The organism is Streptomyces sp. NPDC008125 (genome assembly GCF_042957125.1).
Taxonomy (GTDB): Bacteria; Actinomycetota; Actinomycetes; order Streptomycetales; family Streptomycetaceae; genus Streptomyces.
The window spans coordinates 1,185-58,125 of record NZ_JBIBHR010000025.1; the positions used below are offsets into that span (position 1 = coordinate 1,185).

At 72.8% G+C, this 56,941-nt stretch carries 51 protein-coding genes and 1 pseudogene (1 of these 52 running past the window's edge); 41 read left to right on the forward strand and 11 right to left on the reverse strand.

Annotated features, from left to right (window positions below):
• Both ACFZAX_RS31260 and ACFZAX_RS31265 read left to right on the forward strand, forming a co-directional pair.
• A pseudogene (locus tag ACFZAX_RS31260) lies at positions 1 to 632 on the forward strand (hypothetical protein); the annotation flags it as partial.
• Positions 629 to 1,531, forward strand: coding sequence for a tetratricopeptide repeat protein (locus ACFZAX_RS31265; protein ID WP_390965682.1), 903 nt, complete (start codon positions 629 to 631; stop codon positions 1,529 to 1,531). The pseudogene ACFZAX_RS31260 and the gene ACFZAX_RS31265, both read left to right, overlap by 4 nt.
• Before the next feature lie 123 nt (positions 1,532 to 1,654).
• On the opposite strand, the gene ACFZAX_RS31270 is transcribed toward ACFZAX_RS31265, so the two are convergent.
• A complete protein-coding gene (locus tag ACFZAX_RS31270) occupies positions 1,655 to 2,968 on the reverse strand; it encodes a DUF1015 family protein (protein WP_390965683.1) in 1,314 nt (437 codons plus the stop codon).
• A 71-nt stretch (positions 2,969 to 3,039) separates the two neighbouring features.
• Here ACFZAX_RS31270 and ACFZAX_RS31275 point away from each other — a divergent pair, with 71 nt between their 5' ends.
• Positions 3,040 to 4,077 (forward strand): HAD-IIA family hydrolase, encoded by a 1,038-nt coding sequence (locus tag ACFZAX_RS31275; protein ID WP_390965684.1) that lies wholly within the window; start codon positions 3,040 to 3,042, stop codon positions 4,075 to 4,077.
• Positions 4,078 to 4,229: 152 nt separating this feature from the next.
• On the opposite strand, the gene ACFZAX_RS31280 is transcribed toward ACFZAX_RS31275, so the two are convergent.
• Positions 4,230 to 4,577: an SCP2 sterol-binding domain-containing protein gene (locus ACFZAX_RS31280; RefSeq protein WP_390965685.1), complete on the reverse strand. Its 348-nt coding sequence runs from the start codon at positions 4,575 to 4,577 to the stop codon at positions 4,230 to 4,232.
• A 42-nt stretch (positions 4,578 to 4,619) separates the two neighbouring features.
• Here ACFZAX_RS31280 and ACFZAX_RS31285 point away from each other — a divergent pair, with 42 nt between their 5' ends.
• The 5 genes from ACFZAX_RS31285 to ACFZAX_RS31305 all read left to right on the forward strand — a co-directional run bounded on the left by ACFZAX_RS31285 (position 4,620) and on the right by ACFZAX_RS31305 (position 10,023).
• On the forward strand, positions 4,620 to 4,985 hold the full coding sequence (locus ACFZAX_RS31285; protein ID WP_390965686.1) for a hypothetical protein: 366 nt from the start codon (positions 4,620 to 4,622) through the stop codon (positions 4,983 to 4,985).
• A gap of 8 nt (positions 4,986 to 4,993) precedes the next feature.
• Entirely contained in the window at positions 4,994 to 5,809 is an 816-nt protein-coding gene (locus tag ACFZAX_RS31290) for a TlyA family rRNA (cytidine-2'-O)-methyltransferase (RefSeq protein WP_390965687.1), read from the forward strand.
• A complete protein-coding gene (locus tag ACFZAX_RS31295; protein WP_390965688.1) occupies positions 5,806 to 6,717 on the forward strand; it encodes an NAD kinase in 912 nt (303 codons plus the stop codon). The genes ACFZAX_RS31290 and ACFZAX_RS31295 overlap by 4 nt, the downstream gene beginning before the upstream one ends.
• 140 nt (positions 6,718 to 6,857) lie before the next feature.
• Positions 6,858 to 8,612 carry a DNA repair protein RecN gene (gene recN / locus ACFZAX_RS31300; RefSeq protein ID WP_390965689.1) on the forward strand — a complete coding sequence of 585 codons (1,755 nt, stop codon included), beginning with the start codon at positions 6,858 to 6,860 and terminating at the stop codon, positions 8,610 to 8,612.
• Positions 8,613 to 8,928: 316 nt separating this feature from the next.
• The gene (locus tag ACFZAX_RS31305) at positions 8,929 to 10,023 is read left to right on the forward strand and encodes a glycosyltransferase (RefSeq protein ID WP_390965690.1); all 1,095 of its coding nucleotides are present in this window, start codon (positions 8,929 to 8,931) and stop codon (positions 10,021 to 10,023) included.
• A 353-nt stretch (positions 10,024 to 10,376) separates the two neighbouring features.
• Here ACFZAX_RS31305 and ACFZAX_RS31310 read toward each other — a convergent pair whose 3' ends face one another.
• A complete protein-coding gene (locus tag ACFZAX_RS31310; RefSeq protein WP_390965780.1) occupies positions 10,377 to 12,206 on the reverse strand; it encodes a glycoside hydrolase family 15 protein in 1,830 nt (609 codons plus the stop codon).
• 443 nt (positions 12,207 to 12,649) lie between these two features.
• On the opposite strand from ACFZAX_RS31310, the gene ACFZAX_RS31315 reads away from it, so the two are divergent.
• The 13 genes from ACFZAX_RS31315 to ACFZAX_RS31375 all read left to right on the forward strand — a co-directional run bounded on the left by ACFZAX_RS31315 (position 12,650) and on the right by ACFZAX_RS31375 (position 27,605).
• Complete coding sequence (locus ACFZAX_RS31315; RefSeq protein ID WP_390965691.1) at positions 12,650 to 14,314, forward strand: CTP synthase; 1,665 nt, start codon at positions 12,650 to 12,652, stop codon at positions 14,312 to 14,314.
• An 84-nt stretch (positions 14,315 to 14,398) separates the two neighbouring features.
• Positions 14,399 to 15,025, forward strand: coding sequence for an NUDIX domain-containing protein (locus ACFZAX_RS31320; RefSeq protein WP_390965692.1), 627 nt, complete (start codon positions 14,399 to 14,401; stop codon positions 15,023 to 15,025).
• A gap of 208 nt (positions 15,026 to 15,233) precedes the next feature.
• The gene (locus ACFZAX_RS31325; protein WP_390965693.1) at positions 15,234 to 17,354 is read left to right on the forward strand and encodes a tetratricopeptide repeat protein; all 2,121 of its coding nucleotides are present in this window, start codon (positions 15,234 to 15,236) and stop codon (positions 17,352 to 17,354) included.
• A gap of 178 nt (positions 17,355 to 17,532) precedes the next feature.
• A complete protein-coding gene (gene ald, locus ACFZAX_RS31330) occupies positions 17,533 to 18,648 on the forward strand; it encodes an alanine dehydrogenase (protein WP_390965782.1) in 1,116 nt (371 codons plus the stop codon).
• Between the two features lie 380 nt (positions 18,649 to 19,028).
• Positions 19,029 to 20,147 carry a ParA family protein gene (locus tag ACFZAX_RS31335; RefSeq protein WP_327174979.1) on the forward strand — a complete coding sequence of 373 codons (1,119 nt, stop codon included), beginning with the start codon at positions 19,029 to 19,031 and terminating at the stop codon, positions 20,145 to 20,147.
• Positions 20,132 to 20,737 carry a hypothetical protein gene (locus ACFZAX_RS31340; RefSeq protein ID WP_390965694.1) on the forward strand — a complete coding sequence of 202 codons (606 nt, stop codon included), beginning with the start codon at positions 20,132 to 20,134 and terminating at the stop codon, positions 20,735 to 20,737. The genes ACFZAX_RS31335 and ACFZAX_RS31340 overlap by 16 nt, the downstream gene beginning before the upstream one ends.
• 152 nt (positions 20,738 to 20,889) lie before the next feature.
• Positions 20,890 to 21,924 carry a segregation/condensation protein A gene (locus ACFZAX_RS31345; protein WP_390965784.1) on the forward strand — a complete coding sequence of 345 codons (1,035 nt, stop codon included), beginning with the start codon at positions 20,890 to 20,892 and terminating at the stop codon, positions 21,922 to 21,924.
• The gene (gene scpB, locus ACFZAX_RS31350) at positions 21,921 to 22,700 is read left to right on the forward strand and encodes an SMC-Scp complex subunit ScpB (protein WP_390965695.1); all 780 of its coding nucleotides are present in this window, start codon (positions 21,921 to 21,923) and stop codon (positions 22,698 to 22,700) included. Before ACFZAX_RS31345 ends, scpB begins: the two co-directional genes overlap by 4 nt.
• Positions 22,700 to 23,914 carry a pseudouridine synthase gene (locus tag ACFZAX_RS31355; protein WP_390965697.1) on the forward strand — a complete coding sequence of 405 codons (1,215 nt, stop codon included), beginning with the start codon at positions 22,700 to 22,702 and terminating at the stop codon, positions 23,912 to 23,914. Before scpB ends, ACFZAX_RS31355 begins: the two co-directional genes overlap by 1 nt.
• Before the next feature lie 160 nt (positions 23,915 to 24,074).
• Entirely contained in the window at positions 24,075 to 24,746 is a 672-nt protein-coding gene (gene pnuC / locus ACFZAX_RS31360; RefSeq protein WP_390965698.1) for a nicotinamide riboside transporter PnuC, read from the forward strand.
• Positions 24,743 to 25,822 carry an AAA family ATPase gene (locus ACFZAX_RS31365; protein ID WP_390965699.1) on the forward strand — a complete coding sequence of 360 codons (1,080 nt, stop codon included), beginning with the start codon at positions 24,743 to 24,745 and terminating at the stop codon, positions 25,820 to 25,822. The genes pnuC and ACFZAX_RS31365 overlap by 4 nt, the downstream gene beginning before the upstream one ends.
• A complete protein-coding gene (locus tag ACFZAX_RS31370) occupies positions 25,819 to 26,586 on the forward strand; it encodes an NUDIX domain-containing protein (RefSeq protein ID WP_390965700.1) in 768 nt (255 codons plus the stop codon). Before ACFZAX_RS31365 ends, ACFZAX_RS31370 begins: the two co-directional genes overlap by 4 nt.
• A complete protein-coding gene (locus ACFZAX_RS31375; protein WP_390965701.1) occupies positions 26,583 to 27,605 on the forward strand; it encodes an ADP-ribosylglycohydrolase family protein in 1,023 nt (340 codons plus the stop codon). Before ACFZAX_RS31370 ends, ACFZAX_RS31375 begins: the two co-directional genes overlap by 4 nt.
• A gap of 142 nt (positions 27,606 to 27,747) precedes the next feature.
• Here ACFZAX_RS31375 and ACFZAX_RS31380 read toward each other — a convergent pair whose 3' ends face one another.
• Positions 27,748 to 28,449 (reverse strand): DNA polymerase beta superfamily protein, encoded by a 702-nt coding sequence (locus ACFZAX_RS31380; protein ID WP_390965702.1) that lies wholly within the window; start codon positions 28,447 to 28,449, stop codon positions 27,748 to 27,750.
• A 151-nt stretch (positions 28,450 to 28,600) separates the two neighbouring features.
• Positions 28,601 to 29,035 (reverse strand): Rieske 2Fe-2S domain-containing protein, encoded by a 435-nt coding sequence (locus ACFZAX_RS31385; RefSeq protein WP_390965703.1) that lies wholly within the window; start codon positions 29,033 to 29,035, stop codon positions 28,601 to 28,603.
• 286 nt (positions 29,036 to 29,321) lie between these two features.
• On the opposite strand from ACFZAX_RS31385, the gene aroH reads away from it, so the two are divergent.
• The 5 genes from aroH to der all read left to right on the forward strand — a co-directional run bounded on the left by aroH (position 29,322) and on the right by der (position 33,848).
• On the forward strand, positions 29,322 to 29,687 hold the full coding sequence (aroH, locus tag ACFZAX_RS31390; RefSeq protein ID WP_390965704.1) for a chorismate mutase: 366 nt from the start codon (positions 29,322 to 29,324) through the stop codon (positions 29,685 to 29,687).
• Positions 29,684 to 30,769: a prephenate dehydrogenase gene (locus tag ACFZAX_RS31395; protein WP_390965705.1), complete on the forward strand. Its 1,086-nt coding sequence runs from the start codon at positions 29,684 to 29,686 to the stop codon at positions 30,767 to 30,769. The genes aroH and ACFZAX_RS31395 overlap by 4 nt, the downstream gene beginning before the upstream one ends.
• Positions 30,770 to 30,961: 192 nt before the next feature.
• Entirely contained in the window at positions 30,962 to 31,657 is a 696-nt protein-coding gene (gene cmk / locus ACFZAX_RS31400) for a (d)CMP kinase (RefSeq protein WP_390965707.1), read from the forward strand.
• Complete coding sequence (locus tag ACFZAX_RS31405; protein ID WP_390965709.1) at positions 31,654 to 32,322, forward strand: 1-acyl-sn-glycerol-3-phosphate acyltransferase; 669 nt, start codon at positions 31,654 to 31,656, stop codon at positions 32,320 to 32,322. Before cmk ends, ACFZAX_RS31405 begins: the two co-directional genes overlap by 4 nt.
• A 56-nt stretch (positions 32,323 to 32,378) precedes the next feature.
• On the forward strand, positions 32,379 to 33,848 hold the full coding sequence (gene der, locus ACFZAX_RS31410) for a ribosome biogenesis GTPase Der (RefSeq protein WP_390965711.1): 1,470 nt from the start codon (positions 32,379 to 32,381) through the stop codon (positions 33,846 to 33,848).
• Between the two features lie 138 nt (positions 33,849 to 33,986).
• Here der and ACFZAX_RS31415 read toward each other — a convergent pair whose 3' ends face one another.
• Both ACFZAX_RS31415 and ACFZAX_RS31420 read right to left on the reverse strand, forming a co-directional pair.
• The gene (locus tag ACFZAX_RS31415; RefSeq protein WP_390965713.1) at positions 33,987 to 34,307 is read right to left on the reverse strand and encodes a hypothetical protein; all 321 of its coding nucleotides are present in this window, start codon (positions 34,305 to 34,307) and stop codon (positions 33,987 to 33,989) included.
• Positions 34,308 to 34,444: 137 nt separating this feature from the next.
• The gene (locus tag ACFZAX_RS31420) at positions 34,445 to 35,227 is read right to left on the reverse strand and encodes a hypothetical protein (protein ID WP_390965715.1); all 783 of its coding nucleotides are present in this window, start codon (positions 35,225 to 35,227) and stop codon (positions 34,445 to 34,447) included.
• A gap of 488 nt (positions 35,228 to 35,715) precedes the next feature.
• Between ACFZAX_RS31420 and ACFZAX_RS31425 the strand changes: the two genes are divergently transcribed.
• Entirely contained in the window at positions 35,716 to 36,699 is a 984-nt protein-coding gene (locus ACFZAX_RS31425; protein WP_390965717.1) for a WYL domain-containing protein, read from the forward strand.
• Between the two features lie 371 nt (positions 36,700 to 37,070).
• A complete protein-coding gene (locus ACFZAX_RS31430; RefSeq protein WP_390965719.1) occupies positions 37,071 to 37,286 on the forward strand; it encodes an I78 family peptidase inhibitor in 216 nt (71 codons plus the stop codon).
• A gap of 90 nt (positions 37,287 to 37,376) precedes the next feature.
• Here ACFZAX_RS31430 and ACFZAX_RS31435 read toward each other — a convergent pair whose 3' ends face one another.
• Complete coding sequence (locus ACFZAX_RS31435) at positions 37,377 to 38,387, reverse strand: phosphatase PAP2 family protein (protein ID WP_390965721.1); 1,011 nt, start codon at positions 38,385 to 38,387, stop codon at positions 37,377 to 37,379.
• Between the two features lie 477 nt (positions 38,388 to 38,864).
• Here ACFZAX_RS31435 and ACFZAX_RS31440 point away from each other — a divergent pair, with 477 nt between their 5' ends.
• Entirely contained in the window at positions 38,865 to 40,616 is a 1,752-nt protein-coding gene (locus ACFZAX_RS31440) for an MFS transporter (RefSeq protein WP_390965723.1), read from the forward strand.
• A 112-nt stretch (positions 40,617 to 40,728) separates the two neighbouring features.
• On the forward strand, positions 40,729 to 41,946 hold the full coding sequence (locus ACFZAX_RS31445) for an acyl-CoA dehydrogenase family protein (RefSeq protein ID WP_390965725.1): 1,218 nt from the start codon (positions 40,729 to 40,731) through the stop codon (positions 41,944 to 41,946).
• Positions 41,947 to 42,008: 62 nt separating this feature from the next.
• Here ACFZAX_RS31445 and ACFZAX_RS31450 read toward each other — a convergent pair whose 3' ends face one another.
• Entirely contained in the window at positions 42,009 to 42,455 is a 447-nt protein-coding gene (locus tag ACFZAX_RS31450; RefSeq protein ID WP_390965727.1) for a cell division protein SepF, read from the reverse strand.
• A gap of 313 nt (positions 42,456 to 42,768) precedes the next feature.
• On the opposite strand from ACFZAX_RS31450, the gene ACFZAX_RS31455 reads away from it, so the two are divergent.
• Entirely contained in the window at positions 42,769 to 43,968 is a 1,200-nt protein-coding gene (locus tag ACFZAX_RS31455) for a DUF5685 family protein (protein ID WP_390965728.1), read from the forward strand.
• 123 nt (positions 43,969 to 44,091) lie between these two features.
• Here ACFZAX_RS31455 and ACFZAX_RS31460 read toward each other — a convergent pair whose 3' ends face one another.
• Positions 44,092 to 45,024: a transporter substrate-binding domain-containing protein gene (locus ACFZAX_RS31460; RefSeq protein ID WP_390965730.1), complete on the reverse strand. Its 933-nt coding sequence runs from the start codon at positions 45,022 to 45,024 to the stop codon at positions 44,092 to 44,094.
• A gap of 555 nt (positions 45,025 to 45,579) precedes the next feature.
• On the opposite strand from ACFZAX_RS31460, the gene ACFZAX_RS31465 reads away from it, so the two are divergent.
• The 8 genes from ACFZAX_RS31465 (at position 45,580) to ACFZAX_RS31500 (ending at position 54,325) form a co-directional block, all read left to right on the forward strand.
• Positions 45,580 to 46,476: an ABC transporter permease subunit gene (locus tag ACFZAX_RS31465; protein WP_390965732.1), complete on the forward strand. Its 897-nt coding sequence runs from the start codon at positions 45,580 to 45,582 to the stop codon at positions 46,474 to 46,476.
• Positions 46,473 to 48,314, forward strand: a complete 1,842-nt coding sequence (locus ACFZAX_RS31470) for an FAD/NAD(P)-binding protein (protein ID WP_390965734.1) — start codon at positions 46,473 to 46,475, stop codon at positions 48,312 to 48,314. Before ACFZAX_RS31465 ends, ACFZAX_RS31470 begins: the two co-directional genes overlap by 4 nt.
• A 112-nt stretch (positions 48,315 to 48,426) precedes the next feature.
• Positions 48,427 to 49,179, forward strand: a complete 753-nt coding sequence (locus ACFZAX_RS31475) for an ATP-binding cassette domain-containing protein (protein ID WP_390965786.1) — start codon at positions 48,427 to 48,429, stop codon at positions 49,177 to 49,179.
• Between the two features lie 82 nt (positions 49,180 to 49,261).
• On the forward strand, positions 49,262 to 50,338 hold the full coding sequence (locus ACFZAX_RS31480; protein WP_390965736.1) for an LLM class flavin-dependent oxidoreductase: 1,077 nt from the start codon (positions 49,262 to 49,264) through the stop codon (positions 50,336 to 50,338).
• A gap of 14 nt (positions 50,339 to 50,352) precedes the next feature.
• Positions 50,353 to 51,633 (forward strand): NtaA/DmoA family FMN-dependent monooxygenase, encoded by a 1,281-nt coding sequence (locus ACFZAX_RS31485; protein ID WP_390965788.1) that lies wholly within the window; start codon positions 50,353 to 50,355, stop codon positions 51,631 to 51,633.
• Positions 51,634 to 51,637: 4 nt separating this feature from the next.
• Positions 51,638 to 52,423, forward strand: a complete 786-nt coding sequence (locus ACFZAX_RS31490) for a DUF1684 domain-containing protein (RefSeq protein WP_390965737.1) — start codon at positions 51,638 to 51,640, stop codon at positions 52,421 to 52,423.
• Between the two features lie 256 nt (positions 52,424 to 52,679).
• A complete protein-coding gene (locus tag ACFZAX_RS31495; protein WP_390965739.1) occupies positions 52,680 to 53,579 on the forward strand; it encodes an alpha-lytic protease prodomain-containing protein in 900 nt (299 codons plus the stop codon).
• Positions 53,580 to 53,845: 266 nt separating this feature from the next.
• Positions 53,846 to 54,325 (forward strand): hypothetical protein, encoded by a 480-nt coding sequence (locus tag ACFZAX_RS31500; RefSeq protein ID WP_390965740.1) that lies wholly within the window; start codon positions 53,846 to 53,848, stop codon positions 54,323 to 54,325.
• 28 nt (positions 54,326 to 54,353) lie between these two features.
• Here ACFZAX_RS31500 and ACFZAX_RS31505 read toward each other — a convergent pair whose 3' ends face one another.
• Complete coding sequence (locus ACFZAX_RS31505; protein ID WP_390965742.1) at positions 54,354 to 55,283, reverse strand: DUF4231 domain-containing protein; 930 nt, start codon at positions 55,281 to 55,283, stop codon at positions 54,354 to 54,356.
• A gap of 213 nt (positions 55,284 to 55,496) precedes the next feature.
• On the opposite strand from ACFZAX_RS31505, the gene fxsA reads away from it, so the two are divergent.
• Both fxsA and fxsBH read left to right on the forward strand, forming a co-directional pair.
• A complete protein-coding gene (gene fxsA, locus ACFZAX_RS31510; RefSeq protein ID WP_390965743.1) occupies positions 55,497 to 55,661 on the forward strand; it encodes an FxSxx-COOH cyclophane-containing RiPP peptide in 165 nt (54 codons plus the stop codon).
• An 86-nt stretch (positions 55,662 to 55,747) separates the two neighbouring features.
• Positions 55,748 to 56,941 carry the 5' portion of a radical SAM/SPASM protein FxsBH, inactivated beta-hydroxylase extension form gene (gene fxsBH, locus ACFZAX_RS31515; protein WP_390965745.1) on the forward strand. It continues 1,083 nt past the right edge of the window, so the window shows 1,194 of its 2,277 coding nt (coding positions 1–1,194); the start codon lies at positions 55,748 to 55,750; its stop codon lies off the right edge, out of view.

The following is a 56,941-nucleotide window of genomic DNA, read 5'->3' on the forward strand; positions in this document are numbered from 1 at the left end:
TTTCCGTCGCGACGACCGTGGCGGCTCCGGTTCCGGTGGTGGCTTCCGTGGTCAGCGCGATGACCGTGCGCCTCGTCGTGATGACGACCGCGGTGGACGTCCGGGCGGTTTCGAGCGCCGTGACGACCGGCCCTCCGGCGGTGGCTTCCGTCGCGACGACCGCGCTCCCCGCCGCGACGACGACCGTGGTGGCTTCCGTGGTCAGCGCGATGACCGCGCTCCTCGTCGTGATGACGACCGCGGTGGACGTCCGGGCGGTTTCGAGCGCCGTGACGACCGGCCGCGCGGCCCGCGCCGTGACGACGACCGTCCCTCCGGTGGCGGTTTCCGTCGTGACGACAACCGTGGTGGTTCGGGTTCCGGTGGCGGTTTCCGTCGTGACGACAACCGTGGTGGTTCGGGTTCCGGTGGTGGTTTCCGCCGGGACGACAACCGCGGTGGTTCCGCTGGTGGTTTCCGCCGTGACGACCGTGGCCCGCGCCGTGACGACGACCGTGGCGGCTTCCGTGGCCAGCGTGATGACCGTGGGGGCTACCAGGGCGACCGTGACCGCGAGCCCATCAAGCGGCTTCCCATCCCCGACGACGTCACGGGCTTCGAGATCGACAAGGAGGTCCGGCAGGAGCTCATGAGCCTGCCGAAGACCCTTGCCGAGGACGTCGCGCGCAACCTCGTCATGGTCGCCCGGCTCATCGACGAGGACCCCGAGGAGGCGTACGGGTACTCCCGCGTCGCCCTCCGGCTCGCCTCGCGCGTCGCCGCCGTCCGTGAGGCGGCCGGCTTCGCCGCGTACGCCACGCAGAAGTACGGGGAAGCGCTGGCCGAGTTCCGTGCCGCCAAGCGGATGACCGGCTCCGTGGAGCTGTGGCCCGTCATGGCGGACTGCGAGCGCGGCCTCGGCCGCCCCGAGCGCGCCATGGCGATGGCGGGCGAGCCCGAGGTCCAGAAGCTGGACAAGGCCGGCCAGGTCGAGATGCGCCTGGTGGCCGCAGGTGCCCGCCGTGACATGGGGCAGATCGATGCCGCCATCGTCACCCTCCAGAGCCCCGAGCTGGCCTCCAACGCCGTTCACCCGTGGACGCCGCGCCTGCGCTACGCGTACGCCGACGCGCTCCTGGAGGCGGGCCGTGAGGACGAGGCCCGTGAGTGGTTCGCCAAGACCGTCGAATCCGACAAGGACGGTGCGACCGACGCCTCCGACCGGCTCGCCGAGCTGGACGGAGTCGAGTTCGTGGACGCCTTGGACGGCGACGAGGAGGACGTTCCCGCCACGGCTCCGGCCGAGCACCACGCGGCCCCCGCCGTCCAGGACACGGCGGTGGACATCGCCGACGACGACGTCGCCGACGACGACATCGCGGACGACACCGAGGGTGACGACCGCGACGAGGTCGACGACGAGGACGACACCGACGAGCTGAACGCCTGGGCCGACCGCGCCGACGCCGTCGCCGAGGCGACCCCGGCGACCGAGCAGGACGCCGAGCACAGCACCGAGCAGCCCGACGCCGACGGTCCGGCCAAGGCCTGAGCGGCACGCACCGCGTAGGCGGTGGCGGCAGAAGCAGAAGATAGAAGAAGGGCGGCACTCCTCCGGGGGTGCCGCCCTTTTTCGTACCCGTTTCCCTGTCCGCAGCGGGTACGGACGCCCCGCTCAGGGGTCGTCGGCGAGTCTCCGCATCACCAGGCCCGTCGCCGGCTTGGGGCCGAAGGACGTGGACTTGCGCGGCATGGTGACGCCCTGCCGGGCGAGATCGCGGACGACGGACTCGCGTACCGGATGCATGAGGACGGCCGTCCCACCGGACCGTTCGGCCTGCTCGACCGCGGCGACCGGGTCGTGGAGGTACGCGATCTCCTCGGCGGTGTCCGGGAGACGCCAGACCCGGTCGAGCAGCGTCTCGTGCAGCACCGTCGCGTCCAGGGTGCGCCAGGCCTCGGGGCGGCCGGCAGGGACCGTACGGGCCAACAGGGCGGGATCCGGCCGGTCCACGAGGCGGTACGTACCGTCGCCCGCCAGCAGGTAGGCGTTGCCGCCCTCCTCGGACGCGGCGGCGAGCGCTCCGAGCGCCCGGGGCAGCGGGCCCGCCACCTCCCGCACCCGGAACCGGCCGCCGAGCGCGGCCAGGGCGTCGGCGGGAGCGAGCCGGCGGAGCACCCGGTGGATCGCGCGTACCTGGAGCGGATAGCGGGTGGAGTCGACCAGGAGGACCAGGCCGTAGTCCCACGGTCCGGGGGAACTCTGCTCCCGCTGGAGCCGCAGGTAGGTGGCCCACCGGTGGTGGCCGTCCGCGATGAGGGCCTGGCGGGGCAGGAGATCGGCGGCGGCCTCGGCCTGCTCGGCCGGATCGGTGACGGCCCACAACCGGTGCCGCAGACCGTTCTCCGTCGTCGTGGTGAGCAGCGGAGGCCGCCGGGCCGCCCGCTCGACGACGGCCGCCGCGCCGGACTCCGTACCGTCACCCGGGCAGGTGAGGAGCAGCGGTTCGAGGTGGGCGCCGGTGGCGCGCATCAGGGCGGCCCGGTCCGCCACGACCTCGTCCATCACCTCCTCGTGCGGGAGGACGACCCGGTCGGCGGCGGGGGAGAGTGCCAGGGCGCCGATCAGACCGCGCTGGAGGAGGCCGTTGCCGCGCTGCTCGTAGACGTAGAGCGCGGGTTCGGGATCGGTGGCGAGCACCCCCTCCGCGAGCCACTCGTCCAGGGTCCGGGCCGCCAGCCGGTTGCGGGCGGCCGGGGAGCCGTCCTGAGGCAGGATCAGCCGCACGATGTTGTGCGGGTTCGCCGACTCCAGGTGGTGCAGGCCGTCCGGTCGCACCACCACGTCGTACGGCGGGGACGTCACCGCGGCGAGGCTGCCCACCCGCTCGGGTACGTAACGCACACCGCGGAAAGGAAACAGGCGCAGTCCTTTCCCGGCGAACCCCTCTCCGGTGTGCCCCTTTCCGGCGTGCCCCGATGTGTCCATCCCCGCATCGTAGGTGCGGTGCGCCGATGCGGGATGATCGGGGCAGAGGCATCGAACGAGGAGCGAACACAATGAGTCAGCAGGACACGTCCCGGCCGCTCGGCAGCGGTACGCCGCTGAGCGAGGCGTACGACACGGCTCTGCTCGACCTCGACGGGGTCGTGTACGCGGGCGGCCGGGCGATCGGTCACGCCGTCGAGTCACTCACCGCCGCGCGGCACGGCGGGATGCATCTCGCGTACGTCACCAACAACGCGCTGCGGACACCCGCCGCGGTGGCGGCCCACCTGACCGAGCTGGGAGTGCCCGCCGAACCGTCGGACGTGATCACCTCCGCGCAGGCGGTCGCCCGGCTGGTGGCGGACCAGCTCCCCGCGGGCGCCCGGGTCCTCGCCATCGGGGGCGAGGGGCTGCGGGTCGCCCTGGAGGAGCGCGGGCTGGTCCCGGTCGATTCGGCGGACGACGACCCGGTGGCGGTGGCACAGGGGTACGGCGGCCCGGACTTCCCGTGGTCGCGGTTCGCCGAGGCCGCGTACGCGATCAACCGGGGGCTGCCCTGGTTCGCGTCCAACACCGACCTGACCATCCCCAGCGCCCGGGGCATCGCCCCCGGCAACGGCGCGGCGGTCCAGGTCGTCCGGATCGCCACCGGCGCCGAGCCGCAGGTCGCGGGCAAGCCGCTGCCCCCGATGCACCGGGAGACCGTGCTGCGTACCGGGGCCGAGCGCCCGCTCGTCGTCGGCGACCGCCTGGACACCGACATCGAGGGCGCGTTCAACGGCGGAGTGGACTCACTGCTGGTGCTGACCGGGGTGACCGACGCCGCACAGCTGGTCGCGGCAGTGCCGGAACACCGTCCGACGTACATCGACCGGGACCTGCGCGGGCTACTCACCGGGCAGCCGGAGGTGACGGTGGAGGACGGTACGGCCCGCTGCGGCGGGTGGACCGCGTCGTCACGCGGGCAGGAGCTGGTCCTCGACGGCGAGGGAGACGCCCTCGACGCGATCGACGGGCTGCGGGCGCTCTGCGGCGCCGCGTGGACCGCAGGGGGCACCGGGGCGTGCGCCCTCGACGCGGGGAAGGCGGTCGCCCGCCTGGGGCTCTGACGGCGGGGCGCTGCAGGAGACGGGTTCCGCGGGGGCGGTGACCCACGGACCCGAAACGGCGCAGGCCGGCCCGTCCGGTCCGGCGGGCCCGTCCTGAGCGTCCTGAACCCGGCCCGTCCGGCCCGGCCCGGCCTGAGCGTCCTGAACGCCCCTCAGAGCAGCGATCTCAGCTTGAGCAGGTCCCGGAACCCCGCCTCCAGGCGGACCCGGCCCGCCCCCCACGCCTTGGCGAAGTTCAGGTCGCCGTCCACCAGCGCGACCAGGTCGTCGCCGGTCATCGCCAGTCTGATCTCGGCCTTCTCGCGGGGCGGGCCCTCGACGGTGTCGAGCACCCGGATGCGGCCGTCCGTGAGCCGGCCGGTGAACGTCACGTCGAGGTCCTTGATGTGACAGCTCAGCGAGCGGTCCAGGGAGGCGGCGCTGCGCACGTCTCCGTCCGCGCCCGCGAGATTGTCGGAAAGTCTGTCCAGTGCGCTGCGGCACTCTGCCATGGTCGCCATCGTGATCGACGGTACCCCAGCCCACCGGGGTAGCGTTCCGGCATGAGCGACTTGACGACCGGGCCCGGGACCCCGCCCGCGCAGGCACCCCCCGCGGCCCTCGGCACCGCCCTCCGCGACGGGCCGGACCTTCCCGGCGTCGAGGCGGCGGAACCCGGCAAAGAGCCGGCGGAACCCGGCGCCGCCCCCTCCCACGCGCCCGCCGCGCCCGCCGCCCTCGGCGTCGTCCGTACCCCCACCGGGAACGCCGCCGTGGACGCCGCGCTGGAGCGCCTGGCCGACGCCGACCACCTCGCGGCGGACGGACACACCGAGGTGTACGAGGATGTACACCGTGGGCTGCGCTCCACGCTGACCGCGCTGGATGCCGGGCCCGCACCCGCACCCCCGTACGACAACAGGAGCTGAACGTAACCGTGGCAGGAGTGGCCCGTCGCCGCCTCGACGCAGAGCTGGTACACCGCAAGCTCGCCCGCTCGCGCGAGCACGCGAGCCAGCTGATCGCCGCGGGACGCGTCTCCGTGCGCGGCCTGGTCGCGACCAAACCCGCCACCCAGGTGGAGACCAGCGCCCCCGTGGTCGTCGCGAAGGACGAGAGCGATCCGGAGTACGTCTCGCGCGGCGGGCACAAGCTCGCCGGCGCCCTCGCCGCGTTCGTCCCGCTGGGACTGGAGGTGGAGGGCCGCCGAGCGTTGGACGCCGGGGCGTCCACCGGTGGCTTCACCGACGTGCTCCTGCGCGCCGGGGCCCGGCAGGTCCTCGCCGTCGACGTCGGCTACGGACAGCTCGCCTGGTCGCTCCAGTCGGACGAGCGGGTCGTCGTCAAGGACCGCACCAACGTGCGCGAGCTGACGCTCGACGACATCGACGGGCTGCCGGTGGACCTGGTGGTCGGCGACCTCTCGTTCATCCCGCTGGGGCTCGTGCTGCCCGCGCTGGTGCGCTGCGCCGCCCCCGACGCCGACCTGGTCCTCATGGTCAAGCCGCAGTTCGAGGTCGGCAAGGAACGGCTCGGCAGCGGCGGCGTGGTGCGCAGCCCCGAGCTGCGCGCCGAAGCGGTACGCGAAGTCGCCCGCCGGGCGGCGGCGCTCGGGCTCGGAGTGCGCGGGGTCACGGCCAGCCCGCTGCCCGGCCCCTCGGGGAACGTCGAGTACTTTCTGTGGCTGCGGGCCGGCGCACCCGAACTGGATCCGGCAGATGTGGACCGTGCAGTGGCGGAGGGGCCTCGTTGACGACGACGACAAGTACGGCACGAACAGTCTTCCTTTTGGCGCACACCGGCCGTCCGGCCGCGATCCGCAGTGCGGAGCTCGTGGTGCAGGGACTGCTGCGCAACGGCCTCGGTGTGCGGGTCCTGGCGGCCGAGGCGGCCGACCTGCCGCTTCCGGCGACGGTGGAGACGGTCGCCGAGGCGACCCCCGCCGCCGTGGACGGGTGCGAGCTGCTGATCGTGCTCGGCGGTGACGGCACCCTGCTGCGCGGCGCCGAGATCTCGCGCGCCTCGGGCGTCCCCATGCTCGGGGTCAACCTCGGCCGGGTCGGGTTCCTCGCCGAGGCCGAACGCGACGACCTCGACCGGGTGGTCGCCCGCGTGGTGACCCGGGCGTACGAGGTCGAGGAGCGCATGACGCTCGACGTCGTGGTGCACAGCAACGGGGCGGTCGTGCACACCGACTGGGCGCTCAACGAAGCGGCCGTGCAGAAGGTCTCGCCCGAAAGGATGCTGGAGGTCGTCCTGGAGATCGACGGCCGGCCGGTCACCGGGTTCGGCTGCGACGGGATCGTCTGCGCGACCCCCACCGGCTCGACCGCCTACGCGTTCTCCGCCGGCGGCCCCGTCGTCTGGCCCGAGGTCGAGGCCCTGCTGATGGTGCCGATCAGCGCGCACGCCCTGTTCGCCAAGCCGCTGGTCACCTCGCCCACGTCGGTGCTCGCGGTGGAGGTCCAGCCGCACACCCCGCACGGAGTCCTCTGGTGCGACGGCCGCCGGAACGTCGAGCTGCCCGCCGGCGCCCGCGTCGAGGTACGGCGCGGAGCCGTACCCGTACGGCTGGCGCGGCTGCACCACGCGTCGTTCACCGACCGGCTGGTCGCGAAGTTCGCGCTGCCGGTCTCGGGGTGGCGCGGCCTGCCGCAGTGACGAGGCCGCGCACGGCCCCGGCCCCGGACACCTGTCCCGGCCCCGGACACCTGTCCCGGGCCGGTGGGCCGGGGCCGTGTGCAGACGCCCGCGGGCGCGTCGTGGGCGGGGGCCGTCGCACGGGGGCGGTGAAACCTCGTATGGTCGTGTCCGTGTTGGAGGAGATGCGGATACGGTCGCTCGGAGTCATCGACGATGCCGTGGTCGAGCTGTCGCCCGGATTCACCGCGGTCACGGGTGAGACCGGTGCGGGCAAGACCATGGTCGTCACGAGCCTCGGGCTGCTGCTCGGCGGACGGGCCGATCCCGCCCTGGTGCGGATCGGTGCGAAGGCCGCGGTGGTCGAGGGACGGATCACGGTCAAGGACGGTGACACGGTCGCCCTGCGGGCCGAGGAGGCCGGTGCGGAGATCGAGGACGGCGCGCTGCTGATCAGCCGTACCGTCTCGGCGGAGGGCCGTTCACGGGCCCACCTCGGGGGCAGATCCGTGCCCGTCGGGGTGCTCGCCGAACTCGCCGACGAACTGGTCGCCGTGCACGGCCAGACCGACCAGCAGGGGCTGCTCAAGCCCGCCCGGCAGCGGCAGGCCCTGGACCGGTACGCGGGCGACGGAGTCGCCGTGCCGCACGCCAAGTACGCGGCCGCCTACCGGCGGCTGCGCGCCGTCGTCGTGGAGCTGGACGAGATCACCACCCGGGCCCGGGAGCGGGCCCAGGAGGCGGATCTGCTGCGCTTCGGCCTCGACGAGATCGCCGCCGTCGCACCCCTGCCCGGGGAGGACGCCGAACTCGCCGCCGAGGCCGAGCGCCTCGGACACGCCGAGGCACTCTCCTCCGCCGCCGCCCTCGCGCACACCGCGCTGGCCGGGAACCCGGAGGACCAGGAGGTCGTGGACGCCACCACCGTCGTCGCCGCGGCCGGCCGGTCACTCGACGCCGTACGCTCCCACGACCCCGCCCTCGCCGCCCTCGCGGACCGCATCGGGGAGATCTCCATCCTGCTCGCCGACGTCTCCGCGGACCTCGCCGGATACGCCGACCAGCTGGACGCGGACCCGCTGCGCCTCGCCTCGGTGGAGGAGCGCCGGGCCGCACTCACCGCCCTCACCCGCAAGTACGGCGAGGACGTCGGCGCCGTACTCGCCTGGGCCGAGGAGGGCGCCGCCCGCCTCACCGAGCTGGAGGGCGACGACGACCGGATCGGCGAACTCACCGACGAACGCGACGCCCTGCGCGCGGAACTCTCCGAGCTGGCCCAGGCACTCACCGACGCCCGCACCGAGGCGGCGGCACGCTTCGCCGCCGATGTCACCGAGGAGCTGGCCTCCCTCGCGATGCCGCACGCCCGCGTCTCCTTCGCCCTCCGGCAGACCGAGGCGCCCGACGAGGCCTCCGGCATCGACGTGGGCGGCCGCAGCGTCGTCTACGGCCCGTCCGGCGCCGACGAGGTCGAGCTGCTGCTCGCCCCGCACCCGGGCGCCCAGCCCAGGCCGATCGCCCGGGGCGCCTCGGGCGGTGAGCTCTCCCGGGTGATGCTCGCCGTGGAGGTCGTCTTCGCGGGCTCCGACCCCGTGCCCACGTACCTCTTCGACGAGGTCGACGCGGGCGTCGGCGGCAAGGCGGCCGTGGAGGTCGGCCGCCGCCTCGCGAAGCTCGCCAGGACCGCCCAGGTCGTCGTCGTGACCCACCTCCCGCAGGTGGCCGCGTTCGCCGACCGCCAGCTGCTCGTCGAGAAGACCGTGGACGGCTCGGTGACCAGCAGCGGGGTCACCGTCCTGGAGGGCGAGGACCGGGTGCGCGAACTCTCCCGGATGCTCGCGGGCCAGGAGGACTCCCGGACGGCCCGCGCCCACGCGGAGGAGCTGCTGGCCACCGCACGGGCGGACGACGCTTAGTCGGACCGTGTCCTGCGGATCATGGCCGGGGAAGCGAGGCGCGGGGGTCCTCGCGGCCCCCGCACCCGCTCAGGCGTACGCGACGGGTGTGCTCCGGGGCGGCGCCGGGGCTCCGGGGCGGCGCCGGGGCTCCGGGGCGGCGATTTCGCGCCAGGTGCATCACTCGTGCGAGTGGTAAGGAACGGCCGGTTGTCGCCGGACCTGGACGCAGCAACGTTCCGGCGGTCGGCAACGCCCGTGCGGACTGGCATCCTTGGGGCTGTGCCCGCCGTGGCACGCCCCCTCAACGACGCGGGAAGTCCGGGAGCCAATCGACGTGTCACAGCTGCGAACGGTGCAGGTCCTGGGCGGCGGAGGTGCCGGCAGCGGCGCCCACGTCGGATCGCTCGCCGCCGGGCTGATCGCGCGGGGGGTGCAGGTCACCGTCTGCGCGCCCGCCGCCGTGGACCTGGTCCACGGCTTCTCCTCGACCGGCGCCCGCTTCGCCGCGGTGCCACGGCGAAGCGACCCCGTTTCCGTGGCTGCCCTGCGCTCCGCCTGCCTCGGCGCGGACGTGGTGCACGCGCACGGCCCGCACGCGGCCGTCCGCGCCGCCGCCGCTCTCGGCGGCCTGCGCACTCCGCTGGTCGTGACCTGGCACGGCCGAAGCCACGCCGAAGGCGCCCGCAGGCACGTGCGGCACCTGCTGGAGGTCCGGGCGGCCCGTGCGGCCGCCGTCCTGCTCGGCACCTCGTCCGACCTGGTCGACCGGGGCCGCCGCAGGGGCGCCCGGGACGCCCGGCTGGCACCGGTCGCCGCACCCGTCCCCCGGATGGCCGCCGACCCGGCCCACCTCGCCAAGGTCCGCGCCGAACTCGGCGCGGTGGGAAGCCCGTTGCTGTTTTCGGCGGGCTCGCTGGTGCCGCGTCACGGGTACGGAGTCCTGCTCGACGCCGCACGGATCATGGGCGCCCTCGACCCGGTGCCCCAGGTGGTCGTCGCCGGCGAGGGTCGTGAGCGGGCCGCTCTGCAACGCCGCATCAAGGGCGAACGGTTGCCCGTCCGGCTGATCGGCGCCCGGGACGACATCCCCGAACTCGTCGCCGCGGCCGACCTCGTGGTGATCCCCAGCCGCTGGGAGGCGCGCTCCCGCCTCGCGCAGGACGCCCTGCGGGCCGGTACCCCGCTGGTGGCCACCGCCGTCGGCGGTATCCCCGAACTCGTGGGCGACGCCGCCGAACTCGTCCCGTACGGCGACCCCGGGGCGCTCGCCCGGGCGATCGGCGGACTGCTCGTCGATCCGGACCGCCGCGCCCTGCTGGCCGCCGAGGGCCGGGCGCAGGCGGCGGGCTGGCCCACCGAGGAGGACACCATCACCCATGTCCTCACGGTCTACGACGAGTTGGCGCAGCCGCTCACCCGGACCCGCTGACGCGCCGGTCCCCGAGGCGCCGGTCCTTCAGGTCGCGGCGGGCTCGACGTCGTGGTCGAGGCGGAACACGTCGTCCGGGTCGTGACGACCTCGGCGGCGAGCGCATGGTCACAGGCCGGCCCGAACCTCCGCTCCAGCCGGCCCGATCCGCCCGCCGGCGTGCATCCGCCGACCCCGGTCGTCGAGGCCCGCCCACCCGCGGTGGCCGGCGCGAACGGCTGGGTGGCGCGGACCGGGCGGCGAGTCCCGGGGGCATGGGAGAGCCCGGTGGGACAGCCGGTGACCCGGTTCCCGACGCGGCACGCCCCGGCCACCGCGGAGGGCGGCCGGGGCGTGCGCGCGGAGGCGGCGGGTCAGCCCGCGTACGCCCCGCTGGCCGTCAGCCGCAGCGCGGTGTCGATGAGCGGGACGTGGCTGAACGCCTGCGGGAAGTTGCCCACCTGGCGCTGGAGGCGGGAGTCCCACTCCTCGGCGAGCAGCCCCAGGTCGTTGCGGAGCGAGAGCAGCTTCTCGAAGAGCTGGCGGGCCTCGTCCACCCGGCCGATCATCGCCAGGTCGTCCGCCAGCCAGAAGGAGCAGGCGAGGAACGCGCCCTCGTCGCCCGCCAGGCCGTCCACGCCCGCGTCGTCGCCGGAGGTCGGATAGCGCAGCACGAACCCGTCCTCGGTCGACAGCTCGCGCTGGATCGCCTCGATCGTGCCGATGACCCGCTTGTCGTCCGGAGGGAGGAAGCCCATCTGCGGGATCAGCAGCAGTGAGGCGTCCAGTTCCTTCGAGCCGTAGGACTGGGTGAAGGTGTTGCGCTCGGGGTCGTAGCCCCGGTCGCAGACATCGCGGTGGATGTCGTCACGCAGCTCGCGCCACCGCTCCAGCGGCCCCTCCACGTCGCCGGACTCGATCAGCTTGATCGTCCGGTCGACCGCGACCCAGGCCATCACCTTGGAGTGCACGAAGTGGCGGCGGGGGCCGCGCACCTCCCAGATGCCCTCGTCCGGCTCGTACCAGTGCTGTTCCAGGTAGCTGATCAGCTTGAGCTGGAGGCCCATGGCGTAGTCGTTGCGGGTCAGGCCCGTCATGTGCGCCAGGTGCAGCGCCTCGGTGACCTCGCCGTACACGTCGAGCTGGAGCTGGTCGGCGGCGCCGTTGCCGACGCGGACCGGCCCGGAGTTCTCGTAACCGGGCAGCCAGTCCAGCTCCGCCTCGCCGAGCTCGCGCTCGCCGGCGATGCCGTACATGATCTGCAGGTTCTCCGGGTCGCCCGCGACGGCCCGCAGCAGCCACTCGCGCCAGGCGCGGGCCTCCTCGCGGTAGCCGGTGCGCAGCAGCGAGGAGAGCGTGATCGCGGCGTCGCGGAGCCAGGTGTAGCGGTAGTCCCAGTTGCGTACGCCCCCGATCTCCTCGGGCAGCGAGGTGGTGGGCGCGGCGACGATGCCACCGGTCGGCGCGTAGGTGAGCGCCTTCAGGGTGATGAGCGAGCGGGTCACGGCCTCCCGGTAGGGGCCGTGGTACGTACACTGCGCGACCCACTCCTCCCAGAACCGCTCGGTCGCCTCCAGCGAGCCCTCCGGCTCCGGCAGGGCGGGCGGCTGGTGGTGCGAGGGCTGCCAGCTGATCGTGAACGCGACGCGGTCGCCGGGGGAGACCGTGAAGTCGGAGTAGGTCGTCAGGTCCTTGCCGTACGTCTCCGCCTGCGTGTCCAGCCAGACGGAGTCAGGTCCGGCCACGGCGACCGTGCGGCTGTCGACCTTGTGCACCCAGGGGGTGATCCGGCCGTAGCTGAACCGCATCCGCAGCGAGGAGCGCATCGTCACCCGGCCGCTGACGCCCTCGACGATCCGGATGAGCTGGGGGGCGCCGTCACGGGGCGGCATGAAATCGATCACGCGCACGGTGCCGCGCGGCGTGTCCCACTCGGACTCCAGGATGAGGGAGTCGCCGCGGTAACGCCGCCGGTCGGCCGCGGGCGGCTCGGCGGCGGCCTGGACACCGTCGGCGCCCTCGGATGAGGGCTCCAGCGGCCCCAGGCGCCAGAAGCCGTGCTCCTCGGTACCCAGAAGTCCCGCGAAGATGGCGTGGGAATCGAAGCGTGGGAGGCAGAGCCAGTCGACCGTGCCGTCCCGGCAGACCAGCGCCGCTGTCTGCATGTCTCCGATGAGTGCGTAATCCTCGATGCGCCCGGCCACGTGCGTCTCCAGTCGAACGGCCATGTGTCGCCCCGGTGCGGGGCGCTTGCTGCGTGAAAAGAAAGATGTTCAGGAGGGGTCGATAGAGCCCTTTGGACCGGCGGGAGCGGACGGGGGTGATGCCGCGGGCCGACCGTCCCACTCGTCAGCGAGTGTCCGAGCAGGATACGACGCACCGATGTGATCCGCGCGACGGTTCGTGGATCTTGTCGGCGCGGAACGGGTGGGGCGTGGAAGAGGTGGGGACGTTTCGTGAGGCCCGTGCGCAGTGTGTGGTCGGAAGCAGGCCGCTCAGGTCGCTGTTAGGCTGGTAGCCCGTGGACCGGTGGTCGGACGCGAGAGCGGACGAGGCCCCCGAACCGCAGCGACGGCACCCCCGGAATCTCCGGTTCGGCAGCCGGTACGTACCCCAGATTCGCTACCACGGGAGCCCCCTCTTGGCTATGCAGCCCACATCCACGACGACCAAGCACATCTTCGTCACCGGGGGTGTCGCCTCCTCCCTCGGCAAGGGTCTGACTGCCTCCAGCCTGGGTGCGCTGCTCAAGGCGCGTGGTCTCCGGGTCACGATGCAGAAGCTCGACCCGTACCTCAACGTCGACCCCGGCACGATGAACCCGTTCCAGCACGGTGAGGTGTTCGTCACCAACGACGGCGCCGAGACCGACCTGGACATCGGCCACTACGAGCGCTTCCTCGACGTCGACCTCGACGGCTCCGCCAACGTCACGACCGGGCAGGTCTACTCCCAGGTCATCGCCAAGGAGCGGCGCGGCGAGTACCTCGGCGACACCGTCCAGGTCATCCCGCACATCACCAACGAGATCAAGTCCCGCATCCGCCGCATGGCGACCGGTGACGTCGACGTGGTCATCACCGAGGTCGGCGGCACCGTCGGCGACATCGAGTCGCTGCCGTTCCTGGAGACCGTCCGCCAGGTACGTCACGAGGTCGGCCGGGACAACGTCTTCGTCGTGCACATCTCGCTGCTGCCCTATATCGGCCCCTCCGGCGAGCTCAAGACCAAGCCGACCCAGCACTCCGTGGCCGCGCTCCGCAACATCGGCATCCAGCCGGACGCCATCGTGCTCCGCGCCGACCGCGACGTCCCCACCGCCATCAAGCGCAAGATCTCGCTGATGTGCGACGTGGACGAGAGCGCCGTCGTCGCCTGCGTCGACGCCAAGTCGATCTACGACATCCCGAAGGTGCTGCACACCGAGGGCCTGGACGCCTACGTCGTGCGCAAGCTCGACCTGCCCTTCCGCGACGTGGACTGGAGCACCTGGGACGACCTGCTGGACCGCGTCCACAACCCCGACCACGAGGTCACCGTCGCCCTGGTCGGCAAGTACATCGACCTCCCCGACGCCTACCTCTCGGTCACCGAGGCCATCCGGGCCGGCGGCTTCGCGAACAAGGCCCGCGTCAAGGTCGAGTGGGTCACCTCCGACGACTGCAAGACCCCGGCCGGCGCAGCCCGCCACCTCGCGGGCGTGGACGCCATCTGCATCCCCGGCGGCTTCGGCGAGCGCGGTGTCAACGGCAAGGTGGGCGCCATCCAGTACGCCCGCGAGAACAAGGTGCCGCTGCTCGGCCTCTGCCTCGGCCTCCAGTGCATCGTGATCGAGGCGGCCCGCAACGTCGCCGGCATCCCGGACGCCAACTCCACCGAGTTCGACGCCGCGACCTCCCACCCCGTCATCTCCACCATGGAGGAGCAGCTCGCGTACGTCGAGGGCGCGGGCGACCTGGGCGGCACCATGCGCCTGGGCCTCTACCCGGCGAAGCTCGCCGAGGGCTCGCTCGTCCGTGAGGCGTACGCCGGGGAGCCGTACGTCGAGGAGCGCCACCGTCACCGCTACGAGGTGAACAACGCCTACCGCTCCGAGCTGGAGAAGAAGGCCGGACTGGTCTTCTCCGGCACCTCCCCGGACAACAAGCTCGTCGAGTACGTCGAGTACCCGCGCGAGGTCCACCCCTACCTCGTCGCCACCCAGGCCCACCCGGAGCTGCGCTCCCGCCCGACCCGCCCGCACCCGCTCTTCGCGGGTCTGGTGAAGGCCGCCGTCGCCCGCCAGGCGGAGGCCGCCGCGTCGGGCAAGTAGCCCCGAGGCATTACCGTTGACCGGGGTACGCGTCCGCCGAGGACGGGTGCCCCGGTTTTTCGTTCGTGAAGCGGGAGGACGCAGATGGGCATCCAGGACAGGGCCGAGGAATGGCGGGTCACCGCGACGGTGACGCCCTTCACCGGCAACAAGACCAGCGTCCGTACCGACGACGTCGTGATGCCCGACGGCACGGTCGTCGGACGCGACTACCAGGTCCACCCCGGCTCCGTCGCGATCCTGGCGATCGACGAGGAGGACCACGTCCTGGTGCTGCGTCAGTACCGCCACCCGGTACGCCAGAAACTCTGGGAGATCCCGGCCGGACTGCTCGACGTCCCCGGCGAGAACCCCCTGGCCGCCGCCCAGCGCGAGCTGTACGAGGAGGCACACGTCAAGGCGGAGGACTGGCGGGTTCTGACCGACGTTTACACCAGCCCGGGCGGTTCGGACGAGGCGGTCCGCATCTTCCTCGCCCGCGACCTCTCCGAGGCGGTCGGCGAGCGCTTCGCGGTCTCCGAGGAGGAGGCCGACATGGAGCAGGCGCGGGTCCCGCTGGCGGATCTGGTGCGGGGCGTCCTCGCGGGCGAACTGCACAACAGCTGCCTGGTCATGGGTGTCCTGGCGCTGACCGCCGCCCGAGCGGGCGACGGCGAGGGCTCGCTGCGCCCGGCGGAGTCCCCCTGGCCGGCCCGGCCGTTCGAGGCGTAGGCCGTCCGGCGCCCGGGTGCCCGCCGCTCGATGCGCGCCCCAGCCGTTCCCTGCACCGATTGCCCGTCGGACGATCGTAAGAATCGCTGATCCGATCGGGTGACGTCCCCGCCCCGCTCCGCCCTGATCGGCGGCACCGCTGAACTAGGCTCGAAAGGCCCGCCGGAACTCCGGCGGGCACCGGGTGCGGCGAAGTGGAGCGTGGCTCGTGACGGAACAGGCGGTGGACACCAGCGGCCCGGCCCGAGCGCCCCGCACCGAGGAGCCCTCCGGCACGGCCCCACCCGAACTGTTCGGCCGCCGACGCGAGTTGAAAGCCCTTCAGGAGGACATCGAACGAGCCGGACTGAACACCCTGGCCGGCCGCAAGGCGGCCCGCGCCCGGGTCCTGCTGATCGCCGGACGCGCCGGGTCCGGGCGCAGCGCGCTCGCCGCGGCCTTCGCCCACACCCTGACCGGCACGGCCCCCGTCGGCGGCTCCATGGGCCCGCTGCCCTGGGCCTCGCCCGGTACCGGAAGCGGCGACTACCCGGACGGCGTGCTGCGCGTCGCCCTGACCGACCCCGGCGGCACCCGGGTGCCCGCCGAACGCACCGCGCGCGAGATCCTCGGCTTGCTCTCCCTCGCCACCCCGCCCGGCGCGGACGCCGACGAGCTCACCGAGATGGTCCGCGAGGCGCTCGCCGTGCGGCGGCTGCTGCTCCTGCTCGACGACGCCGTCGACGCCGAGCAGGTGGACCCCCTCCTTCCGGACGGCCCCGGCTGCCTGGTGCTGGCCACCGCGACCGGCCCGCTGACGGGCGTGCCCGACGTCCGTCCCTGCACCATCGGCGGGCTGGAGACCGGCTCCGCCGTGCGCCTCCTCGCCGGGGTGATCGGACAGGTGCGGATCACCGTGGACCCCCGGACCGCCGAGACCCTCGTGGAGGAGTGCGGCGGCCAGCCCGCCGCACTCCTGCTCGTCGCGGGGTGGATCGCCGCCCGTCCGACCGCCTCCGTCGCCGACGCCACCCAGCACCTGCGGAGGACCCCGGAGGACACCGAGCAGCCGGTGGGCGCCCGACCGCTGGCCCGCGCCTTCCGGATGGCGCACGACGCCCTGCTGGAGACCCCCGCCCGGATACTGCGACTGCTCGCGCTGGCGCCCGCCGGCCTCGCCGACGCGCACACCGCCTCCGCGCTGGCCGGCTGCTCCGTCTCCGCCGCCCGCCGGACCCTCGACGACTTCGTCGGTCTCGGACTGCTGCGTACGGACGGGGCCGCCGAGCCCCAGTACGAGGTGCCGGGCTGCCTCGCCCCCCTGGTGCGGGCGTTCCTGGAGGAACGCGACCGGCCGGCCGAGACCGAGCTGGCCCGGGCCAGGATGCTGGAGCGCACCGTACGGCTGCTCCACTCCTGCCGGGCGGTCACCGAGCCGGAGGGCTCCCCGGGCCGCCGCAAGCTCGCCGGGCTTCCCAAGGCGCTCCGGTTCCCCGGCCCGGAGGAGGCCGCCGCCTGGCTGCGCGTCAGGCTGCCCTCACTGGTTGCCGCCGCCCGCATGGCGGTGGCGGACGGGGAGCTGGACACCCTCGCCCGCCGCCTGGTCGCCGCCCTGGTGCGGGCGCTCGCGGCCCACCTCGGCACGGAGGCCGCCGCACCCGAGCTGTACGGGCTGCACGGCCTGGTGCTCGACGTCGCCGAGCGCCGGAGGCTGCACCGGGAGCGCGCCGCCGCGCTGCTCAACCTCGCCGATCTCGACGCCTCCACGGGCCGCACCCGCATCGCCCTGACCCGCTACCGCGCCGCGCTGGACGCCGGGCGGGAGGCGAAGGACCTGTACGCCACCGGCCGTGCCATGGAGTCCGTCGGAGGCACCTACGCCGAACTGGGGGACTACCCGCGCGCCTCCGACTGGTACGGCCGGGCGCTCGCCCAGCGCCTCGCGCAGGGCGACCGGGAGGGTGAGGCGCGGCTCTACGGGCGGCTCGGCGCGGTGCACGCGTATGCCGGGCGGTACGGCGAGGCGCTGCGCAACTGGCGGGCCGCCGCGGCGGGCCTGCGCAGGCTCGGCGACCTTCCGGCCCAGGCCAGGGCGCTCAGCGAGGCGGCCAGGGTCCAGGAGTACGCGGGCCGCCCGCACGACTCGCTGCGTACCTGCCGGGAGGCCGTCGACCTGGCCCGGCAGGCCGAGGACGTGCGGCTCCAGGCGGCGCTGCAGCTGCGGCTGGCCGACACCCTGGACAGGCTGGGCGACCCCGCTGCCGCCGCGCTGCACCGGGCGACGGCGGAGAGACTGCTGGGTGAGGAAGGATCTGCCTGCGAAAACATTGGCGTCTCGGTCGAAAATTAGTTCTTTGCAAGGCTAGACAGCGGGAAGTCCTTCATTAGACTGGCTCTGCCGCATGTCCCCGCGATGTCCTCGCGGGTGCTGCGCATTTCTGTGCGAGTCCGTGCGAACCGGCGTACACCCGGCCCTTGGCCGACCGTCCGCCGCCGGGCGCCCCTCCGAGCCAAGGACCGTGATCGACGTGAAGGTCGGCATCCCCCGCGAAGTCAAGAACAACGAGTTCCGGGTGGCGATCACGCCCGCCGGAGTGCACGAGCTGGTCCGCAACGGCCACGAGGTCGTCGTCGAACGGAACGCCGGCGCGGGCTCGTCCATCACGGACGAGGAGTACACCGCCGCCGGGGCGCGCGTCCTGCCCACCGCCGACGAGGTCTGGGCGGCGGCCGACCTGCTGCTCAAGGTCAAGGAGCCGGTCGCCGAGGAGTACCACCGTCTGCGCAAGGGCCAGACTCTCTTCACCTACCTCCACCTCGCTGCCTCCCGCGCGTGCACCGACGCGCTGCTGGAGTCCGGCACCACCGCCATCGCGTACGAGACCGTCGAGACCGCGAACCGGGCACTGCCGCTGCTCGCCCCCATGTCCGAGGTCGCGGGCCGGCTGGCCCCGCAGGTCGGCGCCTACCACCTGATGCGCTCGGCGGGCGGCCGGGGCGTGCTGCCCGGCGGCGTCCCCGGCACGGCCGCCGCCAGGGCGGTCGTCATCGGTGGCGGCGTCTCCGGCTGGAACGCCACCCAGATCGCCGTGGGGCTCGGCTTCCACGTCACCCTGCTCGACCGGGACGTCAGCAAGCTGCGCGAGGCCGACAAGGTCTTCGGGACCCGGGTGCAGACCGTGGTGTCCAACACCTTCGAACTGGAGAAGGCGGTCGTCGAGGCCGACCTCGTCATCGGCGCCGTCCTCATCCCGGGAGCGAAGGCCCCGAAGCTGGTCACCCATGAGCTCGTCGCCAGGATGAAGCCCGGAAGTGTTCTTGTCGACATTGCGATCGACCAGGGCGGCTGCTTCGAGGACTCGCACCCGACCACCCACGCCGAACCGACCTTCACGGTCCACGACTCGGTGTTCTACTGCGTCGCGAACATGCCCGGCGCGGTCCCGAACACCTCCACCTACGCCCTCACCAACGCCACGCTCCCGTACGTCGTCGAGCTGGCCAACCGGGGCTGGGTCGAAGCGCTGCGCCGCGACGCCGCGCTGGCCAGGGGCCTCAACACCCATGACGGGCAAGTCGTTTACCGCGAGGTCGCCGACGCGCACGACCTTCCGCACGTCGAGCTGAGCTCGATCGTCGGCTGACGGGACGGCCTCGTTCCGCCCCTCATTCCGTCAATCCCGTACCTCCGGCCGGACCTTGTGCGTCGAGGTCCGGCCGGTCGTGCGCCGGGGCTCCGGACGTACTGGTCAACACGCGCTGAACGTCCGGCTCATCCCGATTCGTTCCCTCGCGAAAAGCGCTCCTTGCTCCCCGCGCACCCTTGACAGGAGGGTGTTCGATTGCAGACACATCGGGCCGGGTCCGGCGGATTGTGTTGCTGCGGACCGGTGACACGCCATAGAGTCGCCCATCGTCGGCATGGTGCCACGCTGACCTATCGATAAGTTTCCTGGTCACATCCAAGGAGGTAAGACGACTTGTGAATGAGTCGACATTTACTCCCGGGGGTGGTCAACCAGGGATGCCTGCACGGGGTCAGGGCCCGAACGGGCTCGAAGCTGTCGGCTCCGTCGCGGTCCGCACCTTCGCGACCCACCAGCACATGACGACGCCCCCCCAGATGATGGACGGCCTACACGTGAACGCCATGGCCGGCAACGAGAGTGGCCGCGACACCGCCCACCTCGCCGACTTCGCCGAGATGCCCGAGGGGCACTTCTACGACCCCGACGCCGAGTACGAACCCGATCCGGAGTACGCGGCCACACTCGCCCCCGACGCGGCGCGCCAGCGCCGTGAGCGGATCGGCCCGACCGGGCGCCCGTTGCCCTACTTCCCCATCCCGGGACCTCTGACCGAACACGGTCCCGCCAAGATCATCGCGATGTGCAACCAGAAGGGCGGGGTGGGCAAGACCACCTCGACCATCAACCTGGGTGCCGCGCTCGCCGAGTACGGACGACGGGTCCTGCTCGTCGACTTCGACCCGCAGGGCGCCCTCTCGGTCGGCCTCGGCGTCAACCCGATGGAGCTGGACCTCACCGTCTACAACCTGCTCATGGAGCGGGGCATGTCGGCCGACGAGGTGCTGCTGAAGACCGCGGTCCCCAACATGGACCTGCTGCCCAGCAACATCGACCTGTCCGCCGCCGAGGTGCAGCTCGTCAGCGAGGTGGCCCGCGAGTCGACCCTGCAGCGCGCGCTCAAGCCGCTGATGGCCGACTACGACTACATCGTGATCGACTGTCAGCCCTCGCTCGGCCTGCTCACCGTGAACGCCCTGACGGCCGCTCACAAGGTGATCGTGCCGCTGGAGTGCGAGTTCTTCGCGCTGCGCGGTGTGGCGCTGCTCACCGAGACCATCGAGAAGGTCCAGGAGCGGCTCAACCCCGAGCTGGAGCTCGACGGCATCCTCGCCACGATGTACGACTCCCGCACGGTGCACAGCCGCGAGGTGCTCGCCCGTGTGGTGGAGGCCTTCGACGACCACGTGTACCACACGGTCATCGGGCGCACGGTGCGCTTCCCGGAGACCACGGTCGCCGGTGAGCCCATCACCACGTACGCCTCGAACTCGGTCGGCGCCGCCGCCTACCGACAGCTCGCCAGGGAGGTGCTCGCCCGGTGTCACGCCGAGTGAGTCTGCCCGGTGCCGACGAACTGTTCCGCACCACCGGGGGCATGGGACTCCAGTCCTCCTCCCCGGCGGAGCGGCGGCGCAAAGCGAACGGCGAGGCACGGGTGCCCGCACCCGCCGGGGAGGGCGACCAGGCGCCGTCCTCCCCGGCGGGCGGCGGTACCCCACCGGAGCGGCCGGCCGGGCGCGGGGGCACTTCCTCCGCACCCGACGCCGAAGGGGTGGACCCGGCCGGACGCGTGGGCGGCCCCGAGCGCGTGACGGTCCCCCGGACCGGCCCCGGGCCCCAGGGCCGGCCGCCGGCCCAGGAGCAGACCGGGGCGCCCCAGCAGCAGCGCGGCCGCGGTAGCGGCCAGGGCAGGGGCGCCAACCGGCGGCCCAGCGGCCGGGAGCGGCACGACGAGAAGATCACGGTCTACGTCTCGGCCGAGGAACTGATGGACCTCGAACACGCCCGGCTGGTCCTGCGCGGCGAGCACGGCCTCGCCGTCGACCGCGGGCGCATCGTGCGCGAGGCGGTCGCCGTCGTCCTCGCCGACCTCGAATCGCGCGGCGACGCGAGCATCCTCGTACGGCGGCTGCGCGGCCGCTGAGCGGTCCGCCGCGGGTAGCCTGCCCGGCAGGGCCGCAAACCCTGCCGGCCCGCCCCTGCGCGGCCGGCTCCCGCTCCCCGCCGGACGCCGGGCCCGTACGAGACGGCACGGCCGGTCCGCGACCGCCGTACACCTGGACTGTTCACGTGCCGCTGCCGACGACCGACGACTCCGCCGCCCCGCGCCGCCGCGCCCTCGGGCGCGGGCCGGGGGCGGCCGGGGCGACACCGGAAGAAGCGGTCTCCGAGGCGACCGGCGCCCCCGCGGTCCCCGAGGCGCTGCACGCGCCTCCAGCGCCTCCGGAGCCCTTCCGGGCGCCCGAGGGTCCCGGAGCGCCTCCGGAGCCGCCCAGGGGCCCTCAGGGGCAGCCGGAGGACGGCAGGCGGTTCACCGTGCGGCTGGCGAACTTCGAAGGCCCCTTCGACCTGCTGCTCCAGCTGATCACCCGGCACCGGCTGGACGTGACCGAGGTCGCGCTCTCCACGGTCACCGACGAGTTCATGGCCCACATCCGCGCGATGGGCGCGGACTGGGACCTCGACCAGACCACCGAGTTCCTCGTCGTCGCCGCGACCCTGCTCGACCTCAAGGCCGCCCGGCTGCTGCCCACCGCCGAGGTGGAGGACGAGGCCGACCTCGCCCTCCTGGAGGCGCGGGACCTCCTCTTCGCGCGGCTGCTCCAGTACCGGGCGTACAAGCGCGTCGCCGACATCTTCAGCGACCGGCTGGACGCCGAGTCGCGCCGCTTCCCCCGTACGGTCGGGCTGGAGCCGCACCACGCTGCGCTGCTGCCCGAGGTCGTCCTCAGCATCGGCCCCGAGGGGTTCGCCCGGCTCGCCGCGAAGGCCATGCAGCCGCGGCCCGAACCGCAGGTGTACGTGGACCACATCCACGCCCCGCTGGTCAGCGTGCGCGAGCAGGCCGGGATCGTGGTCGCCCTGCTGCGGGAGTCCGGCGGGGCCAGCTTCCGGCAGCTCACCGAGGACGCGGCCGACACCCTCACGGTGGTGGCCCGCTTCCTGGCGCTGCTGGAGCTGTACCGGGAGAAGGCGGTCGCGCTGGACCAGGAGGAGGCGCTCGGGGAGCTCCTCGTCCGCTGGTGCGGCGGGGAGGACGCGGAACCCGTCGTGACCGACGAGTTCGACAGGCACGTGGAACCGGACGCGGAGGAGGGCGTGGAGCCATGAGCGGAGCCGCTGGAGCCGGTGGGAGCACCGGCGTCACGGACGGGCCGGTGCACGGGGGCGCACCGCGGCACGGCGGGGCATGGCGATTCGCCGACGAGGCGGAGCACGGGTACGCCGGTGAACCCGGTCACGGCGGGGAGCCCGCCGGGTCCGGGAGCGTCGCGGACCTGGAGCTGAAGCCCGCCCTGGAGGCGGTGCTGATGGTGGTGGACGAGCCGGCCACCGAGGAGCACCTCGCCAAGGTCCTCCAGCGGTCGCCGAGGGCCGTGGCCCTGGCGTTGCGGGAGCTGGCCGACGAGTACACCGCCCAGCGCCGCGGATTCGATCTGAGACTCGTGGCGGGCGGCTGGCGGTTCTACTCCCGGCCCGCCTACGCCGAGGCCGTGGAGAGCTTCGTCCTGGACGGCCGGCAGGCCCGTCTCACCCAGGCGGCACTGGAGACCCTGGCGGTCGTCGCGTACCGCCAGCCGGTCAGCCGTTCGAGGGTCTCGGCGGTGCGCGGAGTGAACTGCGACGGGGTCATGCGGACCCTCCTGCAGCGCGCTCTGGTCGAGGAGGCGGGGACGGAACCCGAAACAGGTGCGATCCTGTACAGGACGACGAACTACTTTCTGGAGCGTATGGGCCTGCGTGGTCTGGACGAGCTCCCGGAACTCGCTCCCTTCCTCCCGGAAGCGGACGCGATCGAGGCTGAGACGCTAGAGGGTGTGCCGTCGTTCGATCCGGACGCACCGGACACCCCGGATACTCACGCAGACGACAAGACGGAATTTTGATGCGAAGCAGTGGCAGGAACAGCGGAAGCGGCAGCAGCGGCGGCGGCAACCGGAACCCCCGGGGCGGCAGTGGCGGGTCCTTCCGGCCGAAGTCCCAGGGCGGCGGCCAGGGCGGTGGCCAGGGCGGCCGCGGTCAGGGCGGCCAGGGTGGCCGCGGGCCGGCCCAGGGCCGCGGCGGGCGCGACGACCAGCAGGAGCAGCGTCCGCGCCGCCCCCGCCCGGAGGAGCGCCGTTACGACGTGGGCCCCTCGACCAGCTCGTCGGGTGCCGGCGACAGCGAAGCCCGCAAGGGCCGCGGTGCCTCGGCCCGCGGCGGCGCCAAGGGCGGACCGAAGTCTCCGCAGCCCGGCAACGCCCGAGGTGGCTTCCGGCGCGGTCCCTCGGGCCAGGCCCGGCCGCGCGAGCTGGACGCGAAGATCGAGCAGCGCAACCGCGACCGGTACGCGGACAAGCCGGACTTCAAGGTGGTCAGGACCCACCCGGGCGCCGAGCAGGAGGGCGAGCGGCTGCAGAAGGTCCTCGCCCGGGCCGGCATGGGCTCGCGGCGGGCCTGCGAGGAGCTGATCGAGCAGGCGCGCGTCGAGGTCAACGGCGAGATCGTGCTGGAGCAGGGCAAGCGCGTCGACCCGCAGAAGGACGAGATCAAGGTCGACGGACTGACCGTCGCGACCCAGTCGTACCTCTTCTTCGCGCTGAACAAGCCGGCCGGTGTCGTCTCCTCGATGGAGGACCCGGACGGTCGTCAGTGCCTCGGCGACTACGTCACCAACCGTGAGACGCGGCTCTTCCACGTCGGCCGGCTGGACACCGAGACCGAGGGCATCATCATGCTCACCAACCACGGTGAGCTCGCCCACCGTCTCACCCACCCGAAGTACGGCGTGAAGAAGACGTACCTCGCGGCGATCCAGGGACCGCTCCCGCGCGACCTGGGCAAGCGGCTCAAGGACGGCATCCAGCTGGAGGACGGGTACGCCCGCGCCGACCACTTCCGTGTCGTCGAGAACACCGGCAAGAACTACCTGGTCGAGGTGACCCTCCACGAGGGCCGCAAGCACATCGTCCGCCGGATGCTCTCCGAGGCCGGCTTCCCGGTCGACCGGCTGGTGCGGACCTCCTTCGGGCCGATCCCGCTGGGCGACCAGAAGTCCGGCTGGCTGCGCCGCCTGACCAACACCGAGGTCGGCATGCTGATGCGCGAGGTCGGTCTGTAGGACCCCGGGAGCCCCTCGGGCAGCCCCCGGGGAGCCCCTCCGGCCCCGCCCCGAAGGCCCGCGGCCGGTTCCGTCCGAATTTTCCGGACGGAACCGGCCGCGGGCCTTTCGCATGCCCCGTTCCGCCTTTATAGTCAGAGTGACCATTAAGGAGGCGGGCGTGAGTCTCGCGGATGTTCTCGACCCCCTGCAGCAACCCCTGGTGACCTGGCTGGACACCCCGGTCAGCTGGACCGAGGTGCTCGGATTCGGCAGCGGGGCCCTCTGCGTCTGGCTCGTGGTGCGCCAGCACCTGGCCAACTGGCCGGTCGGCATTGCCAACAACCTCTTCTTCGTGCTGCTCTTCGCACAGTCCGGCCTCTACGCCGACGCCGGACTCCAGATCGTCTTCATCGCCCTCGCCGCGTACGGCTGGTGGACCTGGACCCACGGGGGTGGACCAGGGGCACCCGTCCTGCCGGTGCGCGGTACGCCGCGCGCCGAATGGATTTGGCTGCTCGCGGCGGGGGCGGTGGGGACCCTCGCGCTGACCCTCCTGCTCGCCCGCGTCACCGACTCGACCGTGCCGTTCTGGGACGCGCTGACGACCGCGCTCTCCCTGATGGCGACCTACGGGCAGAGCCGCAAACGGGTCGAGTCCTGGTGGCTCTGGATCGCCGCCGACCTCGTCTACATCCCGCTCTACGCCCACAAGGGCCTCTACCTGACCTCGCTGCTCTACGTCGGCTTCCTCGCACTCTGCGTGGCCGGGCTGCGTTCCTGGCGGCGCGACCTCGCGGCGGACCCGGGCGTGGGAGACCGTCCGGCCGGGCGCACGGAGGTGGCGGCGTGAAGAAGTACGCCCACGGCCTGGTGCTCGGCAAGTTCTACCCGCCGCACGCCGGCCACCACCACCTCGTCCGTACCGCCCAGGACCGTTGCGAGCGGCTCACCGTGCTCGTCTGCGCCGCCGGGGTCGAATCGGTGCCGCTCGCCGACCGGGTGGCCTGGATGCGCGAGACGCACCCCGCCGCCACGGTCGTGGGAGCCGTGGACGACATACGGATGGACGTCCACGACCCCGCGGTCTGGGACGCGCACATGGCGGTGTTCACCGCCGCCGTCCCCGAACGGGTCGACGCCGTCTTCTCCTCGGAGGCGTACGGCGACGAACTCGCCCGGCGCTTCGGCGCCGAGCCGGTCTCCGTCGACCCGGACCGCACCGTCTTCCCGGTCTCCGGCACGGCCGTCCGCGAGGACCCCGTCGCCTGCTGGGACTTCCTGGAGCCGCCGGTACGCGCCGCGCTCACCCGCCGGGTCGTCGTGCTCGGCGCCGAGTCCACCGGCACCACCACCCTGACGCTCGCCCTGGCCGAGCACTACCGCCGGCGCGGCGGGGTGTGGGCCCGGACCCGCGGCGTGCCGGAGTACGGGCGGGAGTTCAGCGAACAGAAACTCGCCGCGCTGCGCGCCGACCACCCCGGCGCCCAGTGGGAGGACGTCGTCTTCACCACCGGCGACTTCCCGCTGATCGCCGCCGTCCAGAACGACCGCGAGGAGGCCGCCGCGCGGACCGGTTCGCCGGTGCTCTTCTGCGACACCGACTCCTTCGCCACCACCGTCTGGCACGAGCGGTACGTCGGCGGGCGCAACCCGCGGGTCGAGGCGACCGCCGACCGCGTCGACCACCACCTGTGGCTCCTCACCGACCACGAGGGCGTCCCCTTCGAGGACGACGGGCTGCGCGACGGGGAGGAGCTGCGGCCCTGGATGACAGGCCGCTTCCGCGCCGAACTCACCCGCACCGGACGCCGGTTCGTGGAGATCACCGGAACCCGCGAACAGCGGCTCGCCACCGCCGTCGCAGCCGTCGACGAACTCCTCGCGTCCGGCTGGCACTTCAACCCGCCCCTCCCGGAGCGACGATGAACACCCCGGCCCCTGGGGCCGCGGCGGCCCCGCAGGACTACGACCCGTACGCGTTCACCCCGTTCGCCGTCACCGTCGACCTCGCCGTCTTCACGGTCCGCGAAGAGCGGCTCCACGTGCTGCTCGTGGAACGCGGCGAGGAGCCGTACAAGGGGCGTTGGGCGCTCCCCGGCGGATTCGTCGCCCCCCGCGAGTCCGCCCCCCGGGCCGCCCGCCGCGAACTGGCCGAGGAGACGGGCCTGGACGAGGACACCGTCAGCGAGGTCCACCTCGAACAACTGCGCACCTACACCGAACCGGACCGCGATCCGAGGATGCGAGTCGTCTCCGTCGCGTACGCGGCGCTCCTGCCGGACCTGCCCGAACCGCGCGGCGGCGGTGACGCGGTCAGCGCCCGCTGGTGGGCCTTCGGCGAAGGGGAAACCGGGGTGCCCGGCCCCCTCGCCTTCGACCACGACACCATCCTCGCCGACGCCCACGACCGCATCGGCTCCAAGCTCGAATACACCTGCCTGGCAACGGCGTTCTGCCCCGCCGAGTTCACCCTCGGCGAGCTCCAGCAGGTCTACGAAACGGTGTGGGGCACCGCGCTCGACCGCCCCAACTTCCGGCGCAAGGTCCTCGCCACGTCCGGCTTCGTCGAGGCCGTCGAAGGGCCCCCGCGCCGCACCGGGGGCCGGGGCAAGCCCGCCGCCCTCTACCGGGCGGGCACCGCCACCGCCCTGCACCCCCCGCTCCTGCGACCGGAAGGAAGAACTCCGTGATCGTCACCAGGACCCGCACCAAACAGGCCGCCACCGGCTCGCTCGTCGGACTCGCCCTCGGCGACGCGCTGGGCTTCCCCACCGAGTTCAACGACGTGCCCGCCATCCTCGCCACGTGCGGCCCGTGGCGTGCGATGGAACTTCCCCGGCCCGCGTTGGTCACCGACGACACCCAGATGACCCTCGCCCTCGGACGGGGCATCCGCACCGCCATGGACCGGGGCCTGCTCACCGGGCTCCGACTGGCCCGTCCGGTCCGGGAGGAGTTCGTCGACTGGTACCACTCGCCGGACAACAACCGCGCCCCGGGCCGCACCTGCCTGGTCGCCTGCCGGCTCCTCGACGGCGACCGCCCCTGGCAGGAAGCCAGCCAGACCGGTTCCAAGGGGTGCGGTGCCAACATGCGGGTCGCCCCCGTCGGGCTGGTCCCGGGACTCAGCGACGACCAGCGCGCGGGCGCCGCCCAGCTCCAGGCCGCCCTGACCCACGGCCACCCCACCGCCCTGGCCGCCTCCGACCTGATGGCCCGCGCCGTCCACCTGCTGGCCGGGGGCGCCGAGCCCCTCGGCCTCGTCGGACAGCTGCGCAGCTACGCGTACGAGAACCGGAGCCGCTACCACGAGCGGTGGCTCGGCGACCTCTGGCGCCACACCCACGACGCCTCCGCCCAGTCCTACATCCAGCGCGGCTGGGACGAGTGCCTGGAGGTGCTGACCCGCGTCCAGGACGCCCTGCGCGACCCGTCCCCGGAGACCGATCCCTGCGAGCGCACGGGGGACGGCTGGATCGCCGAGGAGGCCCTCGCGACAGCCCTGCACTGCTTCCTGCTCTTCCCCGAGGAACCCGTCACCGCCCTGCGCCGGGCCGCCTGCACCCGGGGAGACTCCGACTCGCTGGCCTGCCTCACCGGGGCGCTCGCCGGTGCGCACCTGGGAGCCTCGGCCTGGCCCGAGGAATGGGCCGAGCGGATCGAGTACCGGAGCGACCTGCTGTCGTTGGGGGCGCTCTGGGATGCTTGACCCGTGAGCGGCAGCGACGCGGGGCGGGCAGGCGCGACACCGAGTGGCGGGGAGGCGGGGCTCCCGCCGGCCTGCTCCGAGGCGCTGGACGAACGCGTCGTACGGGTCCGGCCGGGGGAGTGCGCCCCCTTCTGCCGGTCGGCTACCGGCCGCCGCCCAGCGCCGAGGCCCGCCGGGTCCGGACGAGGAACTCCTCGACCCGGGCCCGGTCGGGGCGGTCCGGCAGCGGGGACCGGCCGACGGCCTCCCCGCACTCCCCGGCCAGCCGCGTCATCCGGCGCTCCACCTCGGGCCACCCCACCTCGCCCCGCTTCACCGCGAGCAGCTCCTCCCGGCGCTCGCCGACATCGATGGTGAGCACCCCGGTGCGCAGCAGGTCCCGGGCGGACATCAGCAGGCGCAGCAGATGCATGGCGTGCTTCCAGCGCGGCGCACCGTGCGTCCGCTCGTCGGCCTCCAGCTTCCGGCGCTGACCCGTCGCGTACCGGGTGAAGGTGACGTACACCTCCCGGGACAGGAAGGCGTCCCGCAGCGCGAGGAGTTCGCGGCCGGTGTCGTCGATCCGCTCCACCAGCGGGGAGTGCAGGCACTCCAGGACGTTCGGGTTGGCGCGCAGGGCCAGCTCGCAGAAACGCTCCAGCTCCCAGGAGAACTGCTCCGGCGCAGGCCCGTCCAGGTGCGTCGGCGGCTTCTCGAACCGCCAGAACGAGGCGGTCGGCGCGAGGAACACCCCACGCCGGTCGATGTCGCTCCCCCCGGTAGCCAGCCCGAACGCACGCGACCCCATCACGCAGGAGTAGACGGTGTGGTCGCGGACGAGCGATGCGGCATCGGGGCTGGTCATGGGCGTGAGGCTACGCGGGGGCGGGGTGCGGGCGCCGCGAGTTTTTCCTTCCGCTCGGATGATCGGGGACGCCTTCCCGGAGCTTTGAGCCCGCCCCTCCTTGAAAGCCCGCCCCGCCGACTCAGGCCGTCTCCCGCCGTCTCAGGCCGTCTCAGGCCGTTCTGATGGAGCCGCCGCTGACCGTGATCTTCTCGGCCGGCAGCGGCCGGGTCGCCGGGCCGGCCTCCACCGCCGCGTCCGTGATGCTGTATTTGCTGCCGTGGCACGGACAGTCGATCGTGCCGTCCGCCACCTTCGTCACCAGGCAGCCGGCGTGGGTGCACACCGCGGAGAACGCCTTGAACTCGCCCTCCTCCGGCTGCGTCACCACGATCTTCCGGTCCTTGAAGATCGTCCCGCCGCCCACCGGGATGTCCGAGGTCCTGGCCAATTCCGTGCCCCCGGTGTCCCCGTCCGTCGCCGACGGCGACGAGGCCGGGGAGCTCCCGGTGTCCCCGTCGCCGCCTCCGGACGACCCGCACCCCGCCACCAGCGCCGCCGCGCCCGCGGTCGTGGCCGTCAGGACCGCCCTGCGCCGTGTGTCCATCGTTCGCTCCCTCGCCCGGACGGCCGCCACCGGTCCGCACCCGGCGCGCCGTCCGTATCCGTCCCCGCCGGGGGCGAAGCCGCCCCCGGCACCACGCATCGTGGCGCCGTACGTCTCCTCGGCGAAGCAACCGGGCCGCCGCCACCCGGGTGGCGGACCCGTACGCGAAACACCCGGGCACCCGCGCCCCGCGTCTCACGGAGAGAAACCCCGGTCCCACCCGCCGGACCGTCCCTCTACTCTGACCACAGAGCGTCGACGGAGACGAACAGCGAGGGAGAGCGACGTGGCGGTACGAGCGGTCCGCGGAGCCGTCCAGCTGGACCGGGACGACCCCGGGGAGATGGACGAGCGGGTGGGCGCCCTGCTCGCCGCCGTGCTGGAGCGCAACGGCCTCAGCCACGAGGACCTCATCAGCATCTGGTTCACCGCCACCCCCGACCTCCGCAACGGCTTCCCCGCGGCCGCCGCGCGCCGCGGGCTCGGTATCGTCGATGTCCCGCTGATCTGCGCCCAGGAACTCGACGTCGAGGGGGCCATGCCCCGGGTGGTCCGGATACTCGCGCACATCGAGACCGACCTCCCCCGGGCGCGGATCCAGCACGTCTACCTCGGCGCCACCGCCGCCCTCCGCAAGGACATCGCCCAGTGAGAACCGCCCTCGTCATCGGTACCGGACTGGTCGGCACCTCCGCCGCCCTCGCCCTGGCCGGCCGTGGCATCCACGTCCACCTCGCCGACCACGACCCCGCGTCCGCCCGCACCGCCGCGGCGCTCGGGGCCGGTACCGAGGAGCCGCCCGAGGGGCCGGTGGACCTCGCCGTCATCGCCGTACCGCCCGCGCACACCGCGTCGGTGCTGGCCGGCGCCATGCGCGACGGCGCCGCCCGGGGTTACCTCGACGTCGCGAGCGTCAAGGGCGGGCCCCGGCGCGAGCTGGAGGCGCTGGGGCTCGACCTGACCCCGTACATCGGTACCCACCCGATGGCCGGCAAGGAGCGCTCCGGGCCCCTCGCCGCCACCGGGGACCTCTTCGAGGGCCGGCCCTGGGTCCTCACCCCGACCCGGGACACCGACACCGAGGTGCTCAACCTCGCCCTGGAGCTGGTCGCGGTCTGCAAGGCCGTCCCCGTGGTCATGGACGCCGACGCCCACGACCGGGCCGTCGCCCTGGTCTCGCACACCCCGCAGCTGATCTCCTCGATGGTCGCCGCCCGGCTGGAGGAGGCCGACGAGACCGCCGTACGCCTGTGCGGGCAGGGCATCCGCGACGTCACCCGGATCGCCGCCTCCGACCCCCGGATGTGGGTGGAGATCCTCTCCGCCAACCCCGGACCCGTCGCCGACGTGCTCGCCGGCATCGCCACCGACCTCGACGAGACGGTACGGGCACTGCGCGGCCTCCAGTCCGCCGAAGAGGAGAAGCGCCGTGCGGGCACGGCGGGCATCGAGGACGTCCTGCGGCGCGGCAACGCCGGCCGCGTCCGGGTCCCCGGCAAGCACGGCGCGGGCCCCGCCTCGTACGAGGTCGTCGCCGTCCTCATCAGCGACCGCCCCGGCGAACTGGCCCGGATCTTCGCGGACGCGGGACGGGCCGGGGTGAACATCGAGGACGTCCGGATCGAGCACGCCACCGGCCAGCAGGCGGGCCTGGTCCAGCTCATGGTCGAGCCCAGCGCCGCCGCCGCGCTCGGCTCCGCCCTCACCGGGCGCGGCTGGTCGCTCCGCCCCTGAGCCCTGGGCCCCGGACGGCTCCGGGGGGCACCCCGTGCTCCCGGAACACCACCGGGTACGGGGCCCGGAGCCCGGTCCGCGGTGGGGTGCGTCCGATCGGGGTACAGGTGTGTCCCCCACACTCGGTAACCTTGGCCTAGGCCGTACGTCGGCCGGCCCAGTCCCCGCCCGTCCCGCCCGTGTACCAGGAAGGTGCCCACCGCCGTGGAAACCGCAAGCTCCGCCTTGATCGTCGCCATCGACGGCCCCTCCGGCACCGGCAAGTCGAGCACCTCCAAGGCCGTCGCCGCCAAGCTCGGCCTGAGCTACCTGGACACCGGTGCGCAGTACCGGGCGATCACCTGGTGGATGCTGGCCAACGGCGTGGACGTCTCCGACACGGCCGCCGTCGCCACCGCCGCGGGCAAGCCCGCGATCGTCTCCGGCACCGACCCGTCCGCCCCGACGATCACCGTCGACGGCGAGGACGCCTCCGGGCCGATCCGTACGCAGGAAGTCACCTCCAACGTCAGCGCCGTCAGCGCGGTCCCCGAGGTGCGCGCCCTGATCACGGAGCTTCAGCGCTCCATCGCCGCGTCCGCCGGACAGGGCATCGTGGTGGAGGGCCGGGACATCGGCACCACCGTGCTGCCCGCCGCCGACCTGAAGGTCTTCCTCACCGCGTCGCCGGAGGCCCGCGCGGCCCGCCGCAGCGGCGAGCTGAAGGGCGCGGACGTCGCCGCCACCAAGGAAGCCCTGATCAAGCGGGACGCGGCCGACTCCGGCCGCAAGACCTCCCCCCTCGCCAAGGCCGACGACGCCGTCGAGGTGGACACCACCGAGCTGACCCTCGACCAGGTCATCGAGTGCGTCGTCACCCTCGTCGAGGAGAAGCGGGCGGCGAAGTGACGGAAGCCACCCCGGCGCCCTCCGAGCGCGGAGCGGCCGTAGGGCGCGGCATCGGTATCGGGCTGATGTACGGGCTGTGGAAGCCCCGGGTCCTCGGTGCCTGGCGGGTTCCGTCCGCCGGACCCGTCATACTCGCGGTGAACCACTCGCACAACATCGACGGGCCGATGCTGATGGGTACCGCGCCCCGTCCGGTGCACTTCCTGATCAAAAAAGAGGCGTTCATCGGCCCCCTCGACCCGTTCCTGCGCGGAATCGGGCAGCTGAAGGTGGACCGTACGGCCGCCGACCGCACCGCCATCACCCAGGCGCTCGGCGTACTGGCGGACGGCGGGGCCCTCGGGATCTTCCCCGAGGGCACGCGGGGCGAGGGCGACTTCGCTTCGCTGCGGGCCGGACTGGCGTACTTCGCGGTACGCGGCGGGGCGCCGATCGTCCCCGTGGCGGTCCTGGGAAGCACGGAGGCCCGGGGACGGTTGATACCGGCGTTGCCCCCGCTGCGCAGCCGGGTGGACGTGGTCTTCGGCGACGCGTTCGACGCCGGCGACGGCAGCGGACGCCGGACCCGCAAGGCCCTGGACGAGGCCACCGTGCGGATCCAGCGGAAGCTGGCCGCGCACCTGGAAGACGCCAGGCGCCTCACCGGGCGTCCGGTCAAGACCTGAGTAGTGAGCCGCGTCACCGCGGCCCATCGATGATGACGTACAGAGGAACGGACTTCATGAACGACCAGATTCACTCCGACGGCTCGGACCACGAGCACGGAGCACTTGGCGACGCCGAGTACGCGGAGTTCATGGAGCTCGCCGCGCAGGAAGGCTTCGCCCCCGAGGAGATCGAGGGCGCTCTCGACGAGGTGGGGGCCGGCCCGCTGCCCGTCCTCGCCGTCGTCGGCCGCCCCAACGTCGGCAAGTCGACGCTGGTGAACCGCATCATCGGGCGCCGCGAGGCCGTCGTACAGGACAAGCCCGGCGTCACCCGTGACCGCGTCACCTACGAGGCCGAGTGGGCCGGACGCCGCTTCAAGGTCGTCGACACCGGCGGCTGGGAGCAGGACGTGCTGGGCCTCGACGCCTCCGTCGCCGCGCAGGCGGAGTACGCCATCGAGACCGCCGACGCGGTCGTCTTCGTGGTCGACTCCACCGTCGGCGCCACCGACACCGACGAGGCCGTCGTCAGGCTGCTGCGCAAGGCAGGCAAGCCCGTCGTGCTCTGCGCCAACAAGGTCGACGGACAGAGCGGCGAGGCCGACGCCACCGCCCTCTGGTCGCTCGGCCTCGGCGAGCCCCACCCGGTCTCCTCGCTGCACGGCCGCGGCACCGGCGACATGCTGGACGCCGTCCTCGAAGCCCTGCCCGAGGCCCCGGCGCAGCGCTTCGGCACCCCCGTCGGCGGCCCCCGGCGCATCGCGCTCATCGGACGCCCGAACGTCGGCAAGTCCTCGCTGCTGAACAAGGTCGCGGGCGAGGACCGCGTCGTCGTCAACGAGCTCGCGGGCACCACCCGTGACCCGGTCGACGAGCTGATCAACCTCGGCGGCATCACCTGGAAGTTCATCGACACGGCCGGTATCCGCCGCCGCGTGCACCTCCAGGAAGGCGCGGACTACTACGCCTCGCTGCGCACCGCCGCCGCCCTGGAGAAGGCCGAGGTCGCCGTCGTCCTGATCGACTCCAGCGAGTCCATCAGCGTCCAGGACCAGCGGATCGTCACCATGGCCGTGGAGGCCGGGCGCGCGCTCGTCGTCGCCTTCAACAAGTGGGACACCCTCGACGAGGAGCGCCGCTACTACCTGGAGCGCGAGATCGAGACGGAGCTCGCGCAGATCGCCTGGGCCCCGCGCGTCAACGTCTCCGCGGTGACCGGCCGCCACATGGAGAAGCTGGTCCCCGCGATCGAGACGGCTCTCGAAGGCTGGGAGACCCGCATCCCCACCGGCCGGCTGAACGCCTTCCTCGGTGAGATCGTCGCCTCTCACCCGCACCCGGTCCGCGGCGGAAAGCAGCCCCGCATCCTCTTCGGTACCCAGGCGGGCACCAAGCCGCCGCGGTTCGTCCTCTTCGCCTCCGGGTTCCTGGAGCACGGCTACCGCCGCTTCGTGGAGCGCCGTCTGCGCGAGGAGTTCGGCTTCGAAGGCACCCCGATCCACATCTCGGTGCGGGTCCGCGAGAAGCGCGGCCGCAACAAGTAGCACGCGGCCCCGAACATGACGGAGCCCCGGACGCTCCCCCCTCACCGGGAGGGAAGCGTCCGGGGCTCCGTCACGTGTACGGGACCTGACGCGGGGCCCGTCGCAGAGCATCTGCGCGCGGTGCCACGAGGGTCCGCCTCAGGGCTCCCGCGAGCCCGGGGGCAGAGCCGCCGGCTGCGGACGCCCGGCGTGCCGCCCCACCCGCTGCCAGGCGCCGCCCCCGCCCGAGCCGCCGCTCTGCGCGGCCGTACGCCCCTGCTGCGCGGCGGCAGCGGCGTGCCCGAAGCTCCCCGGCCGGGCGGCGAGCCTGCCCGGACCGCCGAAGCCCAGGAAGCCCAGACTCTCCTCGCCGCTGCGGTCACCCGGAAGCGCCCGGAACGACCGCAGATATTCGGAGTACAGCGCGTCGTAGATCGGGGTGGGCGAGGAGCCCCCCGGAAAGTCCCTGGACGGGCGCATGCCGGGGATCGGGCTCAGATGCTGGCGGGGCGGATCGTATGAGTGCACATAAGGGCCAACGACCCCGGCGTCCGTCGGATGCGGCCCCGTAGGAGAAATCGGCACGCGACGGAGCCCGGCGGGAGGCGTGGACACGATCAGGTTCCGGCCAGCGGCATCGAGGCCGCGACGAGCAGACCGTTGACCGCCGCCTTGTCCAGCGCGTCCCTCAGCAGGTCCTCGCGGGGCTGCTGGCCGATCGATCCGGCCGGCGCGGCGAACACCAGGACATGCTGCGACTTGTTGGCCGCCGCACGCCATCCGTCGGTGACCTGGAGCGGCTGGTGCGCCTGCCACCAGGCGACGGGGGAGCCGCCGCCGGTGCCCGGCTGCAGCACAGCGTGGAGCTGGCCCATGGCCAGCAGCACCGACCAGCCGGGCAGCGGTCCGGGCAGCCGGTCGAGGTCGTGGGCGTGTCGGAAGCCCTGCTCCAGGAGCAGCTGGAGGAACTCGTCGCCCCCTCTGCCGTCGGTGCCGGGCCGGGCGATCGGGCCGGTCGGCTCGACCACCAGAGCCGGGCGGAGATCGTCCTCGATGAGGACGAGTCCGCTGGTGATGCCGAGGACGGCCTGTTCGGGCATGAGACCCTCCGGGTTCTGCGGTTCGCTGCCGGTGATGCTGCGCACCGCGCCCTGGAGCTGGTCCTCGGCGACGCGCACGACCTGGGACGGGATGCAGGAGGCGTGGGCGAAGGCCAGGACGGCCGTCTCGTCCCCCACGAACAGCACGGTGCTGGTGCGTTCCTGGTCCGAATTGCCGGGGGTGCGGCAGGAGGTGCAGTCGTAGCTGCCCGGGGCGTTGTCGCCGACGAGCAGCCGGTCTGCTTCGGCGTCGCCGATTTCGGCGCGTACGTCCTCGCTGACGTCGAGCATGCGGGGCACGGGGCGCTCCTAGGAGTCGGTGCGTGGCCGGGCTGGTCCCGGCTCATGCAAGAACAACGGACGATCCGCCGCCCGGGTCACGCCCGGAGCCGCACCGAAACGGCGTGCCCCCGGGCGCGACGGGCACCCGGCCCCGGGCCGGGGCCGCCGCACGAGGGCGGTGCCACGGGCTCCGTGCCCGGTCGGCCCGCTGCCGCAGGTCGCCGGAGGGCCGTACGGAAGGCGTACCGGGGCCGGTCGGCACCGGGGCATCGGCTCCGCGCGCGCGTAAGGCCGCGTACAGCATCGGGGGCAGCATCCGTACGGTTTTCGACGGCGGGCGCGCCTCGCCGGTCCGTCAGGAGGTCCGGACGCGTCCGGTCCGCATGGGGCACGCGGGCGTCCGGGGCGAAAGGACCGGCCGGTGCGTGGCCGCACGGGCAGGCGGCACCGTGACGGCGCCGCGACGCGGACGGAGGGTGTCCGCGAGTGCTGACAGACTCCCGGACATGTTGGAGACCTCGGCACGACTGCTGCGCCTGCTCTCGCTCCTCCAGGCCCACCGCGACTGGAGCGGACAACAACTGGCCGAACGCCTCGGCGTCACCCCGCGCACCGTACGACGCGACGTCGACAAGCTGCGCGAGCTCGGCTACCCCGTCCACGCCGGCCCCGGTACGGGCGGCGGTTACCGGCTCGGTGCCGGGGCGGCGCTGCCGCCGCTGCTGCTGGACGACGACGAGGCCGTCGCGGTGGTGGTCGGGCTGCGCACCGCCGCCGGCAACGGGGTCGAGGGCATCGGCGAGACCTCGGTCCGCGCGCTCGCCAAGGTCGAACAGGTGCTGCCCGACCGGCTGAGCCGCCGGGTGGGCGCGCTGAGCGCCTTCACGGTGCCCATGACGCGCGGGCCCGGGCCGGAGGGGAGCGCGGTCGACCCCGGGCTGCTGACCGAGCTCGCGGGCGCCTGCCGGGACTGCCGGCGACTCCGGTTCGCCTACCGGGACCACGGCGGGGCCGAGTCGCGCAGGCACGCGGAACCGCACCGGCTGGTGTGCGCCGAGCGCCGCTGGTACCTGGTCGCCTGGGACGTGGACCGGGAGGACTGGCGTACCTTCCGGGCCGACCGGATCACGCCGACGCCCCCGCACGGCTCCCGCTTCACGCCCCGCCCGCCCCCGGCCGAGGACCTGGCCGCCTACGTGTCGCGGGGCGTCTCGACCACCGCCTACCCGGTCAGGGGGGTGGTCCGGCTGATGGTCTCCGCCGAGGAGGCGGCCTCCCGGATCAGCCCGTCGGCGGGTGTGCTGGAGCCCGTCGACGCCGACAGCTGCCTGTTCACCTCGGGAGCGGCGAGCCTGGACGTGCTCGTCGTCCACGTGCTGATGACGGGGTTCGATTTCGCGGTCGTGGAGCCCCCGGAGCTGACCGCGCGCATCCTGGCCGCCCGTGACCTGCTGACCTCGGCCCTGCACAGGTCTGGACATTCCGCATAGTGGACGCGCCGGACGGATGTGAGGGATGAGTGAGGGCGGGTAGGAGCAGCATAAGAACAGATGAATTCCGGTCGGCGTCGTCCGGTGCGCGGCTATTCCGGAGAAGGCCGCGAACCAGGCCTTCGGCCGGAGCCTCGGCGTAATTCCCCGCCGCCACCGAAACACGCGGCGCAACGTTGTCCACATTGTTTCGACCGTCGCGCCGGGCCACTTGTTCGACCCAATGGTTCGCGTTGGATACCGATGTGGATCTTGTGACACAAGTGTGACCGATGCCGCACCCGGAAGAGTCTCGCGAGCGGGCGACCACATGGCTTCCGGTGCGGCCGGAGCCTCCCCCCGGGGACCCCGCACGCTCTACCGTGGACGGTATGGCATCCCTACCGACCCCGCCCGCCCAGCCCGACGACCCGCCCGGACCGTACGTCGGCCTGGACACCACGACCGCCGAGCGGAGGGCCGTGGCGCACGGCTGGACCACGGTCCGGGCCGTCCTGCCGGGCACGGTCCTGACCATGGAGTTCCGCACCGGGCGCATCAACTTCCAGGTCGAGGACTCCACCGTGACCCGCTGCTGGATCGGCTGACCCGCTCCGGCCGCCCTGCCCGGACGTGGGTCCGGGCGCGACGAAGGCCCCGGCCGGAGCCGGGGCCTTCGTCGTGCGGACTCCCCGCGCTCAGCCGCCCAGCGGGCGGGCCGGGGCGGCGGCGGACCGGGGCGGCCGGTCCGGATGCGACGGCCGCCGGGAACCGGCCGGTGCCCCCGGGGTGCGCTCCGTACGTGCCGGGTGCGGAGCCGGACGGGTGCGGGCGGGCGCTCCCGCGGGCACGCGCCCCGGCATGCTCTCGGCCCCCACGGTCACGGCCACCGTCTCGCCCGGGGCGTTCGCACCGGCCGGAACCACCGGACGGTGCCCGCCCGCGGCGACCGGGACGGAGGCGCCCGCCCTGCGGCGCCGTTCATGCCGCCAGCGCTCGCGCGCGGCCAGGATCAGCTGCTCGGCGCGGGTGATGAGCGGCTCCACCCAGGGCAGGCCCAGCAGGACCAGGAGCCCCGCCGCCCAGCCCAGCAGCACGTCGCTGAGCCAGTGCGTGCCGATGTACACGGTGGTGAGACCCACGCCCAGCGACACCGTCGCCGAGATGGCCGACAGATAGCGCCGGGCCTTCGGGGTGGTGGCCAGGTACGCGAGGATTCCCCAGGTGACGACGGCGTTCGCGGTGTGGCCGGAGGGAAATATATCGCCGCCGGCGAAGAGCTCGGCCGATCCGATCTGCGTCGCGTAGTGCGGGCCGAGCCGTCCGAGGAAGATCTTGACGCCTCCCACCGACATGTTGAGCAGCAGCAGCGCGGCCCCCAGCGTGAGCAGGGGGCGCAAGGTGTGCTGCCGCCAGGAACGCCAGCCGAGCCAGCTCGCGATCATCACCGCGGTCGGTCCCCGCTGCCCCAGCACGACGTAGTAGTCGAGGAAGGCGTGGAGCGACGGCCACTGCTGGTACGGCCGGAAGAGCATGACCTTCCAGTCCAGAGCCACCAGCCAGGACGAGATCAGGACCAGGTGGACGATGACGAGATAGAACGCCAACGTCCCGCCGAAGAGGGCCACACGGTGACGGCTCATCCGCGGGATCTCTATCTTCGGCGGTTCCGGCTCCCGGTCCAGCCGGGCAAAGATGTCGGTACGCACCCAATCGACGTTACAGCGAGTGAGTGTGTGACCCGGTCGATCCCACGGGTTTGTGATGACGATGTGATGTGACCCATGTCCCCGGACGTGCCGTTTTCCTGCCCCGGAGGAAAACCAGGAGGATCGGGTCTTCTCCTCCTTCCGGGTAGTTCCGTCAAAGCCGCGGTGACGGCCACTCCCTTTCACGGAGGAAACCGCCGACGGTAATTCCCGGCCCTTTTGCCGCTGCCCGGCTTCCGGAGAAGGGGGCCCCGTCCTCCCGGGAACGGGTTGACGGGGGGAGCGGGCGCCGGACGGGCGCGGGTGTGGCGCACGCCACAACTTCCGTGACCGGGGGTATGAGCTGGGCCACGTGTGACAGCGGAGCCCTCGCGTACGCTGACGGCTCACTCGCCCGTCGATGCCGGGCCCCGGGGGCGCCGCGCACCACTGCCGCTCCGGTCCGCCGAGCGCGAGGGACACATGGGAGGTACGCAGATGTCCGGGACGAACACGGCCCCGAGCGCCCCGCACCCGGCCACCGGCAAGAGCCCCGCCTCCGGTACGACCCCGGGCGAGGACGGTACGACCCCGGGCGCCCCCGGCCGGAACCGGTGGGTCGTCCTCGTCGTCCTCTGCCTCAGCCTGCTGCTGGTCGCGCTCGACTCGACCGTGCTGCACGTCGCCGTGCCCGCCGTCACCGAGGATCTGCGGCCCGGCCCGGTGGCCCTGCTGTGGATCGTGGACGCCTACCCGCTGGTCTGCGCCTCGCTCCTCATCCTCTTCGGCACTCTCGGGGACCGGGTCGGCAGGCGGAGGGTGCTGCTCTGCGGCTACGCCCTCTTCGGCGCGGCCTCCGCGCTCGCCGCCTTCGCGGGCAGCGCCGGGATGCTCGTCGCCGCCCGCGCCCTGCTCGGGGTCGGCGGCGCGATGATCATGCCGGCCACCCTGTCGATCCTGCGCCAGGTCTTCCCCGACCGCCGGGAGCGGGCCGCCGCCATCGGGGTCTGGACGGCGGTCGCCGCCGTCGGCGCGGCCACCGGCCCGGTCATCGGCGGATTCCTCGTCGAGCACTACTGGTGGGGGTCGGTCTTCCTGATCAACGTCCCGCTGATGGTGCTGGTGCTCCCGGTGGGGCGCCGGCTGCTGCCCGAGTCGCGCGGCTCCGGCGAAGGCCCGTGGGACGTGCTCGGCGCGCTGATGGCCGCCGCGGGGGTGCTCGGTGCCGTCCTGGGCGTCAAGCGGATGGGTGCCGGAGAGGGCGTCCTCGACCCCGCCTCGCTCGTCCCGCTCGTGGCCGGCGTGCTCTTCCTCGTCCTGTTCGTCCGCAGGCAGCGGCGGCGCGCGCACCCGCTGATCGACATCGGCATGTTCGCCCGGCCCGCTTTCGCGACCGCGGTCGGCTGCATCGTCCTCGCCATGCTCGCCCTGGTCGGCCTCGAACTCATCGCCGTCCAGTACCTCCAGCTCGTCCTGGACCTCAGCCCGCTCCGGACCGGTCTGCGGCTGCTCCCGCTGACCTTCGCGGCCATGGCCGCCGGGGCCACCGGCACGTACACGCTGCGCCGCCTCGGCCCCCGCAGGATGGTCGGGCTCGGCTTCGTGCTGACGGCGGGGTCGGTGCTGCTGCTGACGCCGATGGGCGGACACGACCGGCCCCTGCTGATGACGGCCGGCTTCGTCCTGCTGGGCTTCGGACTCCAGACCACTCTCTTCGGCGCCTACGAGTCGATGCTCAACGACGCCCCCGCCGACCGCGCGGGCGGTGCGGCGGCGATCGGGGAGACCTCGTACCAGCTCGGCGCCGGGCTCGGGATCGCGCTGCTGGGCAGCGTCATGAACGCCGCCTACGCCCCAGGCCTCGCCGCCCTGCACGAGGAGGGCGTGCCGGCCGCCGCGGGCAGCGCCGCCGCGCACTCCCTCGGCGAGGCCTACCAGGTGGCGGACCGGCTCGGCGGCCCGGCCGGAGGGCTGGTGCGGTCCACCGCGCGGCACGCCTTCGTCCACGGTCTCCACCTCACCCTCCTGGTCAGCGCCGGACTGCTGCTGCTCGGCGCGCTGGCGGCGCTGCGGCTGCCGCGCTCCATGGAGTGCGCGGCGGATTCCCGCCGGACGGGGGCGGAGCCCCGGATCGCAGGCCCCCGCACGCCGGACCACCGGGCGCGGGGTGGTCTCCCGGCCGGCCGTGCGGTGCCGTCGGCGCGACGCGAACCGGCCGGGACGACCGGCTCTGGACGCCCGTCCCGCTGAGCCGTAGCGTCGGCCGCGAAGCCTGACTACCACCGCTGGTTTTTCGGGGTCCGGACTGCCGACGGGCTGCGGCCCACGGCCCCCGGACACCGCGCGAGCCGCCGGAGGCACCATGCAGAGCACCGCGTACGACCGGCCGACGCCGCCCCCCTTCGACCCGGGCGACCCGATCGGCATCGACGACCTCCTCGACGCCGAGGACCTCGCGATCCGCGCCGCCGTCCGCGCCTGGGCGGCCGACCGGGTGCTGCCGCACATCGCGGAGTGGTACGAGAAGGGCGAGCTGCCCGTCATCCGCGAACTGGCCCGCGAGCTCGGTTCGCTCGGCGCGCTGGGGATGTCCCTGACCGGGTACGGCTGCGCGGGCGCGTCGGCCGTCCAGTACGGCCTCGCCTGCCTGGAGCTGGAAGCCGCCGACTCGGGGATCCGCTCTCTCGTCTCCGTGCAGGGATCGCTCGCCATGTACGCGATCCACCGCTACGGCTCCGAGGAGCAGAAGGAGCGGTGGCTGCCCGCCATGGCGGCGGGCGAGGTCATCGGCTGCTTCGGACTGACCGAGCCCGACCACGGCTCCGACCCCGCCGGGATGCGGACGCACGCGAAGCGCGACGGGGCCGACTGGGTCCTCACCGGCCGCAAGATGTGGATCACCAACGGTTCGGTCGCCGGGGTCGCCGTCGTCTGGGCGCAGACGGACGAGGGCGACGCGGGGCGGGGGGTCCGGGGATTCGTCGTGCCCACGGACAGCCCCGGATTCTCCGCGCCGGAGATCAGGCACAAGTGGTCGCTCCGCGCCTCCGTCACCAGCGAGCTGGTGCTCGACGGGGTACGGCTGCCCGCCGACGCGGTGCTGCCGGGCGTGCGCGGGCTGCGCGGCCCGCTGAGCTGCCTGAGCCACGCGCGGTACGGGATCGTCTGGGGTGCCATGGGGGCCGCGCGGTCGAGCTTCGAGGCCGCCGTCGACTACGCGCGGACCCGGGAACAGTTCGGCCGGCCCATCGGAGGCTTCCAGCTCACCCAGGCCAAGCTCGCGGACATGGCGGTGGAGCTCCACAAGGGCATCCTGCTCGCCCACCATCTGGGCCGCCGGATGGACGCGGGCTCGCTCCGCCCGGAACAGGTCAGTTTCGGAAAACTCAACAACGTGCGGGAAGCGATCGAGATCTGCCGCACCTCACGCACCGTCCTCGGTGCCAACGGGATCTCGCTGGAGTACCCGGTGATGCGGCATGCGACGAACCTGGAGTCGGTGCTCACGTACGAGGGCACCGTCGAGATGCACCAGCTGGTGCTGGGCAAGGCGCTCACCGGCCTGGACGCCTTCCGGTAGGGCCGCCCGGCCGAGCGCGGGACGGCGGGCCGGAGTCCGGGGCGTCGTTGTGAGCGCCCTGCTCAGCTCTGGTTGAAGAAGCCGCCGGTCTGCCGGCCGGAGGCTTCGCCGCTGACCACGTGGGTGTGGGCAGGTGTCAGCAGGAAGACCCGGGTGGCGACCCGGTCGATCGAACCGCGCAGGCCGAAGATCAGCCCGGCGGCGAAGTCCACCACGCGCTTGGCGTCGGCGGGGTCCATGGCCGTGAGGTTCAGGATGACCGGGACGCCGTCCCGGAACAGCTCGCCGATGGTGCGTGCGTCCCGGAAGCTGTCCGGGGTCACCGTGGCGATGCGGCGCTCCCGCTCCTCGGCCGCCTCGGAGGCGACCTGGACCCGGGGGTCGGTCACCCATGCCTGGCCGTGCGTACCCGTTTCGGCGCCGCCTTCGGAGTACTCGTCGTCGTAGTAGCGCTCGTCGTTGTCCTCCACGAGGCCCAGCCAGGCGCTCGCCTTGCGTACCGATCCCATGGACGCCTCCTCTCACCGCGGTTCTCTGATGTTCCGCATGTCTTTCGTATCCCTATGGTCGTCCATCATGCGGATAGCGCGCCAAGTGGATAGTCGGCGCGCAGGCGATTCGTGACGCTACTGATGCAGAACATGTGGCGGTTCGTCAGGGTTCCGACCGAATAAGGGGGCTTGTAGGAAGAAAATAGGATGCTCGCGACCGTACGGGTGATGTAGAGGGCGCACGAGTGAACGACCGGATCGGTACGATGACCGACGCGTGGGTGTGCGAGACGTCGCCGCCCCGTCGTTCAGGTTCTCGGGGGGAACGCTCGTGTTCGGAATCGTCAGGCCCTGTACGCACCGGCTGAGCGAGGGGCTCAGGGCCGAGTGGATGGCCCATCTCTGCGGGCTCTGCCTCGCCCTCCGGGCCGACCACGGACAGTTCGCCCGGATCGTGACGAACTATGACGGCCTGATCGTCTCGGTCCTGACGGAGGCTCAGACGGGGCCGGGTCCGGCCGGACGGCGCACCGCCGGCCCGTGCCCGCTGCGCGCCATGCGGACCGCGCCCGTGGCCATGGGGGAGGGGGCGAAGCTCGCCGCCGCCGTCTCCCTCGTGCTCGCTTCCGCCAAGGTGCGCGACCATGTCGCCGACCGGGACGGGCTGCTGGCGCACCGTCCGGTCGCCGCCGCCGCCCGCCGGGTCGCGGCGGGCTGGGACCGGGCCGGGGCCCGGAGCGGTGCGGCCCTCGGCTTCGACACCGCGGTCCTGGTGGACGCGGTGGACCGGCAGGCCGGGATCGAGGCGCTGGCCGTGACGGGCACCCCGTTGCTCGTCGTCACCGAACCCACCGAGACGGCCACCGCCGCAGCCTTCGCGCACACCGCCGTCCTCGCCGGACGACCGGGCAACGCGGCTCCGCTCGCCGAGGCGGGGCGGCTCTTCGGGCGGCTGGCCCACCTCCTGGACGCCGTGGAGGACCAGCGGACGGATGCCGAGACGGGGGCGTGGAACCCACTCACCGCCACCGGAACCCCGCGCGCCGAGGCCCGGCGGCTCTGCGACGACGCGGTACGCGGGGTGCGTCTCGCGCTGGCCGACGCGGAGTTCAGCGACGGCAAGCTGGTACACGTCCTGCTGGTGCACGAACTGCGCCGCGCGGTGGACCGGGCCTTCGTCACCGACTCCTGCGCGCACCGGGGGGCGTACGGGCCGCCTCCCGGCAACCCGTACGCCCCCGGTGGCCCGTACGCCCCCGGTGGTCCCGCCGCACCGCCGCCCGAGCCCCCCCGACCGCCCCGCGACCGGCGCGGGCTCGTCGCCGGCTGCCTGGTCTGGGCCGGGCTCGCCTGCACCTGCCAGATGTGCTGCGGCACCTACGACGACCCCTGGTCGCGCCAGCGGCGCGAGGGCATCTGCAGCCAGGCGGACGGCGGTGACTGCTGCGACTGCTGTGACTGCTGCTCCAACTGCTCGGGGTGCGGCGACGGATGCGGCTGTTGCGACTGCGACTGCGGTTGCGACTGCTGAACCGCGGACGCGCGGGCGGCACCGGGACGACCCCCGGCACCGCCCGCGCGCACCCGCCCCGGTCCGCGCACCCGCCCCGGTCCGCGGACTCAACCGGTCCGCGGTCTCACCTGGTCCATGGCGTCACTTGATCTCGGGAGGCGAGATCTGCGAGGTCGCGATCGCCGAGTCGGAGGTCCCCCACTTCTTCAGGATGCGGTCGTAGGTGCCGTCCGCCTTGAGGCTGTTCACCGCGGCCTGGAAGGCGGGGGCCAGCGGGGTGCCCTTCTTGAAGGCGAAGCCGACGTCGAGCCGCTTGAACTCGTTGAGGAAGCGGACGTCCTTCTGCTGGGTCACCGCGTAGCGCAGCCCGTTGATGGTCGACATCGCCACGTCGATCCGGCCCTGCTGCAGACCGATCCAGACGGACGTCTGGTCGGCGAAGGTCTGCACGGTGTAGGGCTTCTTGCCCGCCGCGTCGCACAGGCCCTTGTTCTTCTCCAGCGTCACCTCGAAGGTCGTCCCCGCCCCCGTGGCGACCTTCAGGCCGCAGAGCTGGGTGAGGTCGGTGACCGCCTTCAGCTTGCTGTCGTTCCGTACGGCGAAGCCCTGGCCGTCGTTGATGTAGGTGACGAAGTCGATCGTCTTGCGCCGCTCCTCCGTGACACCGAAGTTCCCGGTGCCCAGGTCGTACTTGCCGCTGCCGAGCGCCGGCAGGATCGCCTCGAACGAGGCGATCTCGCGGTGGAGCTTCAGGCCGAGCTTGCGGGCCACCGCGTCGGAGAAGTCGATGTCCGCGCCGGAGAGCGTCTTGCCGTCGGCCTCGTAGAACGAACTCGGTGGGGAGCCGGCGGTACTGGCGATTCTCAGCGTGCCCGCCGAGCGGACGTCCGCGGGCAGCAGGGCGGCGGCGGCTTCGTCCTTCTTCACGGAGGACACCACGTCGTTCTTCGGGGTGTCCTGGGCGGGGGTGCCGGCCGCCTTCGCCGTGGCGGGCTCGCCCGTTCCGCACCCGGCGAGGGCGAGGGTGGCGGCGGTGATCAGGGCGAAGGTGACGGTGTGGCGGGTGCGGGGCATGGCGGAGCTGCTCCAGATTCGTCGGGGGCGTGCCAGGGCGTGCCGGGCTCGTCGGAGGTGCTGGATGTGCCGGAAAGTGCGCGAGGTGCCGGGAGGTGCCGGTGTACGGGAGAGCCGGGGTATGCCGACCGGCCCCGCCTGCACGGCCCGGAGGGCAGCGCGGGGCGGAGCGGAGGACAGTCAGCGGTGCGAGGGGAGGGGAGGGTGCTGTCGTGCGGGTGAAGTCACGCGGGGAGGAACGCTCGAAGACGCGCGAGGGCGCGAGCGTGCGGAGAGGAGCAGGGGGTCAGCTCAACAGGAACAGGACCACACACGACCGAAGTCGATGTGGGAGCGGGTGACCAGCCACTGCTGCGAATACATGCGCCCAGTGGAACAGGCATTCGGTGGTGCGTCAACTGCCCCCCGGACGAGGCTCACAGTGTGGACAAGCTTGACAGGGGAGTGCGTGCGCCGCTTATCTCATAGGCGGACCAGTGCTGAGGGGCCTGGTCCGCCTCGTGCCCGCTGTGAAGCCGCGCCCCGTGTTCGATACCGCATCCACGGAGCCCCAGCATGTCCGCGCAGACAGAATCCCTCACGCCCGCATCCCCCTCCTCCGGCACCACGTCCGCGGCGGACCCACCCGTCCCCGAGGGCGCCGGCAAGCACACCATCCCCCGTATCGTCCCGGTGCGCCGCACGGGCCAGTGGGTGGCCGCCGCCGTCGTCCTCGGCCTCCTCGGCCTCGTACTCGTCTCCGTCGTCCGCAACAGAGCCTTCCAATGGGACGTCGTCGCCCGGTACTTCACCACCGACTCCGTGCTGCGCGGGCTCGGCCTCACCCTCTGGCTGACGGCCGTCGTCATGGTGCTCGGCTTCGGCCTGGGGACCCTGCTGGCGGTGATGCGCCTCTCGGGCAACCGCGTACTGCGGGCGACCAGTTGGGGTTACGTCTGGCTCTTCCGGTCCACGCCGATCCTGGTCCAGCTGCTGTTCTGGTTCAACATCGGCGCCCTCTACCCCACGATCCTGGGCGTCAACACCGTGAACCTCCTGGGCCCGGTCACCGTCGCCGTCGTCGGGCTCACCCTGCACGAAGCCGCGTACGCCGCCGAGGTGGTGCGCGGCGGCATCCTCTCCGTGGAACGCGGGCAGCTGGAGGCCGCGCAGTCACTGGGTCTCGGGCCCTGGCGCCGGTTCCGCCGGATCGTGCTGCCCCAGGCGATGCGGTCCATCGTGCCGCCCGCCGGCAACATGCTGATCGGCACCCTCAAGGGCACCTCGATCGTCAGCATCATCGCCGTGCAGGACCTGCTCTACTCCGTCCAGCTCGTGTACCACCGCACCTACGAGATCATCCCGTTGCTGCTGGTCGCCACCATCTGGTACGTCGTCATCACCTCCCTCCTCAGCATCGGCCAGCACTACGTCGAGCGCTACTACGCACGCGGAACGGCGGACGCCCGATGACCCCCGCACCCACCCTCGTCGTCATCGGTGCCGGACCTCGCGGCACCGGACTGATCGAGCGCATAGCCGCCAACGCCGACGAGCTGTACGCGGGCCGGCCGCTGGACATCCACCTGGTGGACCCCCACCCGGCCGGCGGCGGACGCATCTGGCGCCACGACCAGTCCCCGCTGCTCTGGATGAACTCCATGGCCGCGGACGTCACCGTCTTCACCGACGACACGGTGCGCCAGGAGGGCCCGGTCCGCCCGGGGCCCGCCCTGGACGCCTGGGCCGAGGAGGTCAGAGGGGGCCGCATCACCATCGATGCCGAGCCCGCCGTCCTCGCGGAGATCCACGCCCTGACCGGCCAGGACTTCCCCACCCGCCGGCTGCAGAGCACCTATCTGCGCTGGTTCTACGAGGAGTCCGCCGCCGCCCTGCCCGCCGGGATCACCGTGCACGAGCACCCCACCCGCGCGCTGCGCGTCACCGGGCCGCGCGACGGCCGGCAGCGGGTCTGGCTGGAGGGGCGCGCCGAACCTCTCGTGGCCGACCTCGTCGTCCTCACGGTCGGCCACCTCGATGCCGAACTGGACGACGAGCAGAAGGAGTTGGCTGCCTTCGCGCTCCGCCACGACCTCGTCCACCTGCCGCCCGACTTCACCGCCGACACCGACCTCGGCGCGCTCCGCCCGGGCGAACCCGTCATCGTCCGGGGCTTCGGACTCGCCTTCGTGGACCTGATGGTGCTCCTCACCGAAGGCCGGGGCGGCCGGCACGAGGACGGCGTCTACCACCCCTCCGGGCGCGAACCCGTCCTGTACGTCGGGTCCCGGCGCGGTGTCCCGTACCACTCGAAGATCGGTTACGGCTGGGAAGGCGAGCGCCCGCCGCTCCCGCACCACCTCGGACCCGAACGCATCAAGGAACTCCTCGCGTCCCCGGCTCCGTTGGACTTCCGGCGCGATGTCTGGCCGCTCATCGCGAGCGAACTCGCCCACGCCCACTACCACCGGCTCTTCACCGCGCACCCCGAGCGCACCACCACCTCCTGGGACGAGTTCCGGCGTCGTCACGAGGCCGCCGGCCCGGACGGCCCCGAACGCGCCGAGCTCGTCGCCCGGTCCGTCCCCGACCCCGCCGACCGGCTCGACCTGGAGCTGCTCGACCGGCCTCTCCAAGGGCTCACCCTCCCCGACCAGGACGCCCTCCAGGAGACCCTGCGCGACTACATCACCGCGGACCTGACGCGCCGTCACGACGCCGCCCACTCCTCGGATCTCGCGGTCTTCTTCGGGCTCCTCTCCGCCTACGTGCAGCTGATCGCCCTCGGAGACACCGGCGACAGCTGGCACGGGTTCTTCAGCTACCTGGCCTCCGGCCCGCCCGGCCCCCGGCTCGAACAGCTTCTCGCGCTCTCCCGCGCGGGAGTCGTGCGCTTCCTGGGCGCCGACATGACCGTCGGGACCGACGAGGAACACGGCGTCTTCCGGGCCGGCAGCCCCACCGTCCCCGGCGCGCACACCGAGGCCCGGGCGCTCGTCGAGGCACGCCTCCCGTCCCCCTCCCTCCGGCACACCAGCAGCCCGCTCCTGCGCGGACTGTACGAGGACGGGGCGTCCGTCACCGGCAACGGCCTCCTCCAGGTCTCCCCGCAGGACGGCCGGATCCAGGACCGCGACGGCACCACCCACCCCCGTCGCTTCGCCCTGGGCCCCTTCACCACGGCCCGCGCGTCGGGCGCCTTCACCCGGCCGCGCACCGGAGGCCCCGCGTTCAGCCAGAACGACGCCACCGCCCGTACCGCACTCGCCTTCCTGCGCGCCCTCACCGAACACCCCGTGCTCGCGAACTGACCCCACCCGGGTCGCGCCCTCCCTCCGGGCCGCGTCCGCCCCGAACCGCGTCCGCCGTCCGAACCGTGCCCAAGGAAACGCCATGTCGCTCACCACCACCGAAACGCCCCCCATGGTCGAGATCCGCTCCCTGCACAAGAGCTTCGGCTCGACCGACGTGCTGCGCGGCATCGACCTCACCGTCCGGCCCGGCGAGGTGACTGTCGTCCTCGGCCCCTCCGGCTCCGGCAAGTCGACCCTGCTGCGCACCATCAACCACCTGGAAAAGGCCGACCAGGGCTGGATCACCGTGGACGGCGAGCTCATCGGCTACCGCAGGGACGGCGACAAGCTGTACGAACTGCGCGAGCGCGAGGTGCTGCGCCGGCGGACCCACATCGGCTTCGTCTTCCAGAGCTTCCACCTCTTCCCGCACCTCACGGTGGTGGAGAACATCATCGAGGCGCCCGTCTCCGCGCTGCGGCGGCCCCGGGACGAGGCGATCGCCGCGGCCGAGAGCCTGCTGGAGCGGGTGGGCCTGGCCGACAAGGCGCAGGCGTACCCGCGGCAGCTCTCCGGAGGGCAGCAGCAGCGGGTCGCCATCGCACGCGCCCTCGCGCTGGAGCCGAAGCTGCTCCTCTTCGACGAGCCGACCTCCGCGCTCGACCCCGAACTCGTCGGCGAAGTCCTCGACGTGATCACGGACTTGGCCGAGCAGGGCACCACCATGATCGTGGTCACCCACGAGATCGGGTTCGCCCGCGAGGTGGCCGACACCGTCGTCTTCATGGACGAGGGGCGCATCGTCGAGCAGGGGCCGCCCTCCGAGGTGCTCGACCACCCCGCGCAGGAACGCACCCGCGCCTTTCTCTCCAAGGTCCTGTGAACGGGAGCCCCCGAGCAGGGCCCCGGCCCACCCCCTCCGACCGACTGTCGCCCCCACCCCCCCTTGATCCCGGAAGGCCCGTATGACCACCGGCAGACCCCTCCACCTGGCCGCCGAGATCGGTGGCCCGCCCCGGTACGAGCCGGACCACTACCTCGGTCTGGCCCGGCTCGCCGAGGGCGGCGCCCTCGACTACGTGACCCTCGGCGACTCCTTCGCCAGGCCCGGGCCCGACGCGCTCTCCGTGCTCGCCCGGATCGCGCCCGCCACCGAGCGGATCGGGCTCGTGCCGACCGTCGACACCACGCACACCGAGCCCTTCCACGTCTCGTCCGCCGTCGCCACCCTGGACTGGGTGAGCCGGGGCCGGGCCGGCTGGACGGCCGACGTCTCGACCACCGAAGCCGTGGCCCGGCTCTTCGGCCGCCGTGCCGCCGAGCCCGCCGAGGCGCTGTGGCCCGAGGCGGGCGAGGCCGCCGACGCGGGCGCGCGGCTCTGGGACAGCTGGGAGGACGACGCCGAGATCAGGGACACCTCCACCGGCCGGTTCATCGACCGGGACAAGGTGCACCACATCGACTTCGAGGGCGACGCCTTCTCCGTACGGGGCCCCGCCATCGTGCCGAGGCCCCCGCAGGGCCGGCCCGTCACGGTGATCGACGGCACCACCGCCGCCGCCCGGGCTGTCGCGGCCCGTCACGCGGACGTGGTGCACATCCGAGCGACCTCGCCCGAACAGGCCGCCGCCGCCCGTGCGGACGTCCACCGGCTCGCCGCCACGCACGGCCGTTCCGCGCGCGAGCTGCGGGTGCTGGTCGCGCTCGCGGTCGACCTCGGCGACGCGGAGACCGCCCCCGAGCCCGGCCTGGCGAGCGGGCCGCCGCTGGCCGGCCACGGCACCTACTTCCGGGGCGGGCCGGTGGACCTCGCCGAGCTCATCTCCCAGTGGTACCGGGCGGGCGCGGCGGACGGGTTCCACCTCACCCCCATCACCCCGGCCCGCGACCTCGAAAGGATCGTCAACGGCACCGTGGCCCTCCTCCAGCACCGCAGCCTCTTCCGTGCCTTCCACCCCGGCCACACCCTCCGCGAGCACCTCGGGCTCGCCCGCCCCGCCAGCCGCTACGCGCTCGCCCGGACGGCGGGTGAGCAGCGATGACCGAGCACCGGCAGATGCATCTGGCCGCCCACTTCCCGGGCGTCAACAGCACCACGGTCTGGTCGGACCCCCGGTCCGGCAGCCAGATCGACTTCGCCTCCTTCGAACACCTGGCGAGGACCGCCGAGCGCGGCAAGTTCGACTTCTTCTTCCTCGCGGAAGGGCTCCGGCTGCGCGAGTACGACGGGCGCGTCCACGACCTCGACGTCGTCGGGCGGCCGGAGTCCCTCACCGTGCTGAACGCGCTCGCCGCCGTCACCGACCGGCTCGGGCTCGCCGCCACGGTGAACGCGACCTTCAACGAGCCGTACGAGCTGGCCCGCCGGTTCGCCACCCTCGACCACCTCAGCGGAGGTCGCGCGGCATGGAACGTGGTCACCTCCTCGGACGCCTTCACCGGCGAGAACTTCCGCCGGGGCGGCTTCCTCGACCGGGCCGACCGGTACACCCGGGCCGCCGAGTTCGTCTCCACCGCGCGCGAGCTGTGGGACTCCTGGACGCCGGACGGGACGCCCCGGCCGTTCGCGCACCGGGGACAGCACTTCGACATCTCCGGCGAGTTCACCCTCCCCCGGTCGCCGCAGGGACATCCGGTCGTCATCCAGGCCGGGGACTCGGACGAGGGCCGCGACTTCGCGGCCTCCGCCGCCGACGTGATCTTCACCCGGCACGGCACCCTGGAGGCCGGACGTACCTTCTACGCGGACATCAAGGGGCGGCTGGCGGCGTACGGCCGGGGCCCCGACGACCTGAAGATCATGCCCGGGGCCAGGGCCGTGGTCGCCGACACCGACGAGGAGGCCCAGGAGTACGCCGCCGGGATCCGCCGCCTCCAGGTCTCCCCGCAGAACGCGATCCTCGCCCTCGAACAGGTCTGGGGCCGCGACCTGTCCTCGTACGATCCCGACGGACCGTTCCCCGCGATCGACCCGGATCCGGACTCCGAGTTCGCCCAGGGCCGGGTCAGGATCGCCGACCCGTTCGCCGTGGCGGCCCGGTGGCGGGCGCTGTCGGAGGAGAAGGGGCTGTCCATCCGGGAGACCGTGATCGAGACCACCACCCGGCAGTCCTTCGTGGGCAGCCCGGAGACCGTCGCCACCGAGATGACCGACTTCGTCGACCGGCGGGCGGCGGACGGGTTCATCCTCGTCCCGCACCTCACGCCCGGCGGCCTCGACGACTTCGTCGACCGGGTCGTCCCCCTGCTCCAGGAACGCGGCGCGTTCCGGTCCGAGTACACCGGTTCCACCCTGCGGGCACACCTCGGGCTGCCCGAACCCGTATGGAAAGGTTGAGCACATGAGCACGAACGCAACGCAGGAGTGGCAGAGCTGGCACGAGGGGCGCATCGCCGCCGCGGCGGCGCCCTACGGACCGCTGGCGCTGGCCGGGACGCACTGGCTCGCCGACTACCCGGAAGGGCGAATTCCGGCCGTCCCGGGAGAGTGGCGCGAAGACGGCGACGACCTGGTGCTCACCGCCGGGGCCGAGGACGGCCTGACCGTCGACGGCAAGCCGCTCACCGGGGAGGTACGCCTCCGTCCCGACAGCGGGCCGGTCGACGACGCCCGCGTGGCCCTCGGCGAACGACGCTTCGTCGTGCTCCGCCGCGAGGGTCTCTGGGCGGTCCGCGACTTCGATCCGGCGGCGCCGAACCGGCGCGCGTTCAGGTCGATCGAGGCGACGCCGTACGACGCGCGCTGGAGCCTGTCCGGCACCTTCCGCCGGTACGAGGACCGTACCGTCCGGGTGAAGAACGCCGACGGCGTCGAGCGCGGTCTCCAACTCGCGGGCGAGGCGACGTTCGTCGTGGACGGAGCCGAGCACACCCTCCAGGCCGCGGTCGAGCCGGACGGTTCGCTGTGGATCGTCTTCGCCGACGCGACCAGCGGTGACAGCAGCTTCCGGTTCCGCTTCCTGCGGCCCGCCGCCCCCGCGGCGGACGGCTCGGTGACGGTCGACTTCAACCGCGCGCTGCTGCCGCCGTGTGCCTTCGCCGACCACTTCATCTGCCCCTTCCCGCCGCCGGGCAACACCCTTCCGGTCGCCGTCCCGGCGGGGGAGCGGAAGCGGCTCGACGGCTGAACCGGCTTCTCCCCGCCCCGGCCCCGGCAGCGACCATGCTGCCGGGGCCGGGGCGTTCCCGCGTCCGTACGGCCCGGGGGCGGCCGAAAGGCGCCCTTGCGCCACGCGCGGCCGGTCGCAAATACTCCCCATCAGCGTTTGTCAGGAACACGGCATCCGCATAGCGAACGCGTGCCGGAAGCCCGATGCCCGACTGCGCCTCACGGGTCCGCCACCCCACGGACGGACCACTGATTCCCCTTTGGAGGAACGCGAAGTGAGGATCAAGCGCACCACCCCCCGCAGCACCACCGCCAGACGCAGCAGGGCCGTCGCCATCGCGGCGGGTCTGGTCGCCGTAGCGGCGCTCGCCGTCCCGGCGGCCAACGCCGAGTCGGCCGGAACGTTCAGTACCGCCCAGCTCACCGCCGCGAGCGACGCCGTGCTCACCGCCGACGTCCCGGGCACGGCCTGGAGCGTCGACCCCGCCACCAAGCACCTCGTCGTCACCGTGGACAGCACGGTCACCCAGGCCGAGATCGCGAAGATCAAGGAGAGCGCGGGCGACGAGGCGGGCGCCCTGCGCATCGAGCGCACGGCCGGCACCTTCAGCAAGCTGATCTCGGGCGGCGACGCGATCTACGCGAGCAGCTGGCGCTGCTCGCTCGGCTTCAACGTCCGCAGCGGCAGCACCTACTACTTCCTGACCGCCGGTCACTGCACCGACGGCGCGGGTACCTGGTGGTCCAACTCGGCCCACACCACCACGCTCGGCACCACCTCGGGATCCAGCTTCCCGGGCAACGACTACGGCCTGGTGACCTACACCAACAGCAGCGTCACCAAGAGCGGCACCGTGGGCAGCGTGGACATCACCGGCGCGGCCAACGCCACCGTCGGCCAGTCCGTGACCCGCCGCGGCTCCACCACCGGCATCCACAGCGGTACGGTGACCGGCCTCAACGCCACCGTCAACTACGGCAACGGGGAGATCGTCTCCGGCCTGATCCGGACCAACGTGTGCGCCGAGCCCGGCGACTCCGGCGGCCCGCTCTACTCCGGCACCCTGGCGATCGGCCTCACCTCGGGCGGCAGCGGCGACTGCACCTCGGGCGGCACGACCTTCTTCCAGCCCGTCACCGAAGCACTGAGCGCGTACGGAGTCAGTGTCTTCTGACCCTGATCCCGCGGTCCGCCGGCGCCCGTCGGGGTTCGACACCCCGTGGGCCCCGGTGGCCCCGCGGACCCGGCCCGCGGCCCGGTCGTGTGACTCCGCAGGCCTCCCCGAGCCCCCGTTCGCCCCGGACGGGGGCTCCCGCGCGCCCCCCGCTCTGCGCGATGATGGCCTCACGGTCGGACGCAGAGGAGCGACGGGGGCGGACGCCGAGTCCGTACGGAGGTCCACCCTCCGGCCCCCGCAGACACCCAGGGGGTTCCAGGCCCGTGCACCGCATCGGAGTGACCGGACACCGTTCCATTCCCCCGGAGGCCTACGCCCACGTGTGCGAGGGGCTGCGCAGGGCGCTGGACGAGGCCGGGGAGCCGCTGGAGGCGCTCTCCAGCCTCGCCGTGGGGGCGGACCAGCTCTTCGCCCGGCTGGCCCTCGCGCGCGGCGCGCGGCTGACGGCGGTGATCCCCAGCGACGACTACGAGGAGTGCTTCGACGAGAAGGCGGGGCTGAAGGACTACCTCGCCCTCACGTCCCTCGCCCGGCGGAAGGTGCGGCTCGACTTCCGCCACTCCACGGACGAGGCGTACTACGCGGCGGGAACCTGGATCGCCGACCACTGCGACCGGCTCGTGGCCGTCTGGGACGGCCTCCCGGCCCGGGGCCTGGGCGGCACCGGCGACATCGTCACCTACGCGCGCGCCCTGGGCCGCCCGGTCACCGTGATCTGGCGCGACGGCGTGCGCCGCGACTGAGCGCGGGTCCGACGGAACGGACGGCGTGTCACATCCGGTGCCGGGCGAGCCAGTCCGTGTGCTCGGGGGAGACGATGCGCTCGGTCTCGAAGACCGCCGCCGGCCACTGGCGTTCGGTGAGCGAGGTCTCCATCGCCGCCTGCATCGACTCCAGGTCCTTCTCGACCGCGGAGTGCGCCGAGACCAACGGGTGGTGGCGGCGCATCTCGTTCCAGGCCAGGCACGCGGCGGCGGCGGCCGACAGCACCCCGGTCAGCCCGAAGGAGCGGCCCGTCCCGAAGGTCTGCACGAGGCAGAGGACCAGCGCCGGCGCCGTCAGCGCCGCGACCGTGCCCGACCAGACCAGCGCACTCCGCCGTGAGACCAACTGCCGCCTCCGGTACCAGCGGCGCTGCTCGATGAGCCGGTCCCGTACGTATGTCTCCTTGCGCACGGTGAACGCCTTGTCCCGCAACTCCCGCATGGCTTCCGTGATGATCCCCCCGTCCGGCCCGTCCAGACCGTCGCGGGGATCGTCCCAGCCGGCCTTCCGCAGTTCCTGGAGTCCCTCCTCCAGCCTGCTGGCGAACACGGCCTCGGGATGCTGCGTGGTGGTGTCGTACGGAGAGCCGTGCACCGCGTAGCGCCAGCAGTTCGACTTGATGAACTCCGCCGCTGAGCGGTTGAGTTGCCAGTGCGACTTCGCTTTGCGGTGCGAGGCGAGGAGAGTCGCGACCAGAACGCCCGCGTAGGCCAACGCCCCAAGTAAGTCCAGGAGTTGCAGCGAGTCGCCGACCTCCACGCTCCAGGGCAGCGCTGCGGGTATCGCCCCGAGGACCAGGAGCGCGAGTTGGGAGCGGGTCGTACGGACGGCCTCCCGCTGCCGGGCGACGGCGACGGCGTCGGTGCGGTGGAAGAGTTCGGGCAGGTCGGCGTCCCTGAAGACCATGGACCGCAGGGGTTCAGGAATCGCTGTCATGTCCGCTCCGGTGATCGAAACAGGGGGAGCCCTGTTGATGGAATGGCCCAATCCGCCAATCGAGCAACTTCCGTTCTCGAATGGAGGTATACAGGCCTGGGAAGATGTGCTCGCCGAGATTCTGAGGGTAAAGTCGTGGCGCCGGACACTGCAATGGTGCAGCTGGCCGGCGCAGTTTCCATGTCCGGAACGAGCCAATCAAGGACGGCCGTCATGACTCACGCATTCCCCTCCTCCTTCGCCACTGCGAAGATCAGCCGCGTGCCGCTCTCCAAGATCGAGACGGCCGGTGGCGCCGCGGCCGAAAAGCTCGGACGGATCGTCGCGGTTCCGGGCGGTCGCTCGAACAGGACGTCGACGTTCAACTCTTCGCTCTGATCCGAGTTCGCCCGAGGGGGCGTGCCGCGGCATTGTGCCGCCCACGCATCGCCGACGCACCTGGTGCCGATGGCTAGACTGACGGAATGACAGGACCCCCGGTCCCATTCCGTGAAATCGTTCTGAAGGTTCACAGCAGATGTGATCTCGCCTGTGATCATTGCTATGTCTATGAACATGCTGACCAGAGTTGGCGAACCCGCCCAAAAACAATCTCTGACCAGGTGATTCAGCGGACTGCTCAGCGATTGGCCGAGCACGCCGGGACACACGCACTGCCCTCCGTGTCAGTGATCCTGCACGGAGGGGAGCCGCTGCTCGCGGGCCCCGCGCGTCTGCGCCGCATCTGCGAGGAGTTCGGCTCCGCGCTCGCCGGGGTCGCCGAACTGGATCTCCGTATCCACACCAACGGCCTTCAGCTCGGTCCACGTTATCTGGACCTCTTCGCCGAGTTCGACGTCAAGGTGGGCATCTCCCTCGACGGCGACCGGGCGGCCAACGACCGCCACCGCCGCTTCGCCGACGGCCGCAGCAGCCATCCCCTCGTGCTCAGAGCCGTCGAGCTGCTCCGGCAGGAGCGCTACCGCCACCTGAACCTCGGCCTCCTCTGCACGATCGACATCGCCAACGACCCGCACGCGGTGCTCGACGCCCTGACCGGACTCGAACCACCGCTCATCGATTTCCTCCTTCCGCACGCCACGTGGGACGACCCGCCGCCACGTCCCGACGGGTCGCCCGTCGCCTACGCCGACTGGCTCCTCGCGATCTTCGACCGCTGGCAGGAGCAGGGGCGTCCGGTGCCGGTCCGGCTGTTCTCCTCGGTGCTGTCCACCCTGAGCGGCGGGCCGAGTCTCACCGAATCGCTCGGGCTGGCCCCCACCGACCTGGTCGTCGTGGAGACCGACGGGCAGTTGGAACAGGTGGATTCGCTCAAGAGCGCGTACGAGGGCGCCGCCGCCACGGGCTTCGACGTCTTCACCCACTCCTTCGACCAGGTCGCCGCCCATCCGGGAGTCCAGGCCCGCCAGCTCGGTCTGGCAGGCGTCAGCGAGGGCTGCCGCGGTTGCCCCGTCGTACGTTCGTGCGGCGGCGGGCTCTACACCCACCGCTACCGCTCCTCCAACGGATTCGACAACCCGTCCGTGTACTGCGCGGATCTCGAGGCGCTGGTGCGCGGGATCGAGGAGCGTACGGGGTCGGCCCTCGTCTCTCCCGCCCTGACCGGCCCGGCCGGGACGGCCGCCGAGCACCACGAGCTCACCCGCACGCTGCTGGCC

Bases quoted from the DNA above. Each gene is read 5' to 3' on its own strand.
- ACFZAX_RS31265 (WP_390965682.1), top strand. From the start codon at position 629: ATGAGCCTGCCGAAGACCCTTGCCGAGGACGTCGCGCGCAACCTCGTC.
- ACFZAX_RS31270 (WP_390965683.1), bottom strand. From the start codon at position 2,968: ATGGACACATCGGGGCACGCCGGAAAGGGGCACACCGGAGAGGGGTTC.
- ACFZAX_RS31275 (WP_390965684.1), top strand. From the start codon at position 3,040: ATGAGTCAGCAGGACACGTCCCGGCCGCTCGGCAGCGGTACGCCGCTG.
- ACFZAX_RS31280 (WP_390965685.1), bottom strand. From the start codon at position 4,577: ATGGCGACCATGGCAGAGTGCCGCAGCGCACTGGACAGACTTTCCGAC.
- ACFZAX_RS31285 (WP_390965686.1), top strand. From the start codon at position 4,620: ATGAGCGACTTGACGACCGGGCCCGGGACCCCGCCCGCGCAGGCACCC.
- recN (WP_390965689.1), top strand. From the start codon at position 6,858: ATGGTCGTGTCCGTGTTGGAGGAGATGCGGATACGGTCGCTCGGAGTC.
- ACFZAX_RS31315 (WP_390965691.1), top strand. From the start codon at position 12,650: ATGCAGCCCACATCCACGACGACCAAGCACATCTTCGTCACCGGGGGT.
- ACFZAX_RS31320 (WP_390965692.1), top strand. From the start codon at position 14,399: ATGGGCATCCAGGACAGGGCCGAGGAATGGCGGGTCACCGCGACGGTG.
- ACFZAX_RS31335 (WP_327174979.1), top strand. From the start codon at position 19,029: ATGCCTGCACGGGGTCAGGGCCCGAACGGGCTCGAAGCTGTCGGCTCC.
- scpB (WP_390965695.1), top strand. From the start codon at position 21,921: ATGAGCGGAGCCGCTGGAGCCGGTGGGAGCACCGGCGTCACGGACGGG.
- ACFZAX_RS31355 (WP_390965697.1), top strand. From the start codon at position 22,700: ATGCGAAGCAGTGGCAGGAACAGCGGAAGCGGCAGCAGCGGCGGCGGC.
- ACFZAX_RS31370 (WP_390965700.1), top strand. From the start codon at position 25,819: ATGAACACCCCGGCCCCTGGGGCCGCGGCGGCCCCGCAGGACTACGAC.
- ACFZAX_RS31380 (WP_390965702.1), bottom strand. From the start codon at position 28,449: ATGACCAGCCCCGATGCCGCATCGCTCGTCCGCGACCACACCGTCTAC.
- ACFZAX_RS31385 (WP_390965703.1), bottom strand. From the start codon at position 29,035: ATGGACACACGGCGCAGGGCGGTCCTGACGGCCACGACCGCGGGCGCG.
- der (WP_390965711.1), top strand. From the start codon at position 32,379: ATGAACGACCAGATTCACTCCGACGGCTCGGACCACGAGCACGGAGCA.
- ACFZAX_RS31415 (WP_390965713.1), bottom strand. From the start codon at position 34,307: ATGCGCCCGTCCAGGGACTTTCCGGGGGGCTCCTCGCCCACCCCGATC.
- ACFZAX_RS31425 (WP_390965717.1), top strand. From the start codon at position 35,716: ATGTTGGAGACCTCGGCACGACTGCTGCGCCTGCTCTCGCTCCTCCAG.
- ACFZAX_RS31430 (WP_390965719.1), top strand. From the start codon at position 37,071: ATGGCATCCCTACCGACCCCGCCCGCCCAGCCCGACGACCCGCCCGGA.
- ACFZAX_RS31440 (WP_390965723.1), top strand. From the start codon at position 38,865: ATGTCCGGGACGAACACGGCCCCGAGCGCCCCGCACCCGGCCACCGGC.
- ACFZAX_RS31445 (WP_390965725.1), top strand. From the start codon at position 40,729: ATGCAGAGCACCGCGTACGACCGGCCGACGCCGCCCCCCTTCGACCCG.
- ACFZAX_RS31450 (WP_390965727.1), bottom strand. From the start codon at position 42,455: ATGGGATCGGTACGCAAGGCGAGCGCCTGGCTGGGCCTCGTGGAGGAC.
- ACFZAX_RS31460 (WP_390965730.1), bottom strand. From the start codon at position 45,024: ATGCCCCGCACCCGCCACACCGTCACCTTCGCCCTGATCACCGCCGCC.
- ACFZAX_RS31465 (WP_390965732.1), top strand. From the start codon at position 45,580: ATGTCCGCGCAGACAGAATCCCTCACGCCCGCATCCCCCTCCTCCGGC.
- ACFZAX_RS31470 (WP_390965734.1), top strand. From the start codon at position 46,473: ATGACCCCCGCACCCACCCTCGTCGTCATCGGTGCCGGACCTCGCGGC.
- ACFZAX_RS31475 (WP_390965786.1), top strand. From the start codon at position 48,427: ATGGTCGAGATCCGCTCCCTGCACAAGAGCTTCGGCTCGACCGACGTG.
- ACFZAX_RS31480 (WP_390965736.1), top strand. From the start codon at position 49,262: ATGACCACCGGCAGACCCCTCCACCTGGCCGCCGAGATCGGTGGCCCG.
- ACFZAX_RS31485 (WP_390965788.1), top strand. From the start codon at position 50,353: ATGCATCTGGCCGCCCACTTCCCGGGCGTCAACAGCACCACGGTCTGG.
- ACFZAX_RS31490 (WP_390965737.1), top strand. From the start codon at position 51,638: ATGAGCACGAACGCAACGCAGGAGTGGCAGAGCTGGCACGAGGGGCGC.
- ACFZAX_RS31505 (WP_390965742.1), bottom strand. From the start codon at position 55,283: ATGACAGCGATTCCTGAACCCCTGCGGTCCATGGTCTTCAGGGACGCC.
- fxsA (WP_390965743.1), top strand. From the start codon at position 55,497: ATGACTCACGCATTCCCCTCCTCCTTCGCCACTGCGAAGATCAGCCGC.